Below are 57671 nucleotides of genomic sequence, written 5' to 3'. Positions count from 1 at the left end.
TCGCCGCCACAACCACTTAAAATAACGCTGGCCACACCCAATGCTAAAGGCTTCACGCTAAAACCTTTGCGCATGCGACCAAGGTCAATATGTTTGGTGCGTTTTAATGCGGGCTTCTCACCTTGCACGCTATCAACAACATCAAGCTGAGTGTTTCGTTTATCAGTCATCGCTGCCCCCTTAATAGGTCATGCAAGCGGCATTGAGTAAGCCTACGGCAATAGACATGCTGGCAAGCATAACACCCGCAGAAACTTCGTTATTGTTTATGCGCTCAGCGATTTTCGGCATAAAGCTGAAACGCAAAATGGCAAACGCTAGGGATTGTGCAATCACAGCAACAAGCGCCCAAATAGCAAAATCTACTACAGCAACCGAGTTTGAAGCTGCGCTGCCAAGGGCGATAGCAAAACCGATTATAGCACCACCAAAGCCGATGGCAGCGGCAACGTTTTTCTCTTCTTTTACCAGCTTCCATTCATCGTGAGGTGTGACCAAGGCGTACACCAATTTGAAGATAAACAAAAAAACAATCGACAAGCCGAAGTAAAGCGCAAAGTTATCCAGGCCAGCCAAAGATTGCATGATCGTATCCATAGTTATTCCCTTTTATTAACCGTTTATAGTGATATCTGCAGGTTCAACATCAAACCCCGTTGAAATCACCAAACATCTATCTAAATTATTACCTACTTGCTTTTCTTCACCCACAACAAGCAGGGTTTCAACTCTGTCATTACTGATTGGGCGTTCATACAGCATCATAAACTGATCGGTGGTACTCACATCACCATCTTCTTCATAGGTAGTTTCAGTGACGGCAACAGGCGGTGACTCATCGCCCACTGCCCCCCACACGCGGGTATAGACCTTGCCGTCAAGCTCATAGGTGGGCTGGCTGATAACGTTTTTCAAGCATTCGTTCCACTGAGCAGTATTACCAATGGTTTTCGTTTCATAAAAGTGCCACAGCTTAACATCGGTAATGTGATTCTCAGACAAGCCGCCGTCGGTGACCACCTGTAAAAATCCATCGTCGTCGGTGTAAAAGCGAAGCAGAGTGCCACCTGTATCTAAGGGGGCTTCACCTACCGCTTGAATTAATTGAGAACGGGCTGCGCCTTCAATAGTGAGCTCAGGTTCTAATAGCGAAAGTTTCAAGTTATCTAACTCGAAAGAGCCACCTAAATAAAGCCCCATTATTTCTGGCGACTTAGGTTTTTTAGGTTCTGATTTTTTAAATAATTTACTAAACATGTTTACGCCTCTTAATCAGCGTCTAGGGAAGACCAGTTAATTGCGTTAATGCGGCGCTCAGCAATGTAGAACAAAGTGTCGCCCGGGTTTAACGTAACGTCCAACGGTGGGTTTACCACCATTTCTTTCACAAGGCCATTTGGCGCATAACCAATAAAGATGGCATCGTGTTTACGTTTCAAATTAATAAATAACTTAGCAACAGAAATGGCGTGGCTACTTTCTGGGATTTTTACTGAAAATTGCGCTTGGCCCTCTTCAATACTCAGCAAGTCGTGATGAAGCATACTTGAACCAGGATCAAAAGCGGCTTTAACTAACATTTCTATTGCCACGCTCGGTGTACACTCCACTTTAGGGCAGTGATCCTGAAGTAAGCTGACTAGGCTATCATCATCAAAATAAGCCACCTGATGTGCATCAGGATTACGCTTAGTACAATACAGCGCGGTAGTCATGGTGACATCGTCTTGTGGGTTATCGATAAGAATAGTTCGGGCGGTGGACACGCAAGCGCGATCCATATCTTCGTCTTTGTTAAACGAATCTACCTTCACGAACTCAATCACGCCAGGCATGGGATTAGTGATATCGGCCTTCACGCACAGCACAATATCGGGGCGCTCTGGCATGGCATCGCGTTCTTGAAGTATTAAATCAAGCAGCAGCATAGTACGCTGCTCATTCCACCCAATTACTAAGATATGTTCATCTAGCATCAAGCTATTCATACCCAACAATCCTTTCTTCCACGTTAATGAAACCCAAGCTGCAATCCGGCCAATTACCATGGCGAAGATACTCAAACCAAGCGGTATGACGTAAAGCGCTACAACCAGTTTTCCCGCTGGCGTGACGGGAGATAAATCACCATAGCCCACTGTAGAGGCGGTGACCGCCAGCCAGTAAATAAAGTCGGCGTTGGTAATTAAATCGTGCTCGTCTGCAGCGTAAAGTAGCCAATAGCTTGTTACTGCGTAAAAGGCGGTGGCACCGACAATAGTGTACCAGCGTGATTCTGCAAAATATTGCAGCATGATTTTTCGCAGTTTTATCCATGGAGACATAAAAGAAACAGCCCTTGTTATGCGTGCCCTTACTCTGCCTTGAAGTACTTGATTTGTCTAGGTTAGCGCTTTACTTAACGGTAATTTACGCAGGAAATTATTGTAACAAGAATTAAAAATGGGAGCGCGTAGCTCCCATTTTTCTCACTTACTTGCCTAGAATTCGCGCTAGCTCGTCATCGGCCGAGGTTTTCCCCCCTTTGATGCCTGCTTCCGCTAAGCGTTTTTCTAGATCGCTGCTCGATTCATTATTCGCTAGCTCTTCAGCTGCTTGTAGCTCAGCATTGCGCATCTTTTGCTTATCTTGAATACGTGACAGTGACTCTGTCGCCGTTTTCATTTTGCTATTCGCACCCATGTGGCGTGAAGAAACCGCTACTTGCGCCTTCTGAACGCTTTCAGTGGCTTTTACCATATCCACTTGCTGCTCTAAGCGACGTAAATTCGCTTTCGCCTGTTGGATATTTTGTGCCAGCTGCTTTTCTGACTGCTGGAACTGATCAAGATATGTTTGTTCTTGGTCTCGTTCTTCTTTAAGTTCAGACACCTTTTGCGCACAGTCTAGCGCGAGTTGGCGGTCGCTATCGATGGCCTTGCGCGCGTGAGCTTCGTATTCCGCAATTGACGAATTGAAGCTATCCACTTTTTGCTGAGAAAGTTTACACTTTGCCAAGATTTGGGTACGTGCATGGTCTGACTTACGCAATTCTTCTTTGGCTTCTCTAATTTCTTGTTCCAGAATTCGAATAGCCTGACTGTCTACGACAGATTGAGCAGCTTCGGTTGCACCACCTTTTACTGCAGTTACTAATTTTTTCCACACTGACATTCGCTTCTCCTTAGAAGTAAATTTTAGTTAAGGTGTGTTTCGTAGGCATCTAAAAAAGATGCAACATTCTGAAACAGGGTTTCCACTTCAATAACGATACTTTCGGCTTTTGACTGGGCACTTAGCGCTCCAAAGGCAGTGTAGTATTCTTCACCACCAATGTTTGAAATGCCTACCGTGGTCAAAGGGAACACCATATGAGTAGACAATATTTCATGATCTAGCGCTGGCTTATCTTTTACTTCCGACGCTGCAAACAAAAGACTCTCTACTAAGATCTGCTCTCCGCTGATAGCAAGCCAGGCATCTATGCCGTCTTGATTAGCAATAAGTAAGCAGTTTTCCTCACGTGTTACCACAAAGTCATCATGCTCTTTAAATAAGGCTTCGATGCTTTCCAGTTCCCAGCTCATACCTTTCTCCTTTAATTATTGAAGCGATAGTTGTGAAAATGAATGTCGTGTAAGTGGTGTGTTATACAACTGCACTTTATTAAAAACAGATACTTTGATGTATTAACCACCGAAGTTACTGTAACGACTATTTTCATCTTCGCCAATATCTAGACTTGCAGTGTAGACCTGTTGTGCCATAATCGTCAACATTAAATACATGCTATAAGTGTAAAAAAGTGTGTTTTTGTAAAATATATATCACATTTGTGTGGTTTTTGGAGGCTGTGTGAACACTGGAAATACGCAAGGTGCTAAAAATGCGTGGCGGCAAACGGTAGCAAGAGTTGTCAAATCTGAGATGTCTGTGCGCGGCATAAAATATCAAGCGTTAAGCCAAAGGCTGGAAGAGATTGGCGTGGAGCAAAGCGCAGATAACCTTAGAAATAAGGTAAATAAAGGTATTATGGGCGCCGATTTACTTCTGCAGATTTTGTACGTGTTGAAGGCGCGTCCATTAGATGCGGCGCTTTTAGAGGAAATCTTAACTGATCTTCAGCAATAAACAGCGTAAAATACCGCCGTTTATAAGATATCGATATTCAACTAACCTGCCGCGCAGAGGAATCGAAGCTTCGCAATAACGTTGCGATGAGTGACGGTAGGCAGGGAAAATAAGCAGATAAAAAAATACCCAGCAAGTGCTGGGTACGAATGATAAGGAATGTTTATGGGAGAACATCATCACTATCTGTAGGTATCTTAACCGTTTAAGGAGTTAAGTGCTATTTAATAAATTGAATTGTACGTATAGTGTTCAATATAAAGTTATTTTATAATATACGTTAATTTTTAATTTGTTGATAATTAATGTTTTTTGTTTTTATTTTGACTTTGGCTTCATCTGTGAATCTATTTTTATTAGCCTTTAGTTGCAACTTAAATAACACTTAATATTCTACTTTTGTCTAACTTTTATGCCGTAATTTAGTCGTATTTATGAAACTATCAGATTTTAGCTTCGAGCTACCCGAAAAACTTATCGCCAAATACCCAACTCAGCAACGTACAGCGAGTCGCTTGTTACATTTAGATGGGAAAACTGGCAATGTAGCGCACACGATGTTCGCTGACATGCTGAAATTTGTAGAGCCAGGCGACCTCTTGGTGTTTAATAATACGCGGGTTATTCCTGCACGTTTACTGGGCAAAAAGGAAACGGGCGGACAGGTTGAAGTGCTGATCGAACGTATAACGTCAGACAATACAGCGTTAGCGCATGTTCGCGCGAGCAAGGCACCTAAACCTGGAACTACGCTTATTCTTGAAGAAAAAGTGAATGTTACGGTGACAGGGCGAGACGATGCGCTATTTATTTTACAGTTTGACCACGATGAGACCGTATTAACGCTGCTAGAAGCCCATGGCCACATGCCGCTACCTCCTTACATCGACCGTCCCGATGAAAGTTCAGACAAAGAGCGCTATCAAACCGTTTACAATCAAAAGCCGGGCGCGGTTGCGGCGCCTACTGCAGGGCTACACTTTGACGATGCAATACTGGCTGCGTTAAAAGAAAAAGGCGTTAATTTGGCCTTTGTAACTTTGCACGTTGGCGCGGGTACATTCCAGCCTGTGCGCGTTGATAATATTCAAGAGCACAAAATGCACGCAGAGTTCGCCGAAGTACCACAAGACGTTGTTGACGCTGTTCTAACCACAAAGGCCAACGGTAAACGCGTTATTGCAGTGGGTACAACCTCTGTACGCTCTTTGGAGTCAGCGGCAAAGGCAAGTGCAGAGCGCGGTGACGAGGAAGTTATTGCGCCATTTAACGAAGATACTGAGATTTTTATCTACCCTGGTTTTGAGTTTAAAGTGGTAGACGCAATGTTCACCAATTTTCACCTTCCAGAGTCCACGCTAATGATGTTAATTAGCGCATTTGCTGGCAAAGAGAATGTCATGAAGGCGTATCAAGAAGCGATAGAGAAAGAATATCGATTCTTTAGCTACGGTGATTCTATGTTTATTGAACGCGCCTAAGCACATTCGCCCGAGGACATTAGGCGTTTAAATCGGTGTTTTGCGGGCCTTTCTAGCTTAGTTACAGATAAACATAGATACGGGGCATGATCTCAGCCGAATTACTGGTATAATCGCCGCCAATTTATTTTTATACCCAGCGCAAAAGCGCAACAAAGTGGGAATGCTTTCACATGCAATTTGAGTTGTTAAAAACCGAAGGCCGAGCACGACGCGGTCGTTTGGTGTTTGAACGCGGTGTTGTTGAAACCCCAGCGTTCATGCCCGTAGGTACATACGGTACTGTTAAGGGAATGACCCCTGAAGAATTAAAAGACAGCGGTGCACACATCTGTCTTGGAAACACGTTTCACCTGATGCTTCGTCCTGGTACAGGCATTATTCGCCAGCATGGCGACCTGCACGACTTCATGAATTGGGACAAGCCAATCCTTACGGATTCGGGTGGCTTCCAAGTGTTTAGCTTGGGTGATTTGCGTAAAATTACCGAAGAAGGTGTAACATTCCGCTCTCCGATAAACGGCGAAAAGATCTTACTTACGCCTGAAAAATCGATGGAAGTTCAGCGCGATTTGGGCTCTGACATCGTGATGATTTTTGATGAGTGCACGCCGTACCCCGCTACTGAACAAGAAGCGCGCGTTTCAATGGAAATGTCGCTACGTTGGGCCAAACGTAGTAAAGAAGCCCATGGCGATAACCCAGCAGCACTGTTTGGTATCATTCAAGGCGGTATGTACGAAGGTCTGCGCGACGTTTCACTTGCTGGCCTTGAAGCTATTGGCTTCGACGGTTACGCCATTGGTGGTCTTTCAGTAGGTGAGCCGAAAGAAGATATGATCCGCATTATCGATCATACCGCGCCTAAAATTCCGGAAGATAAACCTCGCTATTTAATGGGCGTGGGTAAACCTGAAGATTTGGTAGAGTCTGTGCGTCGCGGCATCGATATGTTTGACTGTGTAATGCCAACGCGTAACGCCCGAAACGGTCACCTGTTTGTGACTGAAGGCGTAGTGAAGATTCGCAATGCGAAACACAGAAACGACACCTCGCCATTAGATGAGAATTGTGATTGCTACACTTGTAAAAACTATTCTCGCTCTTATCTACATCATTTGGACAAGTGTAACGAAATCCTGGGTGCGCGCTTAAACACCATCCATAACCTTCGCTACTATCAGCGTGTGATGCAGGGTCTTCGCGATGCGATTGACGCAGGTACGCTTGATGAGTTTGTACAAGAATTTTATGAACAAAAAGGGTTGCCGGTTCCGGCACTATAACAACGATAATATTTGGGGAATTTTATGAGCCTATTTATCTCTAACGCTTACGCACAGTCTGCTGGTGCGCCGCAAGGTGGCGGCATGGAAATGATCATCATGCTAGCTGTATTTGGTTTAATCTTTTACTTCTTGCTTTACCGTCCACAGGCTAAGCGTGTAAAAGAGCATAAAAACCTAGTATCGTCACTTAGCAAAGGCGATGAAGTGTTAACACAAGGTGGTTTGGTAGGAAAAATCACTAAAGTGTCAGAAGAAAAAGACTTCATTGAAGTTGCACTTAACGATTCAAACAACATCGTTGTTCAGAAGTCTTCAGTAACTGCTGTGCTGCCTAAAGGCACGATGAAGTCACTGTAAGTAACAAAAGCCGGGGCCGGGACGCTTCCCGGTACTGGCACGAAAGGATTATCCAGTGCTAAACAAAAACTCTATTTGGAAAGTACTGAGTGCACTCATTGTGGTTGCAATGTGTGCACTTTATGCGCTTCCTAACATTTACGGTGAAGATCACGCCGTACAAATCTCAGCAGGCCGTGACGCTGTGGTAACTGACGCCACTGTGGAACAAGTAAAAGCCGCGCTAAGTGAAAAGAATATCTCTCCAAAACGTGTTGAATTTGAGAACGAACAAATATTAGTTCGCGTTTCGGATTCTGACACCCAGCTTGTTACGCGCGAAACGCTTGAAAAGGCGCTTGGTGATGACTACTACGTGGCTATGAACCTTGCCCCTGACACGCCAGAATGGCTTGAAGGCCTAGGTGGCGCGCCAATGAAGCTAGGTCTTGACCTTCGCGGTGGTGTTCACTTCTTGATGGAAGTGGATATGACCGAAGTGATTGCTAAGTCGCTAGAAGACGCAGAGGGTGGTTTCCGTACTTCACTGCGTGAAGAAGGCATTCGTTATCGCGGTGTAAAACAGGTTGACGATCATATCGACATTACGTTCCGTGATGAAGATGCGCTAGACAAGGCAGAGTTCTTTTTGCGTAACCAAAGTCGCGATCTTACCTTTAACCAGGTGGATGACTTAACACTTCGCGCTATTTTTGCTGAAAGCAAGCTTCAGGAAATTCGCGACAACGCGGTTAAGCAAAACATTACCATTATTCGTAATCGTGTAAACCAACTTGGTGTGGCTGAGCCGCTTGTACAAAAGCAAGGTGCTGATCGCATTGTTGTGCAGCTTCCAGGTATTCAAGACACCGCCCGTGCGAAAGAGATTCTTAATGCCACAGCAACACTAGAATTTCGCATGGTAGATCAGAAGAACGATATCCGTGATGCATTGAACGGCCGCGTTCCTCCTGGCTCTCAAGTGATTGAAGACCAGCAAGGCATTCCACAACTGCTTGAAAAGCGTATTATGCTTACCGGGAGCCATATTATTGATGCGAATAGCGGTGTTGATGAGTACGGACTTCCGAACGTAAATATCTCGCTTGATTCTGAAGGCGGTAATAAGATGTCTCGCTCAACCCGTGGCAATATTGGTAAACCAATGGCTACGGTGTTTATCGAATACAAGTCGACTGGCGAACGTAACAAAGACGGCAAGCTAGTGTTTGAAAAACACGAGCAAGTTATCTCGGTTGCGACTATTCGTGCGCAACTGGGTAGCAAGTTCCAAATCACAGGTCTTGATTCACCGAAAGAAGCCCGTGACTTAGCGTTGCTACTTCGCGCAGGTGCACTGATTGCGCCAATTCAAATTGTTGAAGAGCGTACGGTTGGACCAAGCTTGGGTAAAGAAAACATTGAGCTGGGCATGCAGGCTATTATGTATGGTCTGGCAGCGGTACTTGTTTTCATGTTGATTTACTACAAAGCGTTTGGTGTGGTAGCGAACATCGCTCTGATTACAAACCTAGTTATGATTGTGGGCATTATGTCGATGATCCCTGGTGCAACGCTTACGCTACCGGGTATGGCAGGTATTGTACTGACCGTTGGTATGGCGGTAGATGCAAACGTGCTTATCTTTGAGCGTATACGAGAAGAGATACGTGATGGCCGCAGCCCACAGCATGCCATTCATCAAGGTTACGACAGTGCTTTTTCTACCATTCTAGATGCTAACATTACCACCTTCATTGCAGGCTTAATCCTGTTTGCCGTGGGCACAGGCCCAATTAAAGGCTTCTCGATTACACTGATGATTGGTATAGCAACCTCGATGTTTACCGCAATCCTTGTTACGCGCGTTATTGTTAACGCAGTATGGGGCGGTCGACGCGTAGAGAAATTGGCGATTTAAGGAAGTAACATGCAATTATTAAAACTATCCGATACCGTCAATTTTATGCGCCTTCGCATTCCTGCGATGGTGTTATCAACGGTACTCATTTTAGGTTCGTTCGTGTCGCTAGGCGTTAATAGCCTTAACTGGGGGCTAGACTTCACTGGCGGTACGCTAATTGAAGTTGGCTATGAGGACGCTGCTAACTTAGAAGGCATTCGCGCCCAGCTAAACGAAGCGAACTTTGAAGATGCTATAGTGCAAAACTTTGGCAGCAGCCAAGATGTACTTATCCGCATTGCTCCTCGTGATGGCGTTAAAGCCGTGACTATTGGTGAACAGGTACTAGCTGCCTTGCGCGCTGACGGTACTGAGGTTGATATGCGTCGTATCGAGTTCGTAGGTCCTAACGTAGGTGAAGAGCTTACTGAGCAGGGCGGCCTTGCGATGCTAGTTGCACTCTTGTGTATTCTCGTTTATGTCGCGATGCGATTTGAATGGCGATTCGCTCTAGGGTCAGTGTCGGCACTAGCTCACGACGTTATACTTACGCTAGGTTTGTTTTCAGTACTTCAAATCGAATTTGACCTTACGGTACTTGCAGCAGTACTAGCGGTAATTGGTTATTCACTTAACGATACCATCGTTGTGTGTGACCGTATTCGTGAGAACTTCCGCAAAATTCGTAAAGGTGAGCCTGTTGAGATTATCAACATCTCGCTAACGCAAACCCTAAACCGTACTATCATCACATCATTAACCACGGTGTTGGTATTGGTTGCACTATTCTACAAGGGTGGGGCGCTTATTCACGGATTTGCAACCGCCTTGTTGTTCGGTGTAGTGGTTGGTACTTACTCATCGGTGTATATCGCAAGTTCAGTGGCACTTGCATTGGGTATTAGTAAAGAAGACCTAATGCCACCACAAGTGGAAAAGGAAGGCGCAGATTTAGATCCTATGCCTTAGTTTTACACGCTTGAAACGTACAAAAACCGCATCTACGATGCGGTTTTTTTATGCTTTATCAAAAGTGGAATTTACTATTGATTGGGGGCTAATGCTTGTTTCAGATCATCTTTATATCGCCTGGAAAGCGCTACTGATTGACCGTTATTGAGCATTATTGTTCCATCCCCCGTTTCTTCATAACTTATAGACACAATGGCAGGTATTCGCACTGCGTGCGATCGGTGCACTCGCATAAAGCCTTGATGCGCTCCTTCTTCACAAAACCGGCCAAGGGTATAACGCAAGGGGTAAACGCCCACGTGAGTATGAAGGTTAATGTAGTTTCCTGAGGCTTCTACTCGCTGTATGTCGGTGACTTGAACCAAAAACTCCTTATTGAGCTTTTTCACCAATAAATAGTCAGGTAAGGTGCTGGCCACGTTGTCATTCGTTACCTGTGATGTGTCGCGTGTAATAGGTGATGCTTCACCAATTAAGCGTTGATAGCCAAACCGTGCAATATAGTAAAAAGTAATCAGAGTAATATAGCCCCATACATCCTTTCGATATTCGTAGATGAACTCATTGAGCCATATCCCAAAGTCATAATTGCGTTCAGAGAATAAATAGACGAGCTTCCGAAATGCTACCATTAATGATACATGGGCTACCGAAAATAAACTGGCGAAGGCAAAATGCCACCCAAGCCATGTCGCTCCCACTTTTACTTTCTGATCGAGTGTACGTATAGCGATAATTAATGGGATGACGAGCAAAGCGGTGCTCAAAGCACTCGAGTATTCCCAAACGTAAGGCTCCCAAAGTGCTACGCTGTTATTGTCGCTTCGAGAAAATTCAGTCCAACTAGACGCAGCATTGATTGAATTGTTTATAAACAAATAGGCTGCAAGCAAAACGAATGCAGCGTACTTATGTTTTGATTCAGAATCCCTAAGAAACTGACTCCATTTTTCATCCCAGTTATTCACCGCTTAACCCTTTTTCCCTTAATTCTCGTCACTTAGGCGTTTGCTGTCGGACGTCTATCACATTAGATGCAACACGTTAGTTAAGCACTATTGAATAGGAGTGAGGACATTGACGCAAGCATATGTTGATCAGGAAGCAACGTTTGTTAATAGAACTTCAAAGGGGGAGGCGAGAGAGAAGGCCGTTGTCGAGAGTCCTGTCACTCAGCGTTATTTCGAGTTGGATGCACTGCGTGTCATCGCGTTTGGTGTACTCATTTTTTATCACATCGGAATGTATTACGTTTTAGAGTGGGGCTGGCATATAAAAAGCGACGTGCAATTTCCACTACTACAAGACGTGATGATATTGACCAACCAATGGCGTATGTCTTTATTATTTTTGATCTCTGCCATGGTATTTACCGTCGTGCTGCGCCGCGCTTATGGCCAAACGACCTCTCGCTGGCGTGTATCTCTTTCACTACTGGGGAAGAGGGCGTTGCGGATATTAATTCCTCTTGTATTCGGTATGTTTGTTATCGTCGCGCCACAAGTTTATGTAGAGTGGACAGTCAGCGGAGCACTAGCCATGCCGTTTAGCGAGTTCTACGTTGCTTACATTAATCCAAATACTGACTTGTTTATCGACAAACAATCGGTAATTGGCTTACTGACATGGAATCACCTTTGGTTTTTACCTTACCTTTTTGTGTATAGCGCTTTCATATTGCTGTTTTTCCCGCTTATCAGATTTGTGGAAGTAAGGGCGTTGAGAGTACTCGATAGTTTGGCGCTGTTTAGCGTGTTAGTGGTTACGATCATGACTGCCATATGGCTGGAACTACGAGTAGCATATCCCACGTCGCACGACTTGCTTAATGATTGGTATAGTCATGCAAAGTACTTTTTTGTGATGCTGGTAGGTATTGTGGTCGCGCTTAGACCCGCATTGTATGCTGCAATTATGAGGTCCCGTTACGTAAGCTTAACCATTGCGATAGTACTTTACAGCGTCATAATTTTAGACCGTCACGACTTGCTAGGCCCTACAGGGCAGTTAATGGAGTCGTCGCCTGGGTTTCGTGTTTTGGTTGGTGTAATCGTTGTACTTAATCACTGGGCATGGTTGGCAGCAATATTGGGGTTCGGTCGAAAATATTTGTCTAACCCGAGTAAGGTGGTGAGCTATTTGAACAAAGGCGTGTTGCCATACTATATGGTGCATCAAACGATAATTGTGGTGGCGGCGTTCTTTTTGAGCTCCCGTGTATCGTCGACACTCGGAGAATTTATTTTAATAACGCTAATAACCGTTGTGGGGTGCGCACTGACATACGAAGTCGCCAAGCGCTTTTTAATACTTAGATTTTTATTTGGCCTAAAGTTAAACACCAGTCCGCATAGCTCATTAGCCACTTAGCGAGAGGTAAAGTGTTCGTAATCGCGGTGTGTTACCGCAGGTATAACGAAACCAATAAGTGAGAAAAAGAAAAAGGCGCTATGTCACGTCATTCGTGTCATAGCGCCTTTACTGTTTAACTGTGCTTGGTTTATCGGCTCAGTTTATGTGCTTACGAGCGATTTATTTAAGATGCTTCTTATTTAAGATGCTTCTTACTTAAGATGCTTCACTAAGCCTTGAACAACCTTCACGCTACCAGCAACAATTTCGCCTTTGTGAAGCGGGTCGTTTCCGCCTTTAAAGTCAGTTACCAAGCCGCCAGCTTCACGAACAATAAGCTCACCTGCTGCGATATCCCAAGATTTAATGCCGCGCTCCCAGTAACCGTCGTGGCGGCCGGCTGCAACGTAAGCAAGGTCTAGCGCAGCACTACCTGCGCGGCGAATGTCACCCACTTCGTGGAAAATCTTGTTTAAGCTTAGTGCATACTCGCCAAACTGAGATTTGTTCTTAAACGGTAAGCCAGTAGCAATAATGGTTTCAGAAAGGTCACGAGGCTTAGAAGCACGAATACGATAACCATTAAGCTGCGCGCCTTGACCACGGCTCGCGGTGAATAGTTCGCTGCGAATTGGGTCGAAAACAACCGCTTGATCTAAGCGACCTTTGTGAAGAAGTGCAATTGAAACGGCAAAGTGAGGAATGCCTTTTACAAAGTTAGTGGTGCCATCTAGTGGATCGATGATCCACTGATAATCAGTTTCTGTGCCCAACACTTCACCCGATTCTTCACCTAGGAAGCAATGGTTCGGGTAAGACTGCTGAATTTTGGCAATAATTGCTTGTTCTGCTTCTTTATCAACTTGAGTAACGAAGTCGTTTAAGCCTTTTGACTCTGTTGCTACTTCATTATGTTTTTCAAAACCACGAACAATAACTGTTCCAGCCGCACGCGCAGCGCGCACCGCAATATTCAGCATAGGATGCATAGATAAACCACCAATTGTAAAAGACCAATGAAAAAAACTAACTGTACAAAAAATAGCTAGTTGTTTTCGAAAACGGGCGGAGTCTACCAGAATCTATGCGCGATGCAAATGAATTCCCAGCACAATAGCGTGAATAGCCATCTATACTGCCACTGTGTTAAACTTCATGCTATTAAGGTCTGTAAGATAGTACGCCAAAAGCGCGTGATATCGAATTAAAGACGCTATCCAAATAAGTACGTAGGTATTACACGCATGCTCGAGAATATTCGCATTATTTTAGTTAACACGTCTCACACGGGAAACATCGGCTCGACAGCAAGAGCGATGAAAACCATGGGGCTGAGCAGCTTATATCTTGTCGACCCAGTAAATGAGCCAGACGGCCAAGCAAGTGCATTGGCGGCAGGGGCTGGTGATGTGCTTGCTAACGCGAAAATTGTAAGCACGCTGGAAGAGGCAGTTAAAGACTGTGGCTTGGTAGTAGGGACGTCTGCACGCTCTCGCACTCATTCATGGCCTATGTTAGGCCCGCGCGACTGTGGCGAAAAGCTGGTCCAAGAAGTAGAAAAGTACCCGGTAGCCTTGGTGTTTGGGCGTGAGAACAGTGGTTTAACTAATGAAGAGCTGCAGCAGTGTCACTTCCATATGTGTATTCCAGCCAACCCTGAATATAGCTCACTTAATTTAGCAGCAGCAGTGCAAACCCTTTGTTATGAGATTCGCATGGCCTATCTAAATCGCGAAACATATCCAAGTGTTGAGGAAGAATATCCACTGAATGACGATTTAGAGCGTTTTTATACGCATTTGGAAACCACGCTGGAAGGCACGTCGTTCATTCGCAAAAGTCACCCGGGTGTGGTTATGACTAAGCTGCGCCGCTTGTTTAACCGAGCGCGCCCTGAGTCTCAAGAGCTTAATATATTACGCGGTATATTGGCGTCTATCGATAAATCGGTGAAGAATGCTAACTCTGGCGATGCAGACCCTGCACCAGCGATAGAAGAAAAAGAGTAAACACTATGTTCGCCCGTATAAAAGATGATATTCAAGGTGTATTTCATCGCGACCCAGCGGCCAGAAACACCTTTGAAGTGCTAACCAACTACCCTGGACTTCATGCAGTGTGGCTGCATCGCATTAGTCACAAACTATGGAAGGCTGAATGGAAATGGTTGGCACGCAGTTTATCAACCTTTAGCCGTTGGCTTACGGGGATTGAAATTCATCCTGGTGCCACGTTAGGACGACGGGTATTTATCGACCACGGTATGGGTGTGGTCATTGGTGAAACTGCAGAAATTGGCGATGATGTCACCCTTTACCACGGCGTTACTCTTGGAGGCACTAGCTGGAGAGCAGGTAAGCGCCACCCAACCCTTAAAAAAGGCGCTGTAGTTGGGGCTGGTGCTAAAGTGTTAGGGCCTATTATTATAGGTGAAAACGCTAAAGTAGGGTCTAACTCTGTGGTCGTAAAAGATATTCCTGATGGCGCTACGGCGGTGGGAATCCCGGGTCGTATCATTATCTCGAAGCAAAAAGAGATGAATGCGTCGGTAAACCCCGAGCGAGATAAAATTGCCCAGAAGTATGGTTTTGATGCCTATGCTGTCGCGCCAGATAACCCTGATCCTGTGGCCAATGCGATGGGCATAATGCTAGAGCACATGCACCAAATGGACACCAAAGTGGAAGAGATGTGCAAGGTCATTCAGTCACTAGGTGGCGATGTGTGTACCGATAATTTACACAATATTAGCGCTGAAGATTTCGCAGAAACGGGTTTCGACCTAACGGAAACCCAAGAGCGAGAGAAGGCTCATTCTTCTTTCGACCCCGCTATTTAACTCTAATTCCGCATACTATTTTCGGGTGCTAAGGCCGAGAACCTTCACCCTTATATAGTAAATATTCACAAAGGCTTGTTTTTACACCACATTAACAAGCACATTGACTCATGCATAACTCCAACATACATTGAGATGAAAGGTTGATCATCACTTTTCAGGGACGTTATGCAAGAAACAGCGCCATTACTCGACGTACTAATTGTTGGAGCCGGAATTTCGGGTATCGGCTGCGCCTACCACATTCAAAAAAAATGTCCTGACCTTTCATATTCTATTATAGAAGCCCGCGGTGATTTGGGCGGCACATGGGATTTATTCAAATACCCGGGAATACGCTCAGATTCTGATTTATTCACCTTTGGCTACGAATTCAAACCTTGGAAAGAGAAAAAGGCCATTGCTGATGGTCGTTCAATAAAGGCTTATGTAGAAGAAACCGCGGCTGAAAACGGTATTAAAGAGCACATACGTTTTTTAACTCGTGTGGTAGATATAGATTGGCAAAGCGATAAACACTATTGGCGGGTTACGTTAAAGTCAGAAGAGAGTGGGCGGCATGAGCACATTGCCGCCAGATGGATATTTAACGCTTCGGGTTATTATCGATACGATAAAGGTTATGCACCACATTTCAAAGGGCAATCACAATTTAACGGTCAGATTGTACATCCACAGCATTGGCCTGAAGATCTGGATTACGAAAACAAACGCGTCGTGGTAATCGGAAGCGGTGCAACGGCGGTAACGCTGGTTCCCGCACTAGCGAAAAGCGCATCGCACGTGACTATGCTGCAAAGAACGCCATCCTACGTATTGCCTGTGCCCGTAGATGATCCAATCGCAAAACATTTACGCGCGTGGTTTAGCGAGGATACAGCGTTTAAAGCTGCGCGTTGGTTTAACATAGCGAAACAGCGTTGGGTGTACGTGTTTTGTCAGCGCTTTCCGCATCGTGCGCGCAAAATAATACGCAGTCTTAATGCAAAAATGTTACCCGAAGGATATCCAGTAGATATACACTTTAACCCACCTTACAATCCTTGGGAGCAGCGACTGTGTGCAGTTCCGGGTGGAGATTTATTCGAGTCAATTTCGAAAGGTAAGGCGTCGGTTGCAACAGATACTATAGATACGTTTACTGAAACGGGCATTAAACTTGATTCGGGCCAGCATATTGAAGCAGATATTATAGTAACAGCCACCGGATTAAGCCTTCTGCCTTTAGGAGGGATAGTGCCAAAAATTGATGGTGAAGCTGTTTCGCTTCCAGAATGTGTTACGTATAAAGGTATGTTACTCAGTGGCGTGCCTAATTTTGCTATTGCGGTGGGCTATACAGCTTCATCGTGGACACTAAAAATTGGCCTTCTATGTGAACATTTCACGCGATTGCTCAATCATATGGAAGAGCACGGCTTTACACAGTGTACACCTGTAGCAGACCCAAATATGGAAACACAACCGTTGCTAAACTTTGGCGCTGGCTACATCCAACGCTCTTTAGAACAGTTGCCACGTCAAGGCATGCAGTTTCCTTGGTCTATGTCGTTCAATTATGCACAAGACGTGAAAATTTTTCGGAAAGGCCGTGTAGACGATCCAGCGCTTAAGTTTGAATAGAAATTTTAATAGACGCACACTTACTTTTATTAAATCACGAGAGCTTTAAATGAGTTTAGCCCAGCATCATGAGCAATACGTAACGCTTAAAAGCGGTGATAGGTTTTGCTATGCCGAACATGGTGTCGGAAATACCGACACCATTGTACTTATTGTGGGTTTAGGTCTTCAGTTGGTTTATTGGCCAAACGCGCTTATAGAGCGTTTAGTTTCTAGTGGATTTCGCGTTATTTGCTTTGACAATCGTGATGCAGGAAGGTCAGTACGCAGCGACACACCGCATCCCAGCCTATTACAGCAGTTAAGAGGAAGGTCGCCGAAAGGTGCATATGGACTTGAACGGATGGCTGAAGATACTGCACAGTTGTTAGAGGCGCTAAATATATCAAGCGCACATATCGCAGGAATGTCTATGGGAGGGATGATTGCACAGACTCTTGCAAGTCTGCATCCTGAAAAAGTGATATCTATGACGTCTATTTTCTCAACGACAGGGAATCGCCGCGTAGGGCAACCCTCTTATTCAACGCTATGGCGAATGGCAAGAGCTAAAGCGCCAATGAACGAAAAAGACGCAGTAAAAAACTATCAGGCAATGATGACGCATATTGGCGATGTAGCTGCAAACGGAGCCGTAAATCAATGGCATCAGTACGCGCGTTTGGCATGGCAGCGAAATGGTGGCAAAAGTGATGCAAAAGCGATGTTCCGGCAAATCGGTGCTATTTTGAAATCCGGGGACCGAACGCCAATGCTTCAAAATGTCAAAGCCCCAACATTAGTGATACACGGAGATGTTGATCACATGGTGCATCCCAGTGGCGGTGTTGCGACAGCCAGGGCTATATCAGGTGCTAAACATCAAATATTGCGCGGGTTGCGCCATCAAATAGATACCGTTCAATCACATCGGATAGCAGACAGTATTCTTGCTCATATTCACTTAAATGCAAACAAATAGCGCTTATGGTCGCCAATATTATTTACCCTTCAAATAAGCCATTCATCGCCTTTTATTAGCAGACCTTTCCGCGCAAATTTTGCGCCTAATAGTGCTTAATAGGATGGTGCTTAAACGAAACGAAAGTCCTGATACAAAAAAGCGATGAATCGAATCAATAATACCTGACTAATTTACTGGGTCTTATACTTGACCATTTTAGTCGGGTATGTGAAAATTCTCGCACTATAAAACGGCGGGAGAATCCAATGAAACTCACTTCGAAAGGGCGCTATGCGGTTACCGCAATGCTTGATGTCGCTTTGCATTCAAAGCGTGGTCCAGTGCCTCTTGCCGACATTTCAGAACGACAAGAAATTTCTTTATCTTACCTTGAACAGCTTTTTTCTCGATTGCGTAAAGAGCAATTGGTAGACAGCGTTCGCGGGCCTGGCGGCGGCTATTTGTTAGGCCGTGAAGCAAGCAAAATTGCGATAGGCGAAGTTATTCGCGCCGTCGACGAGTCCATTGATGCGACACGTTGCCAAGGACAAGCAGACTGCCAAGGCGGCGATCGCTGCCTAACGCACAGCTTGTGGCAAGACCTAAGTGATCGCATTGCGGCGTTTCTAAATTCAATCACGCTTGGCGAATTAATGGCAAAGCGTGATGTGCAAGAAGTAGCCGACCGCCAAGACGGTAATGCATCACTTCGTCATATCACCAAAGATATCGAAGTTAGTATTCAACTTTAAATTGGTATTGAGTAACGCATGGCTTTATCAACACCCATTTATTTAGATTACGCAGCAACAACACCGGTAGACCCGAATGTGGCCGAGGCAATGGCAAAATGCCTAACGCTGGATGGCAACTTTGGTAACCCAGCTTCTCGTAGCTATCGCTTCGGCTGGATGGCAGAAGAAGCGGTTGATGTTGCTAGAAATCAAATCAGCGACGCGCTTAATTGCGACCCTAGAGAAATTGTTTTTACTTCGGGGGCCACTGAATCGAACAATCTTGCTATAAAAGGCGTCGCCCAAGGTTATGCCAATAAAGGCAAACATATCATTACCGTTAATACCGAACACAAAGCGGTGTTAGATACCTGTGAGTACTTACAAAGCCAAGGCTTTGAGGTTACGTATCTTGAAGTACAGCCGAACGGGTTAATTGATTTATATGCGCTTGAAAATGCGTTGCGCGACGACACTATTTTGGTGTCGGTGATGCACGTTAACAATGAACTTGGGGTTATCCAAGACATTCAAGCTATTGGCCAGCTTTGTCGTGACAAAGGCATTCTTTTTCATGTGGATGGTGCGCAAAGTGTGGGCAAAATTGCCATTGATTTAGCTGAGCTTCCTATAGATTTGCTGTCTATATCGGCGCACAAGATATACGGCCCGAAAGGTATGGGGGCACTATATGTGCGTCGCCGTCCCAAAATTAATCTGGTGGCACAAATTCATGGCGGTGGCCACGAGCGCGGCATGCGGTCGGGTACATTAGCCACCCATCAAATTGTTGGAATGGGTGAAGCCATCGCGCTAGCCTCCTCAAAAATGGAAGAGGACAGTGCGCGCATATTAGCGCTGCGTGAATCGCTGTGGCAGGGCCTTCAGCAGCTCGACGATGTCTATTTAAACGGACACGCCACACAGCGAATCCCAGGCATTCTAAATGTGAGTTTTGCGGGTGTAGACGGCGAAAGCTTGATGATGGGCTTAAATGATATTGCCGTATCTTCAGGGTCGGCATGTACGTCAGCGAGTTTAGAGCCTTCGTATGTGTTAAAAGCGATTGGCCGCAGCAATGAATTGGCACATGCAGGAATTAGATTCAGCGTGGGGCGTTTTACGACCCAAGAAGACATCGATTACGTAATACAAAAAGTAGTGGATGTAACAACAAGACTACGCCAAGCGGTTTCAGCATAAACGCCTATACCGTCGTTGAGCGCGGGTTTTTGTAGTAGGCAAAGCGTAGTTAGTGTTAGCGCATTCTTTTTTATTTTAGTGAATGTGGAAGAAAATTAATGCGCATTTGAAGGAAATTGACCTTTAAGCAGCGTGTAAAACGCGTAAGTGGCCATAAATTAATGGCTGAATATTTGAGTGAAATAGTCGGGTATTATATACTACGGCACCAAAATTTTAGGCTGTCCGCAATGTAACTGGCAGTTTTGGCAACTCTTTTGGGCGTAAACCCAAATAAATGACGTTGTTGAAGTTGAAAGTCGATATAAATTACCAAGACCGTGGGGTGATTTATTTGCCAGTTGAATAGAAAGGTTAGTGGCAGCAAATGCAGGCAAACAAGTGAGATCCCAACATGAGTGAACAGATCGAACAGGCGTTAGAAAGAAAGTACGATGCGGGTTTCTATTCAGAAATCGAATCGGAAACGTTTGAAAGCGGCCTGGACGAGTCGGTTATCCGCCGCATATCAGCAATGAAAAACGAGCCTGAATGGATGCTTGAATGGCGTTTGAAGTCTTATCATGCATGGCTAGAAATGGAAGAGCCTGATTGGGCGCATGTCGACTATCCGAAAATCGATTATCAGGCCATTTCTTATTACTCGGCACCAAAGAGTATGAAAGATAAGCCTAAGTCGCTAGATGAAGTTGACCCTGAGCTACTTCGCACCTATGAAAAGCTGGGCATTCCTCTACACGAGCAGGAAATGCTGGCAGGCGTTGCGGTAGATGCGGTATTCGACTCGGTATCGGTTGTCACTACGTTCCGCGATAAGCTTGAAGAAGCGGGAGTGATCTTTTGCCCAATTTCTGAGGCAGTACAGAAGTACCCAGACCTTGTAAAGAAATACATCGGTTCGGTAGTGCCGCGCACAGATAACTATTTTGCTGCGCTTAATAGCGCTGTATTTACTGACGGTTCATTTGTCTATATTCCAAAAGGCACACGTTGCCCAATGGAGCTTTCTACTTATTTTCGTATTAACGAAATGAACACCGGTCAGTTCGAGCGTACCTTGATTGTTGCTGATGAAGGCAGCTATGTAAGCTACCTTGAAGGTTGTACCGCGCCACAGCGAGATGAAAACCAGCTGCATGCGGCAGTGGTTGAACTAGTGGCAATGGACGATGCGCAGATTAAATACTCAACAGTACAGAACTGGTACCCAGGTGACGAGAACGGTAAAGGCGGTATCTACAACTTCGTGACAAAACGTGGTGTAGCGCATACCAATGCGAAAATCTCGTGGACGCAGGTTGAAACTGGCTCTGCGGTTACGTGGAAGTACCCAAGCTGTGTACTTAAAGGCGACAACAGTGTAGGTGAATTCTATTCAGTAGCGCTAACGCGCGGTCGCCAGCAGGCTGATACCGGAACTAAGATGATCCACGTGGGTAAAAATACCAAGTCGACCATTATCTCTAAAGGTATCTCAGCGGGTAACAGTAACAACGCCTATCGCGGGCTTGTTCAAATGGGCCCTCGCGCAGACGGAGCACGTAACTTCACCGAGTGTGACTCGCTACTTATCGGTGACAAATGTGGCGCGCACACATTCCCGTATATCGAAAGCCGCAACCCTTCAGCCATTGTTGAGCACGAAGCAACAACATCGAAGGTGAGCGACGAACAATTATTCCTGTGTCAGCAACGTGGCTTAGACACAGAAAAGGCCGTTTCTATGATTGTTAACGGTTTCTGTAAAGAAGTATTCAAAGAGCTGCCAATGGAATTTGCCGTAGAAGCCGGCAAGCTGCTCGAAATTAGTCTTGAAGGTTCAGTGGGGTAATCAATGCTTAGTATCAAGAATTTACATGCCAGCGTGGAAGAGAAAAACATCATTAAAGGTCTTAACCTTGAAGTTAAACCTGGTGAAGTACACGCTATCATGGGCCCCAACGGAGCCGGTAAAAGTACACTAGGCTACGTCCTATCTGGTCGTGATGGTTACGAAGTAAGCGAAGGCGAAGCCACGCTTAACGGTAAAGACCTATTAGAGCTTGAAGTAGAAGAGCGTGCCCGTGAAGGCCTTTTCCTTGCGTTCCAATACCCAGTTGAAATTCCTGGCGTAAGCAATATGGAATTCATGAAAGAGTCAGTTAACGCTATGCGCGAACAGCGCGGCGAAGCGCCATTAACAGCTGCTGAGTTTTTAAAGAAAGCAAAAGAAGCGTGCAAGCAGGTACAGCTTCCATTGGATTTCTTGAAGCGCGGTGTAAACGAAGGTTTCTCTGGTGGTGAGAAGAAGCGTAACGAAATCATGCAAATGATTTTGCTAGAGCCAAAGCTTTGTATTCTAGATGAATCAGACTCAGGCCTTGACGTTGATGCACTTCAGGTTGTTGCCGATGGTGTTAATAGCCAGCGCGACGGTGAGCGTAGCTTCATCGTTGTTACCCACTACCAGCGTCTTCTAGACTACATCAAGCCTGACTTCGTTCACATTCTTGCCGACGGCAAAATCGTGAAAAGCGGTGACGCGTCACTAGCGCTAGAAGTTGAGAAGAGCGGATACGCATTCCTAGGTAAAGCGTACGAGGAGGCTGAAGCATGAGTCAATGGCTAGAACAGGTCATTGATGCGGCGCAAATCTCCGATTACTTAGCGCCCGTGCGTCAGCAGGCCTTAGAAAAGTTAAAAGCTGATGGTTGGCCAGCCCGTAGAAACGAAACCTGGCGCTTTACACCGTTAACGCCACTTGAGAAGCGTGAAGCGAAGCAAGCGGTTCAGGCAGATTATCTACCAGTACCCGCTATCGATAACCTAAATGCTATTGACCTTGTATTCGTAGACGGTGTATTGGTTACGCAGGTTAATACGCTAAATGTGCCAGCGGGCATGAGCATCACGTCGCTTAATAATGATGATGCTGCCACGCAACAAGCGATCAGCAGTGTATACGGTCAGGTTAAACCAACCCGTCATATGTTTGGTCTAGTTAACGACGCGCTGTGCCAACATGGTATATTTATTAATGTTGAAGCGGGTGCGAAGATTGAAACGCCAATTCGCATTGTGAATATGGCCTCGCAGAACGTTGATGCCCATACGCGTGTGGTTGTGAAGGTTGCTGAAGGCGCTAGTGCTACTGTTATCGAGCAAGGTTTTGGCGATACGGAAAGTTTAACCACTGCGTTTGCTGAATATGACCTTGCTGATGATGCACATCTAGAACACTATCGTTTTGCTATGTTTACTGGCAAAGCCAAGCAATTAGGCGGCAGCCACTTCAAACTTCATAACCGCACCACGCTTAACAGCACCATGGTGGGCTATGGAAGTGAGCTTTCCCGTTTAGATGTAGACATTCATCACGCCGGCGAATTTGCCGATGCAAAAATGAATGCCATTTATCTTCTGGCGGAAGGCGAGTTATTTGACCTTCACTCCACCATTGAGCACGCGATGCCTAATGGCACAACAGAAGAAAACGCGCGTGGGATTGTAGGCGATAAAGCACGTGCTGTGTTTAATGGTCGCATTCATATTCATCGTGATGCGCAAAAGACATTGGCTGAACTTAATAACCGCAACTTGTTGCTATCTCGCCGTGGCGTTATCAACACTAAGCCTGAGCTTGAAATTTATGCTGATGACGTAAAATGTGCCCACGGTGCAACGGTTGCTGAAATTGAAGAAGAAGCCTTGTATTACATGCTTACCCGCGGCGTTTCTCGCAGTAAAGCACTGGTAATGCTCAACTTTGGCTTCATTCAAGAGCTTATAAATGACGTGCCTAATGCGGCAGTCCGTGAATGGCTAGCACCAATTTTAAGTGAGCGCTTCGCCCAAATGGAGGTGAAATGAGCTTAGACGTTGCAGCACTTCGTGCCCAGTTTCCTATTTTATCTAAAACGGTAGACGGCAAGCCGCTGGTCTACCTAGATAATGCGGCAACAACACAAAAACCTCAGGCCGTTATCGACGCCTTAGTAGATTTTTACACGGGGGCGAATGCAAACGTGCACCGCGGTGCGCACCATTTATCGGATGAAGCCACGCGCCGTTACGAAAATGCACGTACCAGCGTTGCAAAGTTCATTAACGCGAAAGCGCGTGAAGAAGTTATCTGGACGTCGGGCACCACAGAAGCCATTAATATAGTCGCCAATGGTCTTGGACAGCTACTAAGCGAAGGTGACGAAGTGATGGTGACTGAGCTTGAGCACCACGCAAACTTGGTGACTTGGCAACAAGCGTGTCGCCGTTCTGGTGCAACGCTAAATGTTGTACCTATTTTCGACAGCGGAGAGTTAGACGTAGACGCTTTCGATAGGCTGCTGTCTGAAAACACTAAGCTGGTGGCGTTTCCTCACGTATCGAATGCATTAGGAACGGTTAACCCAATTAAACTGCTTACTGAAAAAGCGAAAGCGGTAGGCGCATGGGTGCTGGTTGATGGCGCACAGGGCATTGCTCACGGCGGTGTTGACGTACAAGACATTGGCTGTGATTTTTACGCGTTTTCAGGCCACAAGCTATTCGGCCCAACGGGCATTGGCTGTCTGTGGGGCAAAAAAGAGGTGCTAGAAACCTGGCCTGTTTGGCAGGTAGGCGGCGAGATGATCAAAGACGTGACTTACCATGAAGCCACATGGGGTGCGTTGCCAAATCGCTTAGAAGCCGGTACGCCAAACATCGCAGGTGCCATTGGTATGGGCGCTGCAGTAGATTGGTTTAGTGCCCTTGATGTCAATGCTTTGCATGAACATGAACAAAAGCTGCTGGCCTATGCTACCGAGCAGGCCGAAGCGTTTGACGGTATGCGGATAATCGGTACAGCACCTAACAAGGTAGGCGTGCTGAGTTTTCTCCTGGAAGGTGCGCACCCGGCGGACGTGGGCTTCATTCTCGATAGACAAGGCGTTGCGATCCGTACCGGTGATAACTGTGCACAGCCGCTAATGAAGCGCTTTGGTATTCCGGGTACTGCCCGTGCGTCGTTCTCAATTTACAATACGCTTGAAGAAGTAGACAGCCTATTTGCTGCGCTTAAAAAAGCAAAAATGATGTTGGCCTAAGGAGGCATTATGAGTGTTGAAACTTTCGTACCTAGTACAAAACTCATTTCGCTAACTGACAGTGCCGTTAAGCATTTCGAAAGTAAGCTTAAAGACAAGCCGGGTCAGTTAATTCGTTTATCGACAAAAGTAAGCGGCTGTACAGGTTACGCCTACGTGCTTGATTTCGCAGATAGCGCGCAAGCCGATGACGAAATTGTTGAAATTTCGCCACTACTCAACGTAGCCGTGGCTGCAGATGCCACCGACCTACTGCGTAATACAGAAATTGATTACGTTACAGAAGGTGTGAACGGCGTCATTAAATACAACAACCCGAACGTGGTTGATGAGTGCGGATGCGGTGAAAGCTTTAACGTAGGCTAAGTGCCACGTCAAAGGCCATCAGTGGTAGAACAAAGAGTACTAAGTAGTTTATGAAGCAAAAAATGGTGACCACCGAGCGCGATTGTAAAGCGCGCTTAGTTCCTGCGGGCAATCCTACCGTGATCCCTGAAGGCGAGTTTGTGAATATCACCCAAGAGCTCGGTGGTAACTATACGGTAACGTGGCGTGGCAACATGTATCGCATCGACGGTACTGATGCAGGTGCTATTGGCCGTAAAGCGATGACTCTGAGCTTTGACGCGCCAGAAGATGGCAATATTAGCGAGCAGCAAGTGTGGGACGCGTTAGAAACTATCTTTGACCCTGAGATCCCTATCAATCTCGTATCTCTTGGTCTTATCTACAAAGTGGAAATTGATCAAGATACTAGCAGCGTCAATATTGATATGACCCTGACCGCACCAGGCTGTGGCATGGGCCCAGTATTGGTTGGTGATGTTGAATACCGCGTTGCTATGGTTCCTCATGTTAAAAACGTCAACGTAGAGCTTGTATTCGACCCTGCATGGTCCCGTGATATGATGAGTGAAGAAGCACAGCTTGAAGCCGGTCTGTTCTTCTAATCATCCACGCAGTGAAATTTAATCACACAACTTTTCAAACAAATTAAGCGGAAATAGTAATGCAACTACCTAGCAGTGACGAAATTATTGATGATTTAGCGTTCTTCGACGATTGGGAACAGCGTTATCAGTACATCATTGATTTAGGGAAATCTATTCCGGGCTTGCCTGAAGATGCTAAAACACCCGAGCGTTTGGTCAAAGGGTGTCAGAGCAGCGTTTGGTTGGTGGAGTCTTACGATGGCAATAAAATCAACTTTGACGTAGACAGCGATGCAGTTATCGTTCAAGGGCTGCTTGCGTTAGTACTTGCCGCTTATAATGACAAAACGCCAACAGATATTTTGGCGTTTGATATCGACGGCTATTTTGAAGCACTAGACCTAGAGCGTCATATAACGCCAACCCGCGGCAATGGCTTACGCGCCATTGTGGGTAAAATTCAAGAATTAGCAAAAGCCAACGCTTAACTTTTTAAGCGTTGGTTTCTTTAAGCCGTTTTAGGGTTTCATAGTAAAGGCAGTGGGGCAGGTGAGTCCTCGATAATTAGTTCTGTGCAAAATAATCTGTACGCTGTCATCATATTGTCATCGCCAACAGGCTAACCTTTCTCTACATTTGCGCATAAAAACAGTACTTTATATCTGATTTGATAAAGGCTCTGGTCAAGCTGCTATTTATTGCCTATAATTCGCGGCCAAAATTTTAAAGATACACACACTATTTGTTTGGAGAGAGAACATGGCTCTTGAGCGTACTTTTTCGATTATCAAGCCTGATGCGGTAGCTAAAAACGTAATCGGTGCAATTTACAACCGTTTCGAATCTGCAGGTCTTCGCATCGTGGCATCTAAGATGATCCACATGAGCAAAGAGCAAGCAGAAGGCTTCTATGCAGAACACAAAGAGCGTCCTTTCTTCGGCGCACTTGTAGACTTCATGACGTCTGGTCCTGTTATGGTTCAAGTACTAGAAGGCGAAAACGCAGTTCTAGCTAATCGTGAAATCATGGGCGCAACTAACCCAGCTGATGCAGCTGCAGGTACACTACGTTCAGACTACGCTGCGTCAATCGACGAAAACGCAGTTCACGGTTCTGACGCACCTGAGTCAGCAGCACGTGAAATTGCTTACTTCTTCTCTGAAGAAGAAATCTGCCCACGTACTCGCTAAGATTACGTAGGTAGATAAACGGGGCTATAAGCCCCGTTTTTTGTTTCTGAGCGTCTGAGCACGCTTTATGCTGCTTTGCTCGGCGCTCATTTAGGCAAGCTAAACCACGCTTCTCGCGCATTGCCTAAAGCGCGCTCAGTCACTCAGAAGAAAGATACATGCTTTATGCTGCTTTGCTCGGCGCTCATTTAGGCGAGCTAAACCACGCTTCTCGCGCATTGCCAAACTTAACGTTTCTCTGCGTTAAATCGGCTTTTTCTCAAATCTCATCTGTGGTAAAATCCGCGCAAATTTTAATCAGCGCTTTTCTTTTTCTTAAATGTCGTTCAAGACATAGTCGAATCGCTGGTTTTTACACCGTATTCAGTAGTAAGAGGGGCATCCCTCGAAGGTAAAAGGGTCATCTTATTCATGGCAAAAACTAACTTATTAAACTTAAATCGCGAAGGCTTGCGCAATTTCTTCAAAGAAATGGGCGAGAAACCGTTTCGTGCCGATCAGGTGATGAAATGGATTTACCAGCACGGTATCAGCGATTTCGAGGAAATGAGTAACCTCAATAAAAACCTTCGCGCGATGCTCATTGAAAATTGCGAAATTAAAGCGCCTGAAATTGCATACTTTCAAGAAGCGAGCGACGGAACTATTAAGTTTGCACTTACCCTTGAAGGTGGTCAGGAAGTTGAATCTGTTTGGATCCCAGAAACTGACCGTGCAACGCTTTGCGTGTCATCACAGGTAGGTTGCGCGCTAGAGTGTACTTTCTGTTCAACCGCGCAGCAGGGGTTTAACCGTAACCTAAGTGTAAGTGAAATTATTGGTCAGGTATGGCGTGTAGCTACTTTCCTTGGTCTTTCAAAAGACTCAAGCAAACGCCCTATCACTAACGTAGTAATGATGGGTATGGGTGAGCCACTGCTTAACCTTAAAAACGTTGTACCAGCAATGGATATTATGCTGGACGATTTCGGTTTCGGCCTGTCTAAACGCCGCGTTACGCTAAGTACATCGGGCGTGGTTCCAGCGCTAGATATGTTGGGTGACCAAATAGACGTAGCGTTAGCTATTTCATTACACGCACCCACCGATGAGTTGCGCAACGAAATCGTGCCTATCAATAAGAAGTACAATATCGAAGCCTTCTTAGCAGGCGTACGTCGTTATCTGGCCAAATCTAAAGCGAACCAAGGCCGTGTAACGGTAGAATACGTTATGCTTTCAAACATCAATGACAGCACTGAACAAGCGCACCAGTTGGCAAAGGTATTGAAAGACACACCTAGTAAAATAAACTTAATACCATTTAACCCTTACCCAGGTTCGCCTTATACATGTTCAAGCAATTCGCGTATTGATAGATTCGCAAAAGTGCTTATGGAATATGGGTTTACAACCGTTGTGCGTAAAACGCGAGGTGATGATATCGACGCAGCATGCGGTCAATTAGTGGGTGATGTGGTAGACAGAACGAAAAGAATGTTAAAAAAACAGGTGAAGGGCGAAGCAATTTCAGTAAAAATGGCCCAATAATCATTAAGATATTAGGGTAAGACTATGGTTGCGGGATTGCGAGCTTCACTTAAAATTGGCTTTTTAAGCGCGATTATTTTCACTTCTGGCTGTGTCAGTAATAGCCAGTCAGGGTTGTATGGCGGTAACTTCGATCACGAAGAAGCCGCCAAAACACGCATGTCCCTTGGTCTTACCTACCTTCAAAATAACAACTACACGCAGGCAAAAAAGAACCTCGACAAAGCGCTTGAGTTTAATCCACGCTCTGCAGACGTTCAGTTCGCTATGGCATATTACTATCAGCTGGTGGGCGATAACCTTCGAGCGGAAGAGTACTATGAAACTGCTATCGACCTAGCGCCTAACAATGGCGATATTGCCAACAGTTATGGCGCGTTTAAGTGCCAAAACGGCGAATACGAAAAAGCCAAAGCGTATTTCTTTGATGCTATAAATAACAGGCTTTACGCTAACGCAGCGCAAACCTACGAGAACTTGGCATTGTGCGCGCAAAGTCAAGGTAAGCTAGATGAAGCGATCGGCTATTTTCAAGACGCATTAAAACATCAGCCTGCCCGGGGCAAAAGTCTGTTCTTACTCAGTGAACTTTACACGGTTTCAGAACAATGGGAACTTGCTGAATCTACGTTACGAAAATACGAACGTGTTGCCAAAGTTACGCCTGATTCATTGTGGTTAGCTTATGAAATAGCCAAAGGGAAAGGGGACCTAGAGACTGCAAAGGGTTATGGCGAAATGATGATGTCATTGTTCCCTGAAAGTGAGCTTACTAAACGTTACTTAGTGCAACGTGAAAGTATGCAAAACAGAGTGGTTAAAACCGTCAAATCTACACAGCCAAACGATTCTGAAACAGAAATAAGCGAAAACCAAACAAATACCGACGGGCTTGCACAAACATCATCAAACGATAAAGAAAATGAAAAGAGCGTTGCCCAAGACAACGACGCTCAGCGTCAATCTCAGAGCAATAACTCCGACAACGCTCCTACAGCCACAGCTAACACACCAGAAAAAGTACAAAATACTGAATTATCTGTGCAAAGTGATAAATTCCATGTAGTAAAAGAAGGTGAAAACTTATATCGTATTTCTTTATTGCACAATATCAAAATGGCAACACTGCAAGAGTGGAATAACCTTGAAAATACTGGCGCTATTATTGCTGGTCAGACGCTTTGGTTAGTACCACCGAGTATGCAGGAGGAATAAGGTTTAATGGTGTCGGAAGAAAAAGCGAATCAAGAAGTTACTTCGCAACAACAAGAAAACACGCCAAGTCCAGGGGCAATGCTAAAAGCGCGCCGTGAAACGCTAGGTTTGTCTCAACAAGATATTGCTGATAAATTATTTTTGAAAGCTAAACAAATCAATGATTTAGAAAATGATGTCATTGATGAAAAGTCTTCGGTGACTTTTACAAAAGGATACGTGAGAAATTATGCCAAGCAATTAGGCATGAATTCTCAAGAAGTTATAGAGGCATTCGAACGCTTCCACAATCAAACATCTGTACCGTCTTCAGAGAAATTACAGAGCTTTTCAAAGCGTGTCGCAAAACAGACACACGATGACAGGTGGATGATGGTAACTTATGTTATTTTACTTCTTATCATTGCCGCCGTTGTCGTTTGGTGGTATCAACAGCCTAGTGACGACACGGTAGCTGAACTGCCACTTAGTGAGGCTGTTAAGCGAGAAGCCGCTAATACGCCTGTCCCATCGGCGGGCACAGATACTGACAGTGTAACTACTGACGCCTCGCCCTCGCAGGGTGATACGGCTGGAAACAATCAGCTAGACACGGGCGTGAGCAATAGTACAAGCTCAGAAACCAGCGGTGCGTTCAGCGACCAAGATAGTGGTTTTAACCAAGACGGTAGCTTGAATGATGGTGCAATCTCAGCACCCGATACAGAGGTAAATGATAGCAATAACCTAACCGCTCTGGTTGATTCTGCGAGTAGTAACGAACCCCAACCCAACCTTAATGTGAATAGTCAGTCTGATGCAGCGCCAATTGCTATGGTTTTCACTTTCGACGATGACTGTTGGGTTAATATAAAAGACGCGTCTGGAGAAGCTATTGCCTATGGGGTAAAGCTAAAAGGACGAGTTATGGAAATTCAAGGCGTTCCTCCTGTTGAAGTTACGCTCGGTGCACCGGATAATGTGCGCATATCAGTTAACGGCGAGTCTGTTGATATTTCTTCATACCAAAACGGTAAAACAGCTCGCTTCACACTTCCTTTATAGGTAATTAGATGTTTGCAGAAAGCCCTATTAAGCGCAGAAAGTCTACGCGTATTAATGTAGGTAACGTCCCCATTGGTGATGGCGCTCCCATTGCTGTTCAATCTATGACGAATACGCGGACCACTGATGTGGCAGCGACCGTCGATCAAATAAACCGTATTGTTGCAGTGGGTGGGGAGATCGTTCGAGTATCTGTGCCCACGATGGAAGCGGCTGAAGCATTTAAAGAAATTAAAAAGCAGGTGAGTGTGCCACTCGTTGCAGACATTCATTTCGACTACCGTATCGCACTTAAGGTTGCTGAATACGGCGTAGATTGTCTGCGTATTAACCCAGGTAATATAGGTAATATGGAGCGTGTGCGCTCTGTGGTCGATTGTGCAAAAGACAAAAATATTCCTATTCGCATTGGTGTGAACGGTGGCTCGTTAGAAAAAGACTTACAAGAGAAGTACGGTGAGCCAACGCCAGAAGCGCTGGTTGAATCCGCAATGCGTCATGTGGATATTCTCGACAAACTTAACTTTGATCAATTCAAAGTCAGCGTTAAAGCGTCAGATGTTTTCTTAGCTGTTGGCGCCTATCGTTTATTGGCACAAAAAATAGACCAGCCGCTTCACTTAGGTATTACCGAAGCAGGTGGTCAGCGCGCCGGCGCCGTGAAGAGTGCAGTTGGCTTAGGTATGCTATTGGCTGAAGGTATTGGTGATACGTTGCGCGTATCGTTAGCCGCTGATCCGGTGGAAGAAATCAAGGTAGGCTTTGATATTCTGAAGTCACTGCGTATTCGCTCGCGCGGTATAAACTTTATTGCTTGCCCGAGTTGTTCACGACAAGAATTCGATGTAATCGGCACAGTGAATGCTCTTGAGCAGCGATTGGAAGATATTCTTACGCCAATGGATGTCTCTATCATCGGTTGCGTGGTTAACGGCCCAGGCGAAGCAGAAGTGTCTGATTTGGGCCTCACTGGCGCACGTAACATGAGCGGCCTATATGAAGACGGTAAGCGCGTTAAAGAACGTCTTCCTAACGACGATCTAGTGGATAAGCTTGAAGCTAAGATTCGCGCCAAAGCATCGCGTATGAGTGAACAAAATAAAATTCAGGTCTCGGTTAAAGACTGAGACATTTTTTGTTCATTGTTGTTTATTCCCAAAGCCCCTATAATGCGGGGCTTTTCACTATTTAGCAGTATGAGAATTTCACGTGGCTAAGACTATTCAGGCAATTCGAGGCATGAATGACTGCCTACCGGAGATTTCCGGTACATGGCAGAAGGTAGAATCTGTACTTCGTCAGGTTGTGGCGAGTTATGGTTACCAGGAAATACGTACTCCCATCGTTGAAAGCACCGACTTGTTCAAGCGCTCTATCGGTGAAGTTACCGATATCGTTGAAAAAGAAATGTATACCTTCGAAGATAGAAATGGCGACAGCTTAACGCTACGTCCAGAAGGTACGGCAAGTTGCGTGCGCGCAGGAAACGAGCACGGCTTATTGTACAACCAGCAGCAACGCCTGTGGTACATGGGGCCAATGTTCCGTCATGAACGTCCACAAAAAGGGCGTTATCGCCAGTTCCATCAGTTCGGTGTAGAGACCTACGGTATGGACGGCCCTGACATCGACTTAGAAGTGATTCTTCTTAGTGCACGCTTTTGGAAAGCTTTTGGTATTGAGCAGCACGTAAAACTTCAAATAAATACGTTAGGTTCAAATGAAGCGCGTGCTGCATATCGCGATACGCTGGTTGATTTCTTAAAACAGCGTGCAGACCAGCTCGACGAAGATTCACTGCGACGACTTGAAACGAATCCACTTCGCGTACTCGATTCAAAGAACCCTGATGTTCAAGCTGCTATTGCCGATGCGCCAGCGCTAATCGATCATCTTGATGAAGAATCTAAAGTACATTTTGAAACCTTGTGTTCGCGCTTAACGCAAGCAGGTATTGAGTTTGAAATTAATCCTCGTCTAGTGCGCGGATTAGATTACTACAACCGTACTGTGTTTGAGTGGGTGACAGATAGCTTGGGAGCCCAAGGTACAGTGTGTGCTGGAGGCCGTTACGATGGCTTGGTAGAGCAACTCGGGGGCAAAGCAACGCCTGCGGTTGGTTTTGCTATGGGTATTGAACGTTTGGTACTGTTGCTAACCACGTTAACCGAAGAAGGTCAGGACTCAAGTTTCGCAGACGTTTACGTAACGGCGATGGGCGAAGAGGCACAGTCATACGCTATTGAGGTAGCAGAGCATCTTCGAAATACGCTTCCTAATACACGCATAATGATGCACTGTGGCGGCGGCAATTTTAAAAAACAACTAAAGCGTGCAGATAAAACAGGCGCACGTTTAGCGCTGCTTTTAGGCAATGACGAAATGCAGTCTCGCGAAGTAGGTGTTAAACCACTGCGCGATGGTCAAGAACAAGTTACAGTCAGCTTCGATACCTTATCTGATAAGGTTGCAGAGATGCTGAGCGCAAAATAAAAAGAGGACATCATGGAACAGTTCGCAACAGAAGAACAACAAGTAGAAGCGATTAAACGTTTTTGGAAAGAGCACGGTACTGCAATTATTGTCGGTGCAGCGCTTGGTCTAGGTGGCCTTTGGGGCTGGAGAGCGTATTCAGAAGCGCAAATTGAAACTAAAGAAGCGGCATCGGTTGCCTATCAAAATGCCGTAGAGACTTTTGGTACCGAAGGCAGTGACGCAAAAGTTAAAGCTTTTATCGAAGAGAACAAAGACAGTGGTTATGCAAGCATCGCTAGTCTTCTTGCTGCTAAGCAAGCGGTAGATGCCGGTGATTTAGACGCTGCAGCTTCTCACCTAAATAGCGTAGTAACCTTTGCCGAAAATGACGAATTGAAAGTACTTGCCTCACTTCGTTTGTCGCGTGTGCAAATTGAAATGAACCAGCTGGACGCGGCGTTGTCTACGCTTAGCAATGTAACAAACGACGCATTTGCAGCAGAAGTTTCTGAATTAAAAGGCGATGTGTATCAAAAACAAGGCAAGTTTGATGATGCTCGCTTAGCTTATTCAAATGCGTTAGAAAAAAATGCCAACAATCCGCTTTTACAAATGAAGTTAGATAACCTATCGGTATCTGCTGCGCAATAAGCGAAAGCCTTAGGGCTGGTATAAATAATAAAGAGGTACGCAATTTGTTTCACAACACGTGTGGCCGTAAAGGTCGATTTGCTCGCACGATAGGTATGGCACTCGCGGTGTCTATCACAATGTCTGGCTGCTCAACTATTTCAGACTGGTTTGCAGATGACGAAGAATTAGAGATTCGTCGTTTAAAGCCTATTGAGGCTAAATTCACACCTAAATTAGTGTGGGATCGCGATATTGGTGATGGCGTTAATCATTACTTCTCTCGTCTTCGCCCTGTTTATGCCTATGACAAGCTTTATGCTGCCGATCGCCATGGCGCCGTTGTCGCGATGGACCCTGAGTCGGGTAAGGTGTTGTGGGAGAAAGATTTCGCACAGTTTCGCTCTGAGGGCATGCTAAGCTCAGTCACTAATTTGTGGCGTAGCGGTGAGACTGCACGTATTGGTGGTATCGCCGTAGCAGACAGACACGTGTTCATTGGTACAGAAAACGGCTATGTAGCTGCAATGGATGCAGAAACCGGAGAGTTGGTTTGGGATGCGTCTGTTCCCGGTGAGATTTTAGCGGCTCCGGCAGCTGATGAAGGTATCTTAGTGGTTAACACGGGTGCTGGTAGCTTATTTGGTTTTAATACCCGCACTGGTGAACAGTTGTGGAGACACGAAGGTGATACTCCTCCGCTAACATTACGTGGTATTTCTGGCCCAATCGCATCTAACGGTGGTGCTATCATCGGCACACCTACAGGTAAGATTCAGGTTAATCTTATCGAAACAGGTGTACTTGCGTGGGAAACGGTAATTGCAACGCCTTCTGGTGCAACAGAGTTAGAGCGTATTGTTGATATCGACACAACGCCTGTTTTATTTGGCGGCACGGTTTACACGGTTTCTTACAACGGAACATTAGCTGCTGTAGAGTTACGTTCAGGTCGTGTAATTTGGAAACGTGAATATGCATCGTTTCGCAATTTGAATATCGACGGCAATAAAATTTTTGTTGTAGACAACAACTCTAACGTTTATGCCCTTGATAGACGAAACGGCGTAGAGCTTTGGTCTCAAGGTTCACTTAAGCATCGCTCATTAACGGCTGCTACTCCAGTAGGCGACCATGTGGTTGTTGGTGATAACTGGGGCTTTCTACACTGGATTGAACAAGAAACAGGTGAAGTTGTTGCACGCCTAGATGTTGGCGGCGATGACGAAGATGATTCAATCTATGCTGCGCCGTTGAAGGTTGATGATAAGATTATAGCGGTAACACGTAATGGCGTAATAGCGTCGGTGCAAGTTCCAAAGTAACAGGAACGTTTCGCTAATATTTAAACAGAAAAGGTGCTTAAAGCGCCTTTTTTTATACCCCGCGGTTTTTCGGGCCTAAACTTGGCAATTATCAATGGGTAGACGGTTTCTCTTCGTATTATTGAACGCCATTGGTATTAGGTAGTGAACAAGGTATAATGCGCCCATTCTCAAAAGCCTCATAGTAATTCACCTCTCGTTAGAGAATACAGCTCCCGAACGTTAGTTGTAATAGATGGTGTATGCGGCTTGTGCTTTTTTAGCTTTCATGACCCCTAGGATCTGATAAATGTTACCCGTTGTTGCTTTGGTTGGCCGCCCTAATGTTGGTAAGTCAACCTTGTTTAATCGCCTTACAAATACCCGTGATGCACTAGTTGCTGACTATCCGGGGCTAACTCGCGACCGTAAATACGGCCAAGCGAAATTTGAAAAGCGCCAGTTCATAGTAGTGGATACCGGCGGTATTACGGGCGATGAAGAGGGCATTGATGCTGAAATGGCACAACAGTCTTTGTTAGCTATAGAAGAGGCTGATGTCGTATTGTTTTTGGTTGACGCCAGAGCAGGTATGCTGCCAGCCGACCAAGGTATTGCTGATCATCTTCGACGCATAAACAAAAAAGTGTTTGTTGTGGCGAACAAGGTTGATGGAATTGACGGCGATAGCGAAAGTGCGGAATTTTACTCCTTAGGCTTAGGTGATATTAAGCAAATTGCTGCGGCGCACGGTCGCGGTGTTAGCCAATTGCTGCAGGACGCCTTAAAGCCACTTGAATCTGATTTCCCGGACATGGAAATTGTCGATGAGGAGCCTGAAGAAGAAGAGGATGCTGAAACGCAGCGTCAACGCCTTCAAGAGTTACCTATCAAACTTGCTATCGTAGGTAAGCCCAACGTGGGTAAGTCGACACTGACAAACCGCATTTTAGGTGAAGAGCGCGTGGTGGTATTCGACATGCCAGGCACCACCCGTGACAGCGTGTACATTCCAATGGAAAGGGATGAGCGTGAATATATCCTAATCGATACCGCGGGCGTGAGAAAGCGCAAGAAAATTAGTGAAGCCGTAGAGAAGTTCTCTATTGTTAAAACTCTTCAGGCAATTGAAGAAGCTAACGTAGTGCTATTGGTTATTGATGCCAGAGAAGGTATTACCGACCAAGATCTTAGCCTATTAGGCTTTGTGCTTAATTCAGGTCGTTCATTAGTAGTTGCCGTGAACAAATGGGACGGATTAAGTACTGACGTGAAAGACGACATAAAGCGCGAGATGGACCGTCGTTTAGGCTTTATCGACTTCGCTCGAATTCATTTTATTTCTGCGCTTCATGGTTCGGGTGTTGGTAATTTATTTGAGTCTGTACAAGAAGCGTATATGAGCGCGACCAAGCGTATTAATACCGCGCTGCTTACACAAATTATGGAAATGGCTCAGGATGACCATCAACCTCCGCTGGTGCGTGGTCGCCGAGTTAAAATGAAGTATGCTCACGCAGGTGGTTACAACCCACCGGTTATTGTTATTCACGGTAATCAAGTGGATGACTTACCAAGCTCTTATAAGCGTTTCTTGATGAACTATTTCAGAAAAGCGCTAGAAATTATGGGCACGCCTATCAAGATAGAATTCAGAGAAGGCAACAACCCGTTTGAAGGTAAAAAGGCTAATTTGACCTTGGCGCAGCAGCGCAAGCGCCGTCGTATGATGTCTTATTACAAAGATAAAAAGTAGCCTTTTTAAGGATTGGGCGCTATTTCTGACCAAGTGGCGATAGCGTCCATGCTTTTACATTACTCAATTTCCCCACTATTGTGGCATGATGAAATCCCCAATTAGACTCGCTTTAGCGTGAATTGCATTTTGCCAGTCGTATTCAACTCTACGGTTTTCTTGATTTAATCTGCTAGGTCATTATTACACTTAGATTGTATTCTTTTCCTGCTATTCCCACTTTCTCTTTGCTCACACATTCAGTCATTTATAGGTACGTACCTTTGAATTCGGGAGGTTACCACGAATGTGAAATTTGGAGCTGTTTTTGCAGACACTACCTGTTTAGCAGACAGCCAGCAGCGTTTTGGGAGATAAAGTGTCAGTAGAAAAATTGGTTAAAGTCGCCTCACCACTTCAAAAAAATCAAATGTATAACTGGTTTGATAGGTATAAACCAAAAGAGCAGCAAAAAGTATATATTCTCACCGCCAAAACAGAAGAAAAGCCAACGTTGAGTTTGCAGCTAGTTAAACGACGCTCTGCGAAAAAAGCTTAACGCGCGCTTTCCAAAAGCAGAGAGCGAACCTTTTTCATCATTTCAGACTCTTGCGGAACTTCTACGTTAACAATCAATTGATTGACAATATTGTCTGAAAAGTCAGGAGGAAAAGTCGTAGACACTTTTACGATTTTATCTTGTAGCTTAAAGACATAGGTTGTCGCGTAAATTGTTGGTGATGTTTCAGATGCCGCGCTCAGCCCCAATCTCCATCCTCTTAATGCGCTGTTTACCTCGTAGCGTGAGGCTGGGCTGATTTGAGACAACGTTAACTGCTGTAAATCGGCTGTAGCACTAGCTCGTTGCAGATCACTTTCTAGTTGCTTAGGAAGTAGCTCGTTTTCATCTGAAGAAAGCTGATCTAAAAAGGGATATACGGTGACATCAACGAGCGCATCTTCAAACTCAGGGTGTATATAGCGAGTAATTGCACCGTTAAACGGGTCTGGATATAACTGAGTATCTAATTTAGTGAAGTCGCCAATGGCGTTTGGTACCTGTAATCCACCCTTATAGTCGCTAGCTTCTAGCGCATCGAACAAAAACTGGCTGGTAAATAATCCAGAATGTTTGGCATGTTGAATCCAGCGGGCAATCAACGATTGAGCTTCTTCTTCGGCTAAAGCGGTTTCCGTTTTCACATCTGTGTTTCCTACGGCACTCGCATCAAATGAAGATGAGTCAATTTCTATCCCTCGCCATTGTAAAGTGAATTCTGCAAATTGTTTTGCGTGCTGTCGATGCATGCCAGGCGCTGCGCCAACATTAGCAATCAATAGTTCGTAGTCGTTTCCTTCGCCATAAGGGAACAAATGACTGAACTCTCCTGATTCGCTTAGGAGTTTAATAAAGCTGTCGGGCGAAATAGCATCTTCAAAACATAAATTAGTGGATTGAGAAGCATTAGCTTCGCTTAATGCTCGCTGGGCTCCACAAGCCCTGAGTAACGTCTCGCTCGGGTAGGTAGAAAAAACAGAGACAGGTTGATTGACCATAGAAGCAAAGGTGAAGTCAGGCACTAGTAACAGAACAAAAACGCACAAAGGTGTTAAAATTTTTGATACAGCGAACCGCTGTGACTTTAGGCTCCAAAATGCACAGGCCCGCTGGTAAATACTGGAAAAGGAAAACGCGTTTACATGAACGGGCATAATACTTAAGGCTACCTATTGCCGCTGAATGTGTGTCACTGTACTGGTTATTTCTCCGTCAGTCACCCGAGATTTTATCTCATCACCTACATTTACTTTATTCACGCTATTAATGGCTGCTTTGTCGGACAAAGTAATGCTGTAACCACGCGCGAGCGTTGAAAGAGGACTTACGGATTGTAAGAGGCTAACTTTACCACCAAGTTCATTTTTTTTGCTTCTAATGAGTGTATTCATGCTTGATAAGAGCTTGGTGCTAGCGTAATTCAGTTTGTCTTTTGCACGCGCCACGTTTGCTGATGGCGATTGTTTGTTTAGCCTGTAATCAAGACCTTGTAATCGCTTCTCTGCTTTTGCCAAGTCGTTTTGCATCTTATGCGCTAAACGAAGTTGTAGTCTGTCTAACGTTTGCCACTGCGATTGGATGCGGCTTTGTGGATGCAACGCATTTAGCCGTTGTTTCTTTAAAACAAGCTGTTGTTTACTCGTTTGAAGGTACTGATGTATTGCCCTTGCTAAGCGTTGTTTTTGTTGACTTAGCGTTTGGTAAAGAGCGGCAGAATCCTGACTTAAGATTTCGGCAGCAGCAGATGGGGTAGGGGCGCGAACATCGGCGACGAAGTCACTAATGGTGAAGTCTACCTCATGGCCTACGGCGCTAACTATGGGAAGGGCACTTGCAGCGACTTCTCTTGCCAAGCTTTCATCATTAAAACACCACAAGTCTTCTAATGAACCTCCGCCTCGCGTAAGTAACAGCACATCCACTTCTGCGCGGCGGTTAGCCGTTCTTAACGCATTAATTAACTGTAAAGGTGCGGTTTCACCCTGAACCATCGACGGATAAACAATGATTTCGGTTTGTGGGCTGCGTCGTTTTAATACACTCAATACATCATGAAGCGCTGCACCGCTTGATGAAGTTATTACGCCGATGCGATTAATACGTTCAGGTAGCGCACGCTTGTTAGCAGTATCGAACAAGCCTTCATTGTTGAGTTTGAACTTTAAGGCTTCGAACGCTTGCTTAAGCGCACCTTCGCCATCGCTTTCCATGTGTTCGACAACCAGTTGATAGTCGCCGCGTGCTTCGTAAAGGCCAACCGACGCTCGCACTAAAATTTTGTCGCCTTCTTTAGGGCGAATGCGAACATTGCGGTTTGATCCCTTGAACATGGCCGCGCGAACTTGGGCTTTGTTGTCCTTCAGCGTGAAATACCAATGCCCTGATGCGGCTGCCACAAAGTTGGATATTTCAGCCGATAGCCAAATAAGGCCAATTTCGCCTTCCAGTACGGTTCTGGCTAAGCGATTTAGCTTGGTAACTGTTAAAATTTGTCGAGACGTAGATGGCGAATTTGTAAACATAAAAAAAATCACTGGGTTTAATACATTTAGAGTTTACCTGAAAACTAAAAAACACTACAATTGCGCCGCAATTAACCCTCAACTGAATAGGTGTTGTTGCATGCTACGTATCATCCAAGAAGCCCTGACGTTCGACGATGTGTTGCTGGTTCCCGGCCACTCGACCGTCCTCCCTCACACAGCCAACTTACAAACACGCCTTACGCGTGGCGTAACGTTAAATATTCCAATGGTGTCTGCTGCCATGGACACGGTTTCTGAAGCCCGTCTAGCTATTGCGCTAGCCCAAGAGGGTGGTATTGGTTTCATTCATAAAAACATGAAGCCCGAAGAGCAAGCCAAACACGTACGTGAAGTTAAGAAATACGAAAGTGGTGTGGTATCTGACCCGGTAACGGTTGAAGAGAATGCGACCATTGGTGAAGTTATCGCGCTTTCTAAGCGTCTTGGTTACTCTGGCTTCCCGGTGACTGACAAAGATAATAACCTAATTGGTATTGTGACAGGCCGCGATCTTCGCTTTGAAAAGCGTTTGAATTTGCCTATTAGAAACGTAATGACCGGTAAGGATGATCTGGTTACCGTTAAAGAAGGTGCAAGCTCTGATGTGGTGTTAGATCTTATGCACGAACACCGCATTGAGAAAATTCTTGTCGTCGACGACGCGTTTAAGCTTACAGGCCTGATCACTGTTAAAGACTTCCAAAAAGCAGAAAACAAGCCTAACGCATGTAAAGACTCGCTTGGTCGCCTACGTGTTGGTGCTGCGGTAAGCGTTGGACCAGGTACTGACGAACGTATTGCACTACTTGTAGATGCAGGCGTTGACGTTCTACTTATCGATACCTCTCACGGTCACTCGCAAGGTGTTATTGACCGCGTGAAGAAGGTACGTGCAGACTATCCAGATGTACAAATTATTGCGGGAAACGTTGCGACGGGCGATGGCGCGAAAGCACTTGCCGATGCCGGCGTAGATGCTGTTAAAGTGGGAATTGGCCCTGGTTCAATTTGTACTACCCGTATCGTAACCGGTTGCGGTGTGCCTCAAATTACTGCGGTATCAGATGCAGTAGAAGCGCTTAAAGATACTGACATTCCAGTAATCGCTGACGGCGGTATTCGTTTTTCGGGTGACATTGCTAAGGCGTTGGCTGCTGGCGCAAGCTGCGTAATGGTTGGCAGCATGCTAGCAGGTACTGAAGAAGCGCCAGGCGAAGTAGAACTTTTCCAAGGCCGTTATTACAAGTCATATCGCGGTATGGGTTCACTAGGCGCTATGGATCAAAGCCACGGTTCGTCAGACCGTTACTTCCAAGATTCTGATAACGCTGAGAAATTAGTACCAGAAGGTATTGAAGGCCGCGTAGCGTACAAAGGTCCAATTGCTAATATTATCCATCAGCAAATGGGCGGCTTGCGCTCAGCCATGGGCTTAACGGGCTGCGCAACGATTGAAGAGCTCAATACCAAGGCACAATTTGTGCGCGTAACTTCAGCCGGAATGGGCGAGAGCCACGTGCACGATGTAAGCATTACCAAAGAAGCGCCAAATTACCGTTTAGGTTAAGGCGACCGACGACTGCGAGGCTGGTACTACACCAGCCTTTGTTCTTTTATTTAACGGGTAAAAATAAAACATGACCACAAATATCCACGACCAACGCATACTTATTTTGGATTTTGGCTCGCAATACACGCAGTTGATAGCACGTCGTGTTCGCGAAATAGGCGTTTACTGTGAGCTTTGGGCTTGGGATGTGACCGAAGAGCAAATCCGCGAATTTAATCCTCAAGGGATTATTCTGTCAGGTGGCCCAGAGTCAGTAACCGAAGAAGGCTCACCACGCGCGCCCGACTACGTATTTGAAGCCGGCGTGCCAGTGCTAGGCGTGTGCTATGGCATGCAAACCATGGCACAACAGCTAGGTGGTGGCGTACTGGGTTCAGACAAGCGTGAATTTGGTTATGCGCAAGTAGAAGTGATTAAACCAAGCCCGCTGCTGGATAAAATTGAAGATGCGATAGGTGATAACGGCGCGGCGCTGCTTGATGTATGGATGAGCCACGGCGATAAAGTGGCAGCTATTCCCGAAGGTTTTGAAACCATCGCGCAAACCGCTTCATGCCCACATGCTGCAATGTATAACGCAGAGAAGCAATTCTATGGCGTGCAGTTCCACCCTGAAGTGACTCACACTCGCCAAGGCATGCGTCTATTAACTCACTTTGTGATGGACATCTGTAAGTGTGAAAAGCTCTGGACAGCTGGCGCAATTATTGACGATGCCATTGAGCGTATAAAAGATAAGGTGGGCGATGAAGAAGTTATTCTTGGCCTTTCAGGCGGCGTAGATTCTTCAGTAACAGCCATGCTGCTTCACCGCGCGATAGGTGACAAACTTACTTGTGTGTTTGTAGACAATGGCCTGCTTCGCTTAAATGAAGCTGATCAGGTAATGGAAATGTTTGGTGACCATTTCGGCCTTAACATTATCCGTGTAGACGCTGAAGAGCGTTTCCTTGATCGCCTAAAAGGCATTGAAGATCCTGAGCTTAAACGTAAAGCTATCGGTAATGAGTTTGTTCGTGTATTTGACGAGGAAGCGGGTAAGCGTGAAAACGCGAAGTGGTTAGCGCAAGGTACTATTTACCCAGACGTTATTGAATCAGCGGGTTCTGCAACGGGTAAAGCGCACGTAATTAAGTCGCACCACAATGTGGGTGGTCTTCCAGAAGATATGGAGCTAGGTCTTGTTGAGCCACTGCGTGAACTCTTTAAAGACGAAGTACGCAAAATCGGCCTTGAGCTAGGTTTACCGTACGACATGCTTTACCGTCACCCGTTCCCTGGTCCGGGTCTAGGTGTTCGTGTACTTGGTGAAATTAAGAAAGAATATTGCGACTTACTACGTCGTGCTGACGCTATCTTCATTGAAGAGCTATATGCAGCTGACCTATACCAAAAAGTAAGCCAAGCTTTTACCGTATTCCTTCCAGTGCGCTCAGTTGGCGTAATGGGTGATGCGCGTAAATACGACTGGGTAGTAAGCCTTCGTGCAGTAGAAACCATCGATTTCATGACAGCTCACTGGGCACATTTACCCTACGACTTCCTAGGTAAAGTGTCTAATCGCATTATCAATGAAATTGACGGCATTAGTCGTGTGGTCTACGACATTTCTGGTAAGCCACCTGCTACGATTGAGTGGGAGTAAACGGGTGTAAATTTACCGAAATGAAAAGAGAGCCTTCGGGCTCTTTTTTTGTATCTACTTAAAAAAGAGCAAGTTAATAAGCCTGTTACTATAAGAGTGTATATTTTCGCATATATTGGTATGTTGATTCATACCAAATTTGTAACCATACCGTCATAAAAATATCATTTAATGGCGACGTCCTTCTTTAAATTTATACTAAAGGTTAAGCCGTGTTCAATTACACAAGCATCAGCCGTTTGGTGATGACGCCTGTTCTCGCCAGCTTTTTAATTCTTGTACTATTAAACGGTGCCTCAATTCTAAAGTCTTTCTCGTTACTTAATTCATTCGATGAGTTAGAAAACACCCTTGTTCAGTCAGAACGAGACGTCAATACCACGCTAAGTACTTTCAAAACTCAAGTGCAAGAGTGGAAGAACGTATTGTTGCGTGGCCACAAAAAAGACGACCGAGAAAAATACTGGGAGCGATTCAAGCAGAGAGAGGCCGACATCACTCGCCAGTTTGACCTGATGCTATCAAGTAGTGTGATAAGTGAAAGCGTGAAGTCAGATATCAGGCAATTTCAAAAAGCCCATGCAGTCATGGCCGAGAAATACCGTGAAGGATACGACGCATTTATTAACTCAGGGTTTGATCCAAAGGTTGGAGATAGCTTTGTTCGAGGTATTGATAGAGAGCCTGCTAAGCTCCTCTCAGGTATCGCGGCGGAAATTGCAGCCGATTCAGCGAATGCGATTGCTGAACTTAAAGCCAATACGCGCACTATGCTCTGGATAATTCTACTGGCGGCTATTGCGCTCTCTGTGCTTTCTGTTGCTTATGTGATTGCTCGTTTACGCTCTCAGGTTATTAAACCAACGAAGCAGGTTGCGGCGTGTATATCCAACTTGGCTCATAGCCGTTACGACTACGCGTTAACGTATTCCAGCGACCATGAATTGGGCATGCTGGCAGAATCTGCCAGGGCATTACAAAACAAATTAAAAGATTCGGTTGCGCAGCTTCAACAAGCGGAGACCGAAATGGAGAAGGCGTTTGGCACCCTCGGTAACGTCAGTCAATCCATTATGGAAGGCGCCAATGGACAACGGGATGCGTCGCGCTCGCTTGATAGCAGTACGGATAAACTTAAAGAGATTGTGCAAAATTTAGTGGCAATCACCGACCAAGTTGCTGTGGCGACAAATAACTCAGAAAAGAACGTGGCAAGTTGTTATGCCACGTTTGAAAGCGCCAATGCAGGCTTTAAGCAACTAGCAAAAACGGTAACCGAATCAAGTAATATCGTGTCAGAACTGCAAAGCCGCAGTACCAATATTCTAAAAGTGGTAAATGTTATTAATGAAATTGCCGATCAGACTAACCTGCTGGCTCTAAACGCAGCAATTGAAGCTGCTAGGGCAGGTGAGCATGGCCGTGGTTTTGCTGTGGTAGCCGACGAGGTTCGAGCACTTGCAGCTAAAACACAGCAGTCGACCAAGGAAATTAACGACATTTTAAGTAGTTTTGAAGCTGAAGCAAAAGGCGCCGTTGCGGCGATGTCGTCAGGCAAGCAACTGTCAGACACAAACGCAGCAGAAGCAGCGACAGCGCTTGAAACACTCAATAACGTGGTGAGAGATATTCAAGAAACGGCCAGCGTAGTTGTGGCGCTTAACGAAGCCGCAGATGAGCAAGAGGCTGTACTTCAGCAGGTGGAAACAATTATCAGTAATGTGGTCACATCATCTGAAAAATATCATCAACTTGCTCAGCGTGATGACATGTCACGCTCAATGAAAAGTATGTCAGAAAATGTTGAAAAGGTGGTGAACAGTTTGACCCGCTAACTGTGCTTTGTCAGTATAAACACGTTGAAAGGGAGTGTTTGAACAATGTTCACGCTCCTTTTCTTTTATCTTTTATAGATGCGCGCGTCCTAAACCAGTATTGATAATAATGACAACACCACTCGTATTTCATCCTATTTATAGCCAGTTAGATCTTCCTGAGCGACACCGATTTCCCATCGAGAAGTACGTAGGTATTCGCGATGAATTGTTAAATCGTGGTGTGGAAGCATCGCGTTTTGTTACTCCATCACCGGTTGATCTTTCTTTTCTCACTGCCTATTACAATCCGGACTATGTTGATGCATTAAGCACTGGCGCATTAGATAAGAAAGCCATGCGCCGCATAGGCTTTCCCTGGTCGCAGCAGCTGATTGAGCGTACCCGTACTGCCGTTGCTGGAACCTGTTTAACAGCCAAGCTAGCTCTAGAGCATGGAAAAGCATTGAATTTAACGGGCGGGTATCATCACGCGTTTGCTGATTTTGGTTCAGGTTTTTGCTTGTTCAACGATTTATATTTGGCAGCGAAAACTATGCAGCAAACCCCGTCCGTTGAAAATGTGCTTATTGTCGATTTAGATGTGCATCAAGGCGATGGCACAGCAAAACTTGCCGAAAACGACCGTGATATTTTTACCTTATCTATTCATGGTGAAAAGAACTTCCCTCACAGAAAGCAGCGTTCCGATATTGATATAGGGCTCGATAAGGGCACCGAAGACGACGAGTATCTAACCACGCTTGAACAAGCGCTAACGATGGTAATGAGGCAGTTTCAGCCTGATGCCATCATCTATGACGCAGGCGTTGATGTGCATGTAAACGACGACCTTGGTCATCTGCATATTTCTACGCAAGGCGTGTACGAAAGAGATACGCAAGTTTTTGCGTTAGCCGAGCGTTTAGGCGTTCCGATTGCTGCGGTAATTGGTGGAGGCTACCAAAGAGATATTGCAGCACTGGTAGATGTGCATATTCAGCTTTATCGCGCGGCAGGCGTGATTGATTAGCAAACAGTGATGCCTAAAATGAAAAGAGCACGCCATACAAAAGCGGTTTGGCGTGCCCATCCTGTGTCTACGTGGTTATTTATTACAAAAAGTGCAGCTGAAAACCTATACCAATACGTTCTTGTGAGCGGTTATAGTCGATAAGCGAATCGCCATAGCCATTGAAGTATTGAAGCAAGACTTCATAGCGGTCAGAGATAGGGTAGGTGAAGTCTAGCTGGATGCTGCCTCGGTTCTCATCTACGTCGAGGTTATTTCGTAAAAGCGCCAGTACTTTAAACGCGCCAATTTTCCTTCCATAACCAAGTTCCATTCTACCGTAATAGTCTTGTATATCAGGGTTATCGTCGCCGGTAGGATCAAGCGGGTCTGTTTTCTCGTCTTCAGGAATACGGTACCACGTCTTTAGGTAGTAGATATCGTCATCGTCGCTAAAGACAATAGAGGCAAATATACGGTTCCAGCTTCGAGAGCGCAGCCCGCTTTGACCGTTAGACATATGATTGAAACCAACTTGAAAGGTATTAAATTTATAGCCAAGTACGGAATAATCGGCTGTTTCTTGCCAAAAGACTTCTGGTTCGTAATTGGTCTCGCGAAACGGCTTCGACGCTTCACTGTTATAAAGCTGCCAGAAAGAGGTTAGCGTAAAGCCAAAGTAAACGCCGTCGAATCCTGTATCTTCCAAATAAAGCGGCAGCTTTGCGCTTACCTGAAATTTGGCTTCTTTATTGTCTATGTTCTCGTTCGTTAGTTCTTCACTGGCTACAGAGCTTGGGTTGGAAACGTAAGTGATTGGAAGTAGATAGTTTTGTCTATGCTGAGTGATAGCAAACACATTATCCAGTGCTTCTTTATCGCCTTCTAATCGGTTATCCAGTGCACTTTCCGTGATGGTGTCACGTTTGATGATATCGATAACTTCAATACCGCTTTCATCCTGTGACGATTGATTTTCTTCATTTTCAACAGTGCGCTCTTGTTCACTATTTTCTAAAGATGACGCTTGTTCGCTTACCACTTCTTGTGATTGTTGAGCGCACACAGGCGTACAAGCAGCAAATGCTGCCAAAAATACAAAAGGCTTTAACACAGACACCTTTAATTCTCCGTAACGTGGGGTTATTGTTATGCTTAACTGAAGTCCAGTGCTTGGCCTTCTGAAGATGCAAATACTTGTAGATTAGACTCTGCCACTGTGACGTATACATTACAATGGTTTACAACATCATCTATATCGTCATCAGTCCGTTCTGGATCATGACTATATAAAGCTAATTTTTTTGCGTTACATGCCATTGCTAGTTTCACCGCTTCTTCCGCGACCGAATGACCCCATCCGTTCTTAGCTGGCATGTCTGACAACATATACTGTGCATCATGTATTAGCAGATCGGCATTTTGCGCAAATTTTGCGAAATCGATAAAGTCTGTTTCTTTTTTGTAGGGAGGGTAAAGCTCATTATCTGTTATGTAAGCCACCTTTGCGTCATCGGCTTCAATACAATAGGCACTGCCACGACCGGGGTGGTTCATGGCTAAGCGAGTTATGGTTGCGCTTCCTACTGAAAATCGGCTTGTAGACTTGGGAATATCGACAATAGAAATGTTAGCTTTCAGCGCACTTCGGGGGACTGGAAATAACGACCCTTCCATTTGCTTTAAAATTTGATCAGGTTCATCAAGGAAGGTTTGACCCGGGTATATGTTGATTTCACGTGAAGCCTGATAGATAGGCGCAAAAAAAGGGAAGCCTTGAATATGATCCCAATGGTTGTGGCTCAACAGCAGATTAATGGGTGTATCTTTTTGAATAAGGCGCTCGCCAAGCACGCGAATCCCTGTGCCAGAGTCGAGGATGATATCGGTACCATCCTCAAGCTCAATGTGAACGCATGCAGTATTACCACCATAGCGGACGTAAGCTGCTCCCGGGGTAGGGATTGACCCTCTTACGCCATAAAATGTTAACCGCATACGCCCTCTTTTCTAATCTAATCGGCGAGATCAGGCGCTAGAGTGCGGCTACAAAGTCCTTTGCTGCGCTAACATCTAACAACTGCTTTTCACCAGTACGTCTATTCTTATACTCAACCTGTTGATTATCTAGGTTTCTTTCACCAATAACAATGCTGTGAGGTATGCCAATTAATTCCATATCATTGAACATGACACCCGGACGCTCTTTTCTGTCGTCAAACAACACTTCTACGCCAAGGGCAACAAGCTCTTCATAAAGCGCTTCCGCTGCTTCTTTAATACGATGAGACTTGTGCATATTCATTGGTATTAATGCAATTTTAAACGGTGCAATAGGATCTGGCCACTTTATGCCAAATTTATCGTGGTTTTGCTCGATAGCTGCCGCAACAATTCGAGATACGCCTATACCGTAACAACCCATAGTTAAGGTTTGGTGCTTACCTGACTCGCTTAGAACGCCACAATTCATGGCTTCTGAATATTTGCTACCAAGCTGGAAAATATGACCCACTTCGATGCCGCGTTTAATATCTAGCGTGCCTTTCCCGTCAGGAGATGCATCGCCAGCTACTACATTGCGAATATCAACACCGATTGTGCCTTCTGGCCAATTTACGTTGATATTTACTTTACCGCCTGCGCCAGCGCCAGTGGTGAAGTCAGCAAGGGCAGCTGCACTGGCGTCAATAAAAGCGGGTACAGGCAGGTTGGTTGCATCAGCAAACAATGGTGACACGCCAAGAATATCTTTTGCTTGTTCAAATGATGCTTCAACAAGCGGGCTTGCAACGCCGTCTAACTTCTCCGCTTTTACATCATTAAGCTCATGATCAGCACGAAGTACAAGGGCTACCCATTTATCAGAAACTACTTCTTGGCCTTTACTGTCTACTTCATTAGCGGCTTTCACTACTACGACTTTAACCGCGTTTGTCACTTCGGCTTCTACGCTTTTTAAGATGGCATTGAAATCTTTGCCTTTGGCATCTTTAGTCTCAACTGCAGCGCCCGATGCGACAGCTTTTTCAGGCGCAACAGCTTCAGCCATTTCAACATTGGCTGCGTAATCACTGTCGCTTGAGAAAGCGATATCGTCTTCACCTGATGCGGCAAGCACGTGGAATTCGTGAGAGTGATTACCACCAATAGAGCCAGAGTCGGCAATGACTGCTCTGAAGTCTAAGCCCATACGCGAGAATATATTGCAGTAAGCGTCGTACATTTTTTGATACGTTTCTTCTAAACAGCTGTCTTCTAAGTGGAAGCTGTACGCATCTTTCATGGTAAATTCACGACCACGCATAATGCCGAAACGGGGGCGCACTTCGTCGCGGAATTTAGTCTGAATCTGGTATAGATTGAGCGGAAGCTGCTTATAGCTGCTAATTTCATTACGCACAAGCGCGGTAATAACTTCTTCGTGCGTTGGACCTAATACGAAATCTCGCTGGTGGCGGTCTTTAATACGAAGTAACTCTGGGCCGTATTCTTCCCATCGTCCAGATTCTTCCCACAAATCTGCGGGCTGAACAACGGGCATTAGCACTTCAATCGCGCCTGCTTTGTTCATTTCTTCACGAACAATATTGGCTACTTTATTAAGTACACGAAGACCAGATGGCAACCATGTGTATAGACCCGAGGCAAGCTTTCTGATCATACCAGCTCTTAGCATAAGCTGGTGGCTGATAACCTCTGCATCTGCAGGTGTTTCTTTCTGCGTGGCAAGCAAATATTGACTAGTGCGCATGTAAAGCAGGTATCCTGTTATAAATGTATTTATGACGGTTAGTGTGATGCTCTTTCGCAAACGGCAATTCGCAAAACAAAACATTGCGAAATGCTTGAACCGAGATAAGGTGTCACACGTTTGGGCGTATTCTAATTAACTGTGAGCTATTTCGCCACAGACTGTTAACACTAATAGTGTAATTATCCTAAATGAACCAGTTCGGTCACCTTAATGGCGGCATCTCTTATTTCAAACCCTACATCAATATCGTATAGCGTCACGCGGTAGGTTTTCTCATCATTTTCAATATGCTGTTTATAGGCTGGGCGAGGGTCTTGGGACAGTACCGCAGTCACCAAGGCAGAAAAACCACGGTGCTTTTTCTCTATTTCAGCAAGCGTGGGCTGGATTGTATCAGCGAATGAAACGTCGCGATTGGGTATGGGGTTAATGTCATCAAGATTATCGCTGGCGCTAAGAACACTATCAGCGTACGCGATATAGGGTTTGATATCGACAAGCGGTGTGCCATCGACTAAATCTACCCCTTCTACCACTAATTGTGTTTTTCCATTACTGCTAACCACACCTTTGTTTTTCACCACAGACATGCCAATCCCATTAGGTCGGTGGGTACTGCGACTTGCCAATACGCCCATAGTTGCATTACCACCTAGACGAGGGGCTTTTACCGTATTTTTCCAACCGCGTTCAATGTTTTGGTGAAAGATAAAAAGCAGCCACAGGTGACTGTAATTCTCTATCCCTTTAAGCAAATTGATATCGTTAAAGCCTTCTTCGAAGGTAATAACACCTTCGGCGTTAGCCAAGTTGGGCTGCCTTGGAATAGCAAACTTTTGCTTGAAAGGCGTAGCGACGGTCGCTATCGCTTCGAGAGAAAATGAATTGTGGGTATTCACGTTTTAGCCCTAACGAAGTCAAAATGTGTAACGTTGTCATATTACTCACATAATTTGCAGGTAAAGTGACGTTTCAAGTGAAAGCTTGAGCCAAATAAACATCCTGCTTGTTATAAGGAGCTGCTTATTTGGGTTCCCTGGAGTAATCCAATACTTTGGGCCTGCTCGCATCACGAGCTTATTCTCTTTTTAGTGCGTGTTTTTTACATTGCACAAAAAAGGTAAGCTTCTCGTGTTTTATCGAGCGGGCTTATCTTTTTTAAGCGTGTCTAACACACCCTCAAAATAAGGGCACCCAAGCGTCCGTGCTTTTTCAATGTTATGCCTGAATATCTTTTCGGCATCCTCTTCTTTTTTCATGTAGCGTGTGATGTCAGCTTCACGAATCAAATGCAAAAGGGGGTAGGGTGATCGATTGGTATAGTTTTCAGCATCGTCTGCGTCGCTATCGTCGAATACATAATTGGGGTGGAAGCTGGCAAGTTGATAAGTGCCGCTGTATCCCCAGTCGTGCAGCATATTATCGCTAATAGCCAGTACATCGAGATATTTGTTGAAATCAGCAAGGGTTGAATGCGTGAGTGCAATTAGTGTTGTAGCGGTGGTGTCGTTCTCTTCTAAATGCCGCAACTCATCGTATAGCGATTGAACGACATTTCCCGCATCGCCCTCAATTACCACACACCGAATTTGATGAGGTGTTCTTACATAGCGCGCAAAGGGACAAAAATTGTGCTTTATCACAATGTCGTCAACCCATTTAAGCGTTGCATCAATTACGTGCTGTTCCCATAAAGGAGATGTTGGTTCTGCCATAAAAGGTGTAGGTCAGTTTGAGTCTGTGTTCAACGTGAGGGGAGTATAAAACAAAAAGGCAGAAATTTGATTTCTGCCTAACATTTTGATTGAACTATTTGTGCTTTAAGAATGATATTTTACGTAAGCTTCCAGCGTATTCTCTATCAAACTGGCTACTGTCATCGGCCCAACTCCGCCTGGAACGGGGGTTATCCAGCCTGCGCGCTCTTTCGCTTTTTCGAAATCAACATCGCCAACAAGTGAACCATCATTAACGCGATTAATACCTACATCAATGACAATCGCGCCCTGTTTTACCCAGTCACCAGGAATAAAGTTCGGTTTACCTACCGCGACTACCAGTAGGTCTGCACGTTGAACGTGACTTTTAAGGTCTTGAGTAAACTTATGACAGGTAGTAACGGTGCAGCCTGCTAAAAGCAGTTCCAGGCTCATAGGGCGCCCCACAATGTTCGACGCACCTACAATGACCGCGTCTAAGCCTTTTATAGGGCGCTTGGTTGACTCTATCATGGTCATGATGCCTTTTGGCGTGCAGGGACGTAGTGCAGGAATACGCTGTGCAAGGCGGCCAATGTTGTATGGATGAAATCCGTCGACATCTTTATGAGGGTGAATACGTTCAAGTACCTTTTCTGCATTTAACCCTGCAGGTAAAGGAAGCTGTACCAGAATTCCGTCTATCTCTTTATCTTCGTTTAGCTCGTCCACTAAATTTAGCAAGGTCTCTTCTGTGGTATCAGAAGGAAGGTCGAAAGAGCGAGAAACGAACCCGACTTCTTCGCACGCTTTACGTTTATTGGAAACATAAACTTGAGAAGCTGCATCACTGCCAACAAGGACAACGGCTAGGCCTGGTTGTCTTTTACCTGCTTGCGTAAGCGATTCAACATAGGAGGTTACGTGTTGGCGAACTTGTTTGGCAATTAGTTTGCCGTCAATAAGATGGGCGGTCATAGTCTTGTACGATTCTTATATGGTTGGGTGGTCAACAAGTGCCCTATATTGTTTCATAAAATAGGACTAATACTCTAGTAGTTATTACTCTGCAATTATTCGCCACAAATGTTCAACGTAAACGACCGTTAATGGAAAGCCTGATGCTTACCCTTTAAAAGAAGCGCAAATCTAGGCTAAAGACAGGCAAATACAAGGGTAATTGTTCAAAAAAACGTGAGAATGGATGCTTTGTGAGCGGTTGATGATTTTATTTAAAAAAGTGTTTGACGAGGTGGGGGGATGTCAGTAATATTCGCACCCCGTAACGGCACAGAGGCTAACGCTTCAAGGTCGGTACGACAGTCGGTGAGTGGCGCAGCTTGGTAGCGCACTTGTTTTGGGTACAAGGGGTCGCAGGTTCAAATCCTGTCTCACCGACCACTTTTTGCAGCGAAGATTCGCCAAGCGCCCGTAGCTCAGCTGGATAGAGCAACGGCCTTCTAAGCCGTGGGTCGCAGGTTCGAATCCTGCCGGGCGCGCCATGCGAGTCAGGTAGGTCCTGATAGCAAGGCTGAATTTTCGTATTTACACTGCTAAAATAAAGCGTGTAAATTGCAAACACACCCTATGGTGGGCGTAGCTCAGTTGGTAGAGCCCCGGATTGTGATTCCGGTTGTCGTGGGTTCAAGTCCCATCGTCCACCCCACTTTTTTGCGGAAGTGGTGGAATTGGTAGACACGCTGGATTTAGGTTCCAGTGCTTCACGGCGTGAGAGTTCAAGTCTCTCCTTCCGCACCATATTTTCAAGCTTTATCAAAAGCTTAATGTAAGCATTCCAGTCGGTGAGTGGCGCAGCTTGGTAGCGCACTTGTTTTGGGTACAAGGGGTCGCAGGTTCAAATCCTGTCTCACCGACCATTTATGCTTTCTTCGATTCAGTGAATACTTCTAGCTAAGAGTGATAAATCATCTGTGGGCTAGGGTATGAGTCGACTTTAACTATCGAGTAGCTATGTAAGATCCTGACAGCTCGGTAGGCACTTATGTGTTTATCAATTCACACATAAGACTGAACAGGATTACTGTGGTGGGCGTAGCTCAGTTGGTAGAGCCCCGGATTGTGATTCCGGTTGTCGTGGGTTCAAGTCCCATCGTCCACCCCACTTTTCCGCGGAAGTGGTGGAATTGGTAGACACGCTGGATTTAGGTTCCAGTGCTTCACGGCGTGAGAGTTCAAGTCTCTCCTTCCGCACCATATTTAAAGCTCTCGCAGGGCTTTTCAAAAAGATATATCTGTCGGTGAGTGGCGCAGCTTGGTAGCGCACTTGTTTTGGGTACAAGGGGTCGCAGGTTCAAATCCTGTCTCACCGACCATTATCTTTCTCTCCTCTTTATTCATTGCTCAATAAACTCGCATAAATTCCGTCTTTTTCGCTATTTAGGCTATTAGTTTCGCTATTTGGTCAAAATGCGTTCAAATGGTTGTTACAAACTTGTGTTTGCCTCTCGACTCTTGTGGTATGCGGCTGTATACTACCGCGTCTTTTTTTAACCAGTACGTTTGTTTCAGGTTGGCTTTTTGACACAATTTCGTGTCCTAACTTTGATTTTATAAACGTCGAATAACGACCTCTACCCCGGAGTGATATGCAACTCTTGCATGACGGGAGAGGGGATTGAGAACAAAACGCCTGTAAAGGCGTATAGTTGAGGTAACATAATGCAAGTTTCAGTCGAGACGACCCAGGGTTTAGAACGCCGTCTTACTATCACCGTTCCAGCTGACACGGTTGATTCAGCAGTTAAGTCACGTCTACAGCAATTGGCGAAAACACAACGCATCAACGGCTTCCGTCCAGGTAAAGTTCCTGTAAACGTAATCAAAAAGCGTTTCGGCCAAGCTGTTCGCCAAGAAGTTGCTGGCGATGTTATGCAGCAAAACTTCTACCAAGCAGTGATTCAAGAAAAAATTCAGCCTGCTGGTATGCCGAAGTTTGAACTGACTAAAGACGAAGACGGTCAGGACCTAGAATTCACAGCATCTTTCGAAGTTTACCCAGAAGTAGAAGTGAAAGGTGTTAGCGATATCGAAATCGAAAAGCCAGTAGTAGAAATTACTGACGAAGATCTAGATAACATGATGGAAACACTTCAGAAGCAGCACGCAACTTGGAAAGAAGTTAAGCGTAAAGCGAAGAAAGACGACAAAGTTATCATCGACTTCGTTGGTTCTATCGACGGTGAAGAGTTTGAAGGTGGTAAAGCAGAAGACTTCGCTCTTGAGCTAGGTAAAGATCGCATGATCCCTGGTTTCGAAAAGCCACTTGTTGGCGCGAAAGCGGGTGAAGAAGTGACTATCGAAGTAACTTTCCCTGAAGACTACCACGCAGAAAACCTAAAAGGTAAAGATGCAGTTTTCCAAACTACTGTTAAGAAAGTAGAAGGCCTAAACCTTCCAAAAGTTGACGAAGAGTTTGCTAAACTATTCGGTGTTGAAGAAGGCGGTGTTGACGCACTTAAAGCAGAAGTTCGTAAGAACATGCAGCGTGAACTAAACCAGACGCTAAAAGCGCAAGTTAAAGAAGACGTTATTGCTAAGCTAGTTGAAGCTAACGAGATTGATATTCCTCAAGCGCTTATCGATCAAGAAGTGAATGCACTTCGCGAGCAAGCTAAGCAACGTTTCAGCCAGCAAGGCGGTGGTCAGAACCTTCCAGACCTACCAGCTGAATTGTTTACTGACAACGCTAAACGTCGCGTATCTATTGGTCTTCTTCTAGGTGAAGTGATCAAGCAGAACGAACTTAAAGCAGACGAAGCTAAAGTTAACGAGATGATCGAAACTGCTGCTTCAGCGTATGAAGATCCGCAAGAAGTTGTTGATTACTACAACAACAACCAAGAGCTTATGCAACAAATGCAGAACGTTGCACTAGAAGAACAAGCTATTGAGTGGGTTCTTGAGCAAGCAAAAGTTACCGAAGTAACTAAAGCTTTTGACGAGGTTATGAACAAACAGGCGTAATTTTTTACTGTCTGATTGACATTACTTGTCAGCAACTGCTTAAATGCTCGGAGCCTTCCGAGCATTTTTGTTTTTAACGCTAGATAATCAAGGTAGCTATGACTAATACCCCGTTTGACCCAATGAATGCACTTGTTCCTATGGTTGTTGAGCAAACCTCTAAAGGTGAGCGCTCATACGACATTTATTCTCGCCTATTGAAAGAAAACGTAATTTTCTTGGTAGGACAAGTTGAAGATCACATGGCCAACCTCATCGTTGCTCAAATGTTGTTCTTAGAAGCTGAAAACCCAGAGAAAGATATTTTCTTATACATTAACTCACCAGGCGGTTCGGTAACTGCTGGCATGGCAATTTACGATACGATGAAGTTTATCAAGCCAGACGTGAGTACAGTATGTATGGGCCAAGCTGCAAGCATGGGCGCATTTCTACTATCTGCAGGAGCAAAAGGTAAGCGCTACTGTCTACCTAACTCGCGCGTAATGATTCACCAACCGCTTGGTGGCTTCCAAGGTCAGGCATCTGATTTTGAAATACACGCGAAAGAAATTCTGTCTATTAAAGAGAAATTGAATCGCCTTATGGCGGACCATACTGGTCAAGACTATGAAAAAGTCGCGCGAGACACAGACCGTGATAACTTCTTGAGTGCAACTGAGGCAAAAGAATATGGCCTTGTTGACCAAGTTTTAGCAAATCGATCTGACGTAGCCGCAACTAAGTAGTATAGTTATAGTAGACCTGAGCCAGTGCATAGCACGTTTTGGTTTTCGGCTCAGGCAAGGCAGAGGCAAAAGTAATGAGTGATAAGCAAAGCGGTGACGGTGATAATAAGCTACTGTACTGTTCGTTTTGTGGCAAAAGCCAACACGAAGTAAGAAAGTTAATAGCAGGCCCGTCGGTATTCATTTGCGACGAGTGTGTTGAGTTATGTAACGATATCATTCGCGAAGAAATTAAGGAAATCGCGCCTAAGCAAAAGCAGGACGCTTTACCTAAACCAAGTGAAATTCATGCTCACCTAGACGATTACGTTATCGGGCAAGAACATGCAAAGAAGGTATTATCAGTAGCGGTATATAACCACTACAAGCGCTTGCGCAATGGCGACGTTCACGAAGGCGTAGAACTTGGCAAAAGTAATATTTTGCTAATAGGACCTACCGGTAGTGGTAAAACGCTGCTAGCGGAAACCCTAGCGCGCCTGCTTGATGTTCCATTCACCATGGCTGACGCAACCACGCTAACTGAAGCTGGCTACGTGGGCGAAGACGTTGAGAACATCATCCAGAAGTTACTGCAGAAGTGCGACTACGACGTAGAGAAAGCGCAGCGCGGAATTGTTTACATCGATGAAATCGATAAGATTTCTCGTAAGTCAGACAACCCATCTATCACTCGTGACGTTTCGGGTGAAGGTGTACAGCAGGCGCTTCTAAAGCTGATTGAGGGTACGGTTGCGTCTGTTCCTCCGCAAGGTGGACGTAAGCACCCACAGCAGGAATTCCTGCAGGTTGATACCTCTAAGATATTGTTCATCTGTGGTGGTGCGTTTGCTGGTCTCGATAAAGTTATTGAGCAACGCGCACAAAAAGACACGGGTATTGGATTTGGTGCTACAGTTAAGTCGAAAGACAACAGCAAACAAATCAGTGAACTGTTTAAGCAAGTTGAACCTGAAGACTTAGTGAAATATGGTCTGATTCCAGAGTTCATTGGACGTCTACCGGTAGTAACAAGCCTTGAAGAGTTGAATGAAGAAGCACTAATTCAAATTCTACGCGAGCCTAAGAATGCAATCACCAAGCAATATGGTGCATTGTTCTCGATGGAAGATGTAGAACTTGAGTTCCGTGACGATGCACTTAATGCTATTGCTAAAAAGGCAATGGATCGTAAGACAGGCGCACGTGGTCTTCGCTCAATCGTTGAAGCGGTTTTGCTTGATACTATGTACGACCTTCCTTCAATGGAAGACGTGAGCAAAGTTGTTATTGATGAAACCGTTATTCGCGGTGAATCAAAACCTATCTTGATTTACGACAGCAACGAAAAGAAAGCCGCCTCTGAATAGATGCTGGTTTTGTGAAAAAAGGCCCTTTAGGGCCTTTTTTTGTTTTTAACATGACCCATCCTAAATAGCGTTGACACTTTTCAAACTTAATTTGGAGAGTGTAATGAAATCAAATAGCAAAAGAACT

53 protein-coding genes and 8 tRNA genes (1 of these 61 running past the window's edge) are annotated in these 57671 nt (G+C 45.3%); 45 read left to right on the top strand and 16 right to left on the bottom strand.

Going from position 1 to position 57671, the window contains the following annotated elements:
- From NO989_RS10900 to NO989_RS10875, 6 genes are all read right to left on the bottom strand, one after another.
- On the bottom strand, window positions 1–170 hold the 5' end (the start) of the coding sequence (locus NO989_RS10900; protein ID WP_014977050.1) for a DUF1190 family protein. 499 nt of this gene lie to the left of the window's left edge; the window shows 170 of its 669 coding nt (coding positions 1–170); its start codon is at window positions 168–170; the stop codon falls past the left edge of the window.
- Between the two features lie 10 nt (window positions 171–180).
- The gene (locus NO989_RS10895; protein WP_014950196.1) at window positions 181–597 is read right to left on the bottom strand and encodes a DUF350 domain-containing protein; all 417 of its coding nucleotides are present in this window, start codon (window positions 595–597) and stop codon (window positions 181–183) included.
- Between the two features lie 15 nt (window positions 598–612).
- Window positions 613–1257, bottom strand: coding sequence for a YjfK family protein (locus NO989_RS10890; RefSeq protein ID WP_014979843.1), 645 nt, complete (start codon window positions 1255–1257; stop codon window positions 613–615).
- Window positions 1258–1268: 11 nt separating this feature from the next.
- Window positions 1269–2324: a potassium channel family protein gene (locus tag NO989_RS10885; protein WP_170826512.1), complete on the bottom strand. Its 1056-nt coding sequence runs from the start codon at window positions 2322–2324 to the stop codon at window positions 1269–1271.
- A gap of 148 nt (window positions 2325–2472) precedes the next feature.
- Window positions 2473–3153, bottom strand: a complete 681-nt coding sequence (locus tag NO989_RS10880; RefSeq protein WP_014950193.1) for a PspA/IM30 family protein — start codon at window positions 3151–3153, stop codon at window positions 2473–2475.
- A gap of 23 nt (window positions 3154–3176) precedes the next feature.
- Complete coding sequence (locus NO989_RS10875; protein ID WP_014950192.1) at window positions 3177–3566, bottom strand: DUF2170 family protein; 390 nt, start codon at window positions 3564–3566, stop codon at window positions 3177–3179.
- A gap of 268 nt (window positions 3567–3834) precedes the next feature.
- On the opposite strand from NO989_RS10875, the gene NO989_RS10870 reads away from it, so the two are divergent.
- The 6 genes from NO989_RS10870 to secF all read left to right on the top strand — a co-directional run bounded on the left by NO989_RS10870 (window position 3835) and on the right by secF (window position 10088).
- A complete protein-coding gene (locus NO989_RS10870) occupies window positions 3835–4110 on the top strand; it encodes a DUF6471 domain-containing protein (RefSeq protein WP_371342516.1) in 276 nt (91 codons plus the stop codon).
- A gap of 434 nt (window positions 4111–4544) precedes the next feature.
- The gene (gene queA / locus NO989_RS10865; protein WP_014950190.1) at window positions 4545–5591 is read left to right on the top strand and encodes a tRNA preQ1(34) S-adenosylmethionine ribosyltransferase-isomerase QueA; all 1047 of its coding nucleotides are present in this window, start codon (window positions 4545–4547) and stop codon (window positions 5589–5591) included.
- 173 nt (window positions 5592–5764) lie between these two features.
- The gene (tgt, locus tag NO989_RS10860) at window positions 5765–6877 is read left to right on the top strand and encodes a tRNA guanosine(34) transglycosylase Tgt (RefSeq protein WP_014950189.1); all 1113 of its coding nucleotides are present in this window, start codon (window positions 5765–5767) and stop codon (window positions 6875–6877) included.
- A gap of 24 nt (window positions 6878–6901) precedes the next feature.
- Complete coding sequence (yajC, locus tag NO989_RS10855) at window positions 6902–7237, top strand: preprotein translocase subunit YajC (RefSeq protein ID WP_014999069.1); 336 nt, start codon at window positions 6902–6904, stop codon at window positions 7235–7237.
- A 55-nt stretch (window positions 7238–7292) separates the two neighbouring features.
- On the top strand, window positions 7293–9137 hold the full coding sequence (gene secD, locus NO989_RS10850; RefSeq protein ID WP_014950187.1) for a protein translocase subunit SecD: 1845 nt from the start codon (window positions 7293–7295) through the stop codon (window positions 9135–9137).
- A 9-nt stretch (window positions 9138–9146) separates the two neighbouring features.
- Window positions 9147–10088 (top strand): protein translocase subunit SecF, encoded by a 942-nt coding sequence (secF, locus tag NO989_RS10845; protein ID WP_014977044.1) that lies wholly within the window; start codon window positions 9147–9149, stop codon window positions 10086–10088.
- Between the two features lie 74 nt (window positions 10089–10162).
- On the opposite strand, the gene NO989_RS10840 is transcribed toward secF, so the two are convergent.
- Window positions 10163–11059 carry a LytTR family DNA-binding domain-containing protein gene (locus NO989_RS10840; RefSeq protein WP_069944622.1) on the bottom strand — a complete coding sequence of 299 codons (897 nt, stop codon included), beginning with the start codon at window positions 11057–11059 and terminating at the stop codon, window positions 10163–10165.
- Between the two features lie 100 nt (window positions 11060–11159).
- On the opposite strand from NO989_RS10840, the gene NO989_RS10835 reads away from it, so the two are divergent.
- On the top strand, window positions 11160–12461 hold the full coding sequence (locus NO989_RS10835) for an acyltransferase family protein (protein ID WP_371342515.1): 1302 nt from the start codon (window positions 11160–11162) through the stop codon (window positions 12459–12461).
- 194 nt (window positions 12462–12655) lie between these two features.
- Here the strand turns inward: NO989_RS10835 and suhB are convergent, their stop codons facing one another.
- Window positions 12656–13432 (bottom strand): inositol-1-monophosphatase, encoded by a 777-nt coding sequence (gene suhB / locus NO989_RS10830; protein WP_014950183.1) that lies wholly within the window; start codon window positions 13430–13432, stop codon window positions 12656–12658.
- Window positions 13433–13687: 255 nt separating this feature from the next.
- Here suhB and trmJ point away from each other — a divergent pair, with 255 nt between their 5' ends.
- The 23 genes from trmJ (at window position 13688) to NO989_RS10715 (ending at window position 37463) form a co-directional block, all read left to right on the top strand.
- The gene (trmJ, locus tag NO989_RS10825) at window positions 13688–14452 is read left to right on the top strand and encodes a tRNA (cytosine(32)/uridine(32)-2'-O)-methyltransferase TrmJ (RefSeq protein WP_014950182.1); all 765 of its coding nucleotides are present in this window, start codon (window positions 13688–13690) and stop codon (window positions 14450–14452) included.
- A 5-nt stretch (window positions 14453–14457) separates the two neighbouring features.
- Window positions 14458–15282, top strand: coding sequence for a serine O-acetyltransferase (gene cysE / locus NO989_RS10820; RefSeq protein WP_014950181.1), 825 nt, complete (start codon window positions 14458–14460; stop codon window positions 15280–15282).
- A gap of 168 nt (window positions 15283–15450) precedes the next feature.
- Window positions 15451–16905, top strand: a complete 1455-nt coding sequence (locus NO989_RS10815; protein WP_061486185.1) for an NAD(P)/FAD-dependent oxidoreductase — start codon at window positions 15451–15453, stop codon at window positions 16903–16905.
- A 49-nt stretch (window positions 16906–16954) separates the two neighbouring features.
- The gene (locus tag NO989_RS10810) at window positions 16955–17866 is read left to right on the top strand and encodes an alpha/beta fold hydrolase (RefSeq protein ID WP_101565283.1); all 912 of its coding nucleotides are present in this window, start codon (window positions 16955–16957) and stop codon (window positions 17864–17866) included.
- Window positions 17867–18114: 248 nt separating this feature from the next.
- The gene (gene iscR, locus NO989_RS10805; protein WP_014950178.1) at window positions 18115–18600 is read left to right on the top strand and encodes a Fe-S cluster assembly transcriptional regulator IscR; all 486 of its coding nucleotides are present in this window, start codon (window positions 18115–18117) and stop codon (window positions 18598–18600) included.
- A gap of 18 nt (window positions 18601–18618) precedes the next feature.
- Window positions 18619–19785 carry an IscS subfamily cysteine desulfurase gene (locus NO989_RS10800; RefSeq protein ID WP_239220135.1) on the top strand — a complete coding sequence of 389 codons (1167 nt, stop codon included), beginning with the start codon at window positions 18619–18621 and terminating at the stop codon, window positions 19783–19785.
- Between the two features lie 394 nt (window positions 19786–20179).
- Window positions 20180–21616 (top strand): Fe-S cluster assembly protein SufB, encoded by a 1437-nt coding sequence (gene sufB, locus NO989_RS10795; RefSeq protein WP_014950176.1) that lies wholly within the window; start codon window positions 20180–20182, stop codon window positions 21614–21616.
- A gap of 3 nt (window positions 21617–21619) precedes the next feature.
- The gene (gene sufC / locus NO989_RS10790; RefSeq protein WP_014979831.1) at window positions 21620–22381 is read left to right on the top strand and encodes a Fe-S cluster assembly ATPase SufC; all 762 of its coding nucleotides are present in this window, start codon (window positions 21620–21622) and stop codon (window positions 22379–22381) included.
- Entirely contained in the window at window positions 22378–23634 is a 1257-nt protein-coding gene (gene sufD / locus NO989_RS10785) for a Fe-S cluster assembly protein SufD (protein WP_371342514.1), read from the top strand. The genes sufC and sufD overlap by 4 nt, the downstream gene beginning before the upstream one ends.
- The gene (locus NO989_RS10780; protein WP_371342513.1) at window positions 23631–24848 is read left to right on the top strand and encodes an aminotransferase class V-fold PLP-dependent enzyme; all 1218 of its coding nucleotides are present in this window, start codon (window positions 23631–23633) and stop codon (window positions 24846–24848) included. Before sufD ends, NO989_RS10780 begins: the two co-directional genes overlap by 4 nt.
- 9 nt (window positions 24849–24857) lie before the next feature.
- Window positions 24858–25214, top strand: coding sequence for an iron-sulfur cluster assembly accessory protein (locus tag NO989_RS10775; RefSeq protein ID WP_014950172.1), 357 nt, complete (start codon window positions 24858–24860; stop codon window positions 25212–25214).
- Window positions 25215–25264: 50 nt separating this feature from the next.
- On the top strand, window positions 25265–25798 hold the full coding sequence (gene sufT, locus NO989_RS10770; RefSeq protein ID WP_014977033.1) for a putative Fe-S cluster assembly protein SufT: 534 nt from the start codon (window positions 25265–25267) through the stop codon (window positions 25796–25798).
- A gap of 59 nt (window positions 25799–25857) precedes the next feature.
- Complete coding sequence (locus NO989_RS10765; protein ID WP_014950170.1) at window positions 25858–26268, top strand: SufE family protein; 411 nt, start codon at window positions 25858–25860, stop codon at window positions 26266–26268.
- A gap of 271 nt (window positions 26269–26539) precedes the next feature.
- Complete coding sequence (ndk, locus tag NO989_RS10760) at window positions 26540–26971, top strand: nucleoside-diphosphate kinase (RefSeq protein WP_012519000.1); 432 nt, start codon at window positions 26540–26542, stop codon at window positions 26969–26971.
- Window positions 26972–27382: 411 nt separating this feature from the next.
- On the top strand, window positions 27383–28501 hold the full coding sequence (locus NO989_RS10755) for a bifunctional tRNA (adenosine(37)-C2)-methyltransferase TrmG/ribosomal RNA large subunit methyltransferase RlmN (protein WP_014977032.1): 1119 nt from the start codon (window positions 27383–27385) through the stop codon (window positions 28499–28501).
- 24 nt (window positions 28502–28525) lie between these two features.
- On the top strand, window positions 28526–29716 hold the full coding sequence (pilW, locus tag NO989_RS10750) for a type IV pilus biogenesis/stability protein PilW (protein WP_371342512.1): 1191 nt from the start codon (window positions 28526–28528) through the stop codon (window positions 29714–29716).
- A gap of 6 nt (window positions 29717–29722) precedes the next feature.
- Window positions 29723–30760 carry a RodZ domain-containing protein gene (locus tag NO989_RS10745; RefSeq protein WP_371342511.1) on the top strand — a complete coding sequence of 346 codons (1038 nt, stop codon included), beginning with the start codon at window positions 29723–29725 and terminating at the stop codon, window positions 30758–30760.
- Between the two features lie 8 nt (window positions 30761–30768).
- A complete protein-coding gene (ispG, locus tag NO989_RS10740) occupies window positions 30769–31887 on the top strand; it encodes a flavodoxin-dependent (E)-4-hydroxy-3-methylbut-2-enyl-diphosphate synthase (RefSeq protein ID WP_014950167.1) in 1119 nt (372 codons plus the stop codon).
- 82 nt (window positions 31888–31969) lie between these two features.
- A complete protein-coding gene (hisS, locus tag NO989_RS10735) occupies window positions 31970–33253 on the top strand; it encodes a histidine--tRNA ligase (protein WP_014979825.1) in 1284 nt (427 codons plus the stop codon).
- 12 nt (window positions 33254–33265) lie between these two features.
- Window positions 33266–33886, top strand: coding sequence for a tetratricopeptide repeat protein (locus tag NO989_RS10730; RefSeq protein WP_014950165.1), 621 nt, complete (start codon window positions 33266–33268; stop codon window positions 33884–33886).
- A gap of 44 nt (window positions 33887–33930) precedes the next feature.
- Window positions 33931–35190, top strand: coding sequence for an outer membrane protein assembly factor BamB (gene bamB / locus NO989_RS10725; RefSeq protein WP_014950164.1), 1260 nt, complete (start codon window positions 33931–33933; stop codon window positions 35188–35190).
- A 289-nt stretch (window positions 35191–35479) separates the two neighbouring features.
- The gene (gene der, locus NO989_RS10720; protein WP_014979823.1) at window positions 35480–36925 is read left to right on the top strand and encodes a ribosome biogenesis GTPase Der; all 1446 of its coding nucleotides are present in this window, start codon (window positions 35480–35482) and stop codon (window positions 36923–36925) included.
- 358 nt (window positions 36926–37283) lie between these two features.
- Window positions 37284–37463: an exodeoxyribonuclease VII large subunit gene (locus tag NO989_RS10715; protein WP_371342510.1), complete on the top strand. Its 180-nt coding sequence runs from the start codon at window positions 37284–37286 to the stop codon at window positions 37461–37463.
- Here NO989_RS10715 and NO989_RS10710 read toward each other — a convergent pair.
- Both NO989_RS10710 and xseA read right to left on the bottom strand, forming a co-directional pair.
- Window positions 37460–38617 (bottom strand): hypothetical protein, encoded by a 1158-nt coding sequence (locus NO989_RS10710; RefSeq protein WP_371342509.1) that lies wholly within the window; start codon window positions 38615–38617, stop codon window positions 37460–37462. The genes NO989_RS10715 and NO989_RS10710 overlap by 4 nt on opposite strands.
- A gap of 15 nt (window positions 38618–38632) precedes the next feature.
- On the bottom strand, window positions 38633–39985 hold the full coding sequence (gene xseA / locus NO989_RS10705; protein WP_039218116.1) for an exodeoxyribonuclease VII large subunit: 1353 nt from the start codon (window positions 39983–39985) through the stop codon (window positions 38633–38635).
- Between the two features lie 100 nt (window positions 39986–40085).
- On the opposite strand from xseA, the gene guaB reads away from it, so the two are divergent.
- From guaB to NO989_RS10685, 4 genes are all read left to right on the top strand, one after another.
- Window positions 40086–41555, top strand: a complete 1470-nt coding sequence (gene guaB / locus NO989_RS10700; protein ID WP_014950158.1) for an IMP dehydrogenase — start codon at window positions 40086–40088, stop codon at window positions 41553–41555.
- A gap of 70 nt (window positions 41556–41625) precedes the next feature.
- On the top strand, window positions 41626–43203 hold the full coding sequence (guaA, locus tag NO989_RS10695) for a glutamine-hydrolyzing GMP synthase (RefSeq protein WP_371342508.1): 1578 nt from the start codon (window positions 41626–41628) through the stop codon (window positions 43201–43203).
- 212 nt (window positions 43204–43415) lie between these two features.
- Window positions 43416–45038 (top strand): methyl-accepting chemotaxis protein, encoded by a 1623-nt coding sequence (locus NO989_RS10690; RefSeq protein WP_014950156.1) that lies wholly within the window; start codon window positions 43416–43418, stop codon window positions 45036–45038.
- 109 nt (window positions 45039–45147) lie between these two features.
- Complete coding sequence (locus tag NO989_RS10685; RefSeq protein WP_252118782.1) at window positions 45148–46050, top strand: histone deacetylase; 903 nt, start codon at window positions 45148–45150, stop codon at window positions 46048–46050.
- A gap of 82 nt (window positions 46051–46132) precedes the next feature.
- On the opposite strand, the gene NO989_RS10680 is transcribed toward NO989_RS10685, so the two are convergent.
- From NO989_RS10680 to folD, 6 genes are all read right to left on the bottom strand, one after another.
- Entirely contained in the window at window positions 46133–47149 is a 1017-nt protein-coding gene (locus NO989_RS10680; RefSeq protein WP_039228347.1) for a phospholipase A, read from the bottom strand.
- Window positions 47150–47184: 35 nt separating this feature from the next.
- Window positions 47185–48027 carry an MBL fold metallo-hydrolase gene (locus NO989_RS10675; RefSeq protein WP_239257852.1) on the bottom strand — a complete coding sequence of 281 codons (843 nt, stop codon included), beginning with the start codon at window positions 48025–48027 and terminating at the stop codon, window positions 47185–47187.
- 37 nt (window positions 48028–48064) lie between these two features.
- Window positions 48065–49783 (bottom strand): proline--tRNA ligase, encoded by a 1719-nt coding sequence (locus tag NO989_RS10670; protein ID WP_371342507.1) that lies wholly within the window; start codon window positions 49781–49783, stop codon window positions 48065–48067.
- Between the two features lie 182 nt (window positions 49784–49965).
- Window positions 49966–50685, bottom strand: a complete 720-nt coding sequence (gene tsaA, locus NO989_RS10665) for a tRNA (N6-threonylcarbamoyladenosine(37)-N6)-methyltransferase TrmO (RefSeq protein WP_371342506.1) — start codon at window positions 50683–50685, stop codon at window positions 49966–49968.
- A gap of 237 nt (window positions 50686–50922) precedes the next feature.
- Window positions 50923–51501: a DUF1415 domain-containing protein gene (locus NO989_RS10660; RefSeq protein WP_371342505.1), complete on the bottom strand. Its 579-nt coding sequence runs from the start codon at window positions 51499–51501 to the stop codon at window positions 50923–50925.
- Window positions 51502–51606: 105 nt separating this feature from the next.
- Window positions 51607–52461 carry a bifunctional methylenetetrahydrofolate dehydrogenase/methenyltetrahydrofolate cyclohydrolase FolD gene (gene folD, locus NO989_RS10655; protein WP_371342504.1) on the bottom strand — a complete coding sequence of 285 codons (855 nt, stop codon included), beginning with the start codon at window positions 52459–52461 and terminating at the stop codon, window positions 51607–51609.
- A gap of 346 nt (window positions 52462–52807) precedes the next feature.
- On the opposite strand from folD, the gene NO989_RS10650 reads away from it, so the two are divergent.
- From NO989_RS10650 to clpX, 11 genes are all read left to right on the top strand, one after another.
- Window positions 52808–52884, top strand: a tRNA-Pro gene (locus tag NO989_RS10650).
- A 24-nt stretch (window positions 52885–52908) separates the two neighbouring features.
- A tRNA-Arg gene (locus NO989_RS10645) sits at window positions 52909–52985 on the top strand.
- A gap of 88 nt (window positions 52986–53073) precedes the next feature.
- Window positions 53074–53149: transfer RNA gene (locus NO989_RS10640), tRNA-His, on the top strand.
- A gap of 7 nt (window positions 53150–53156) precedes the next feature.
- Window positions 53157–53241 (top strand) — tRNA-Leu (locus NO989_RS10635).
- A gap of 42 nt (window positions 53242–53283) precedes the next feature.
- Window positions 53284–53360: transfer RNA gene (locus tag NO989_RS10630), tRNA-Pro, on the top strand.
- Between the two features lie 169 nt (window positions 53361–53529).
- A tRNA-His gene (locus tag NO989_RS10625) sits at window positions 53530–53605 on the top strand.
- 7 nt (window positions 53606–53612) lie between these two features.
- Window positions 53613–53697 (top strand) — tRNA-Leu (locus tag NO989_RS10620).
- Window positions 53698–53739: 42 nt separating this feature from the next.
- A tRNA-Pro gene (locus NO989_RS10615) sits at window positions 53740–53816 on the top strand.
- Window positions 53817–54162: 346 nt separating this feature from the next.
- Entirely contained in the window at window positions 54163–55467 is a 1305-nt protein-coding gene (tig, locus tag NO989_RS10610; RefSeq protein ID WP_014950148.1) for a trigger factor, read from the top strand.
- A 98-nt stretch (window positions 55468–55565) separates the two neighbouring features.
- Window positions 55566–56195: an ATP-dependent Clp endopeptidase proteolytic subunit ClpP gene (clpP, locus tag NO989_RS10605; protein ID WP_014950147.1), complete on the top strand. Its 630-nt coding sequence runs from the start codon at window positions 55566–55568 to the stop codon at window positions 56193–56195.
- 74 nt (window positions 56196–56269) lie between these two features.
- The gene (gene clpX / locus NO989_RS10600) at window positions 56270–57544 is read left to right on the top strand and encodes an ATP-dependent protease ATP-binding subunit ClpX (RefSeq protein WP_014950146.1); all 1275 of its coding nucleotides are present in this window, start codon (window positions 56270–56272) and stop codon (window positions 57542–57544) included.
- Window positions 57545–57671: the final 127 nt, after the last annotated feature.

Source organism: Alteromonas sp. DY56-G5 (assembly GCF_041414725.1).
Classification (GTDB): Bacteria; Pseudomonadota; Gammaproteobacteria; order Enterobacterales; family Alteromonadaceae; genus Alteromonas; species Alteromonas macleodii.
The sequence above is the reverse complement of the archived record's forward strand: the minus strand, read 5'-3'. Positions and strand labels throughout refer to the sequence as shown.

Excerpts from the sequence above, each read along its gene's own strand:
- NO989_RS10815 (WP_061486185.1), top strand. The coding sequence starts at position 15,451 with ATGCAAGAAACAGCGCCATTACTCGACGTACTAATTGTTGGAGCCGGA.
- NO989_RS10780 (WP_371342513.1), top strand. The coding sequence starts at position 23,631 with ATGAGCTTAGACGTTGCAGCACTTCGTGCCCAGTTTCCTATTTTATCT.
- NO989_RS10890 (WP_014979843.1), bottom strand. The coding sequence starts at position 1,257 with ATGTTTAGTAAATTATTTAAAAAATCAGAACCTAAAAAACCTAAGTCG.
- ndk (WP_012519000.1), top strand. The coding sequence starts at position 26,540 with ATGGCTCTTGAGCGTACTTTTTCGATTATCAAGCCTGATGCGGTAGCT.
- tig (WP_014950148.1), top strand. The coding sequence starts at position 54,163 with ATGCAAGTTTCAGTCGAGACGACCCAGGGTTTAGAACGCCGTCTTACT.
- NO989_RS10710 (WP_371342509.1), bottom strand. The coding sequence starts at position 38,617 with ATGCCCGTTCATGTAAACGCGTTTTCCTTTTCCAGTATTTACCAGCGG.
- guaB (WP_014950158.1), top strand. The coding sequence starts at position 40,086 with ATGCTACGTATCATCCAAGAAGCCCTGACGTTCGACGATGTGTTGCTG.
- NO989_RS10730 (WP_014950165.1), top strand. The coding sequence starts at position 33,266 with ATGGAACAGTTCGCAACAGAAGAACAACAAGTAGAAGCGATTAAACGT.
- NO989_RS10875 (WP_014950192.1), bottom strand. The coding sequence starts at position 3,566 with ATGAGCTGGGAACTGGAAAGCATCGAAGCCTTATTTAAAGAGCATGAT.
- NO989_RS10880 (WP_014950193.1), bottom strand. The coding sequence starts at position 3,153 with ATGTCAGTGTGGAAAAAATTAGTAACTGCAGTAAAAGGTGGTGCAACC.
- NO989_RS10745 (WP_371342511.1), top strand. The coding sequence starts at position 29,723 with ATGGTGTCGGAAGAAAAAGCGAATCAAGAAGTTACTTCGCAACAACAA.
- clpX (WP_014950146.1), top strand. The coding sequence starts at position 56,270 with ATGAGTGATAAGCAAAGCGGTGACGGTGATAATAAGCTACTGTACTGT.
- NO989_RS10765 (WP_014950170.1), top strand. The coding sequence starts at position 25,858 with ATGCAACTACCTAGCAGTGACGAAATTATTGATGATTTAGCGTTCTTC.
- NO989_RS10885 (WP_170826512.1), bottom strand. The coding sequence starts at position 2,324 with ATGTCTCCATGGATAAAACTGCGAAAAATCATGCTGCAATATTTTGCA.
- der (WP_014979823.1), top strand. The coding sequence starts at position 35,480 with ATGTTACCCGTTGTTGCTTTGGTTGGCCGCCCTAATGTTGGTAAGTCA.
- sufD (WP_371342514.1), top strand. The coding sequence starts at position 22,378 with ATGAGTCAATGGCTAGAACAGGTCATTGATGCGGCGCAAATCTCCGAT.
- NO989_RS10755 (WP_014977032.1), top strand. The coding sequence starts at position 27,383 with ATGGCAAAAACTAACTTATTAAACTTAAATCGCGAAGGCTTGCGCAAT.
- folD (WP_371342504.1), bottom strand. The coding sequence starts at position 52,461 with ATGACCGCCCATCTTATTGACGGCAAACTAATTGCCAAACAAGTTCGC.
- secF (WP_014977044.1), top strand. The coding sequence starts at position 9,147 with ATGCAATTATTAAAACTATCCGATACCGTCAATTTTATGCGCCTTCGC.
- sufB (WP_014950176.1), top strand. The coding sequence starts at position 20,180 with ATGAGTGAACAGATCGAACAGGCGTTAGAAAGAAAGTACGATGCGGGT.
- sufT (WP_014977033.1), top strand. The coding sequence starts at position 25,265 with ATGAAGCAAAAAATGGTGACCACCGAGCGCGATTGTAAAGCGCGCTTA.
- NO989_RS10660 (WP_371342505.1), bottom strand. The coding sequence starts at position 51,501 with ATGGCAGAACCAACATCTCCTTTATGGGAACAGCACGTAATTGATGCA.
- guaA (WP_371342508.1), top strand. The coding sequence starts at position 41,626 with ATGACCACAAATATCCACGACCAACGCATACTTATTTTGGATTTTGGC.
- NO989_RS10810 (WP_101565283.1), top strand. The coding sequence starts at position 16,955 with ATGAGTTTAGCCCAGCATCATGAGCAATACGTAACGCTTAAAAGCGGT.
- iscR (WP_014950178.1), top strand. The coding sequence starts at position 18,115 with ATGAAACTCACTTCGAAAGGGCGCTATGCGGTTACCGCAATGCTTGAT.
- pilW (WP_371342512.1), top strand. The coding sequence starts at position 28,526 with ATGGTTGCGGGATTGCGAGCTTCACTTAAAATTGGCTTTTTAAGCGCG.
- sufC (WP_014979831.1), top strand. The coding sequence starts at position 21,620 with ATGCTTAGTATCAAGAATTTACATGCCAGCGTGGAAGAGAAAAACATC.
- NO989_RS10675 (WP_239257852.1), bottom strand. The coding sequence starts at position 48,027 with ATGCGGTTAACATTTTATGGCGTAAGAGGGTCAATCCCTACCCCGGGA.
- clpP (WP_014950147.1), top strand. The coding sequence starts at position 55,566 with ATGACTAATACCCCGTTTGACCCAATGAATGCACTTGTTCCTATGGTT.
- NO989_RS10800 (WP_239220135.1), top strand. The coding sequence starts at position 18,619 with ATGGCTTTATCAACACCCATTTATTTAGATTACGCAGCAACAACACCG.
- tgt (WP_014950189.1), top strand. The coding sequence starts at position 5,765 with ATGCAATTTGAGTTGTTAAAAACCGAAGGCCGAGCACGACGCGGTCGT.
- trmJ (WP_014950182.1), top strand. The coding sequence starts at position 13,688 with ATGCTCGAGAATATTCGCATTATTTTAGTTAACACGTCTCACACGGGA.
- suhB (WP_014950183.1), bottom strand. The coding sequence starts at position 13,432 with ATGCATCCTATGCTGAATATTGCGGTGCGCGCTGCGCGTGCGGCTGGA.
- yajC (WP_014999069.1), top strand. The coding sequence starts at position 6,902 with ATGAGCCTATTTATCTCTAACGCTTACGCACAGTCTGCTGGTGCGCCG.
- NO989_RS10895 (WP_014950196.1), bottom strand. The coding sequence starts at position 597 with ATGGATACGATCATGCAATCTTTGGCTGGCCTGGATAACTTTGCGCTT.
- cysE (WP_014950181.1), top strand. The coding sequence starts at position 14,458 with ATGTTCGCCCGTATAAAAGATGATATTCAAGGTGTATTTCATCGCGAC.
- queA (WP_014950190.1), top strand. The coding sequence starts at position 4,545 with ATGAAACTATCAGATTTTAGCTTCGAGCTACCCGAAAAACTTATCGCC.
- ispG (WP_014950167.1), top strand. The coding sequence starts at position 30,769 with ATGTTTGCAGAAAGCCCTATTAAGCGCAGAAAGTCTACGCGTATTAAT.
- NO989_RS10670 (WP_371342507.1), bottom strand. The coding sequence starts at position 49,783 with ATGCGCACTAGTCAATATTTGCTTGCCACGCAGAAAGAAACACCTGCA.
- xseA (WP_039218116.1), bottom strand. The coding sequence starts at position 39,985 with ATGTTTACAAATTCGCCATCTACGTCTCGACAAATTTTAACAGTTACC.
- NO989_RS10775 (WP_014950172.1), top strand. The coding sequence starts at position 24,858 with ATGAGTGTTGAAACTTTCGTACCTAGTACAAAACTCATTTCGCTAACT.
- NO989_RS10685 (WP_252118782.1), top strand. The coding sequence starts at position 45,148 with ATGACAACACCACTCGTATTTCATCCTATTTATAGCCAGTTAGATCTT.